The 56,293-nt window shown below is 72.6% G+C and carries 52 protein-coding genes (2 of these 52 running past the window's edge); 26 read left to right on the top strand and 26 right to left on the bottom strand.

Translation table 11 applies throughout. The features are described 5' to 3' along the window. From ACH4E8_RS07665 to ACH4E8_RS07685, 5 genes are all read right to left on the bottom strand, one after another. Positions 1-379 carry the 5' portion of a roadblock/LC7 domain-containing protein gene (locus ACH4E8_RS07665; protein WP_398445361.1) on the bottom strand. It extends 56 nt beyond the left edge of the window, so 379 of the gene's 435 nt are visible here — the first part of the coding sequence; the start codon lies at positions 377-379; its stop codon lies off the left edge, out of view. After that, positions 376-2,028 carry an ATP-binding protein gene (locus tag ACH4E8_RS07670; RefSeq protein ID WP_398445363.1) on the bottom strand — a complete coding sequence of 551 codons (1,653 nt, stop codon included), beginning with the start codon at positions 2,026-2,028 and terminating at the stop codon, positions 376-378. The genes ACH4E8_RS07665 and ACH4E8_RS07670 overlap by 4 nt, the downstream gene beginning before the upstream one ends. A gap of 469 nt (positions 2,029-2,497) precedes the next feature. Further along, entirely contained in the window at positions 2,498-2,872 is a 375-nt protein-coding gene (locus ACH4E8_RS07675) for a hypothetical protein (RefSeq protein ID WP_398445365.1), read from the bottom strand. 986 nt (positions 2,873-3,858) lie between these two features. After that, entirely contained in the window at positions 3,859-6,819 is a 2,961-nt protein-coding gene (locus ACH4E8_RS07680; protein ID WP_398445367.1) for an AfsR/SARP family transcriptional regulator, read from the bottom strand. 187 nt (positions 6,820-7,006) lie between these two features. Next, on the bottom strand, positions 7,007-7,765 hold the full coding sequence (locus ACH4E8_RS07685) for a polysaccharide deacetylase family protein (RefSeq protein ID WP_398445368.1): 759 nt from the start codon (positions 7,763-7,765) through the stop codon (positions 7,007-7,009). Positions 7,766-7,981: 216 nt separating this feature from the next. On the opposite strand from ACH4E8_RS07685, the gene ACH4E8_RS07690 reads away from it, so the two are divergent. Next, positions 7,982-9,079: a MerR family transcriptional regulator gene (locus tag ACH4E8_RS07690; RefSeq protein ID WP_398446084.1), complete on the top strand. Its 1,098-nt coding sequence runs from the start codon at positions 7,982-7,984 to the stop codon at positions 9,077-9,079. A 69-nt stretch (positions 9,080-9,148) separates the two neighbouring features. After that, positions 9,149-10,366, top strand: a complete 1,218-nt coding sequence (locus ACH4E8_RS07695; RefSeq protein ID WP_398445369.1) for an amidohydrolase family protein — start codon at positions 9,149-9,151, stop codon at positions 10,364-10,366. 494 nt (positions 10,367-10,860) lie between these two features. On the opposite strand, the gene ACH4E8_RS07700 is transcribed toward ACH4E8_RS07695, so the two are convergent. Then, positions 10,861-11,319: a hypothetical protein gene (locus tag ACH4E8_RS07700; RefSeq protein WP_398445370.1), complete on the bottom strand. Its 459-nt coding sequence runs from the start codon at positions 11,317-11,319 to the stop codon at positions 10,861-10,863. After that, positions 11,319-11,735: an ATP-binding protein gene (locus tag ACH4E8_RS07705; RefSeq protein ID WP_398445371.1), complete on the bottom strand. Its 417-nt coding sequence runs from the start codon at positions 11,733-11,735 to the stop codon at positions 11,319-11,321. Before ACH4E8_RS07705 ends, ACH4E8_RS07700 begins: the two co-directional genes overlap by 1 nt. Before the next feature lie 307 nt (positions 11,736-12,042). Here ACH4E8_RS07705 and ACH4E8_RS07710 point away from each other — a divergent pair, with 307 nt between their 5' ends. Continuing rightward, positions 12,043-12,936, top strand: a complete 894-nt coding sequence (locus ACH4E8_RS07710; RefSeq protein ID WP_398445372.1) for a helix-turn-helix domain-containing protein — start codon at positions 12,043-12,045, stop codon at positions 12,934-12,936. A 31-nt stretch (positions 12,937-12,967) separates the two neighbouring features. Beyond that, positions 12,968-13,213, top strand: coding sequence for a DUF397 domain-containing protein (locus tag ACH4E8_RS07715; RefSeq protein ID WP_398446085.1), 246 nt, complete (start codon positions 12,968-12,970; stop codon positions 13,211-13,213). A 65-nt stretch (positions 13,214-13,278) separates the two neighbouring features. On the opposite strand, the gene ACH4E8_RS07720 is transcribed toward ACH4E8_RS07715, so the two are convergent. Continuing rightward, complete coding sequence (locus tag ACH4E8_RS07720; RefSeq protein WP_398445373.1) at positions 13,279-14,016, bottom strand: alpha/beta hydrolase; 738 nt, start codon at positions 14,014-14,016, stop codon at positions 13,279-13,281. A gap of 215 nt (positions 14,017-14,231) precedes the next feature. Then, a complete protein-coding gene (locus tag ACH4E8_RS07725) occupies positions 14,232-15,143 on the bottom strand; it encodes an SDR family NAD(P)-dependent oxidoreductase (RefSeq protein ID WP_398445374.1) in 912 nt (303 codons plus the stop codon). Between the two features lie 51 nt (positions 15,144-15,194). Here ACH4E8_RS07725 and ACH4E8_RS07730 point away from each other — a divergent pair, with 51 nt between their 5' ends. Beyond that, positions 15,195-15,875: a TetR/AcrR family transcriptional regulator gene (locus ACH4E8_RS07730; protein ID WP_398445375.1), complete on the top strand. Its 681-nt coding sequence runs from the start codon at positions 15,195-15,197 to the stop codon at positions 15,873-15,875. Positions 15,876-15,888: 13 nt separating this feature from the next. Here ACH4E8_RS07730 and ACH4E8_RS07735 read toward each other — a convergent pair whose 3' ends face one another. Then, entirely contained in the window at positions 15,889-16,182 is a 294-nt protein-coding gene (locus ACH4E8_RS07735; RefSeq protein ID WP_398445376.1) for a hypothetical protein, read from the bottom strand. A 54-nt stretch (positions 16,183-16,236) separates the two neighbouring features. Here ACH4E8_RS07735 and ACH4E8_RS07740 point away from each other — a divergent pair, with 54 nt between their 5' ends. Continuing rightward, positions 16,237-16,980, top strand: coding sequence for a MerR family transcriptional regulator (locus ACH4E8_RS07740; protein ID WP_398445378.1), 744 nt, complete (start codon positions 16,237-16,239; stop codon positions 16,978-16,980). A 125-nt stretch (positions 16,981-17,105) separates the two neighbouring features. Here the strand turns inward: ACH4E8_RS07740 and ACH4E8_RS07745 are convergent, their stop codons facing one another. Continuing rightward, positions 17,106-17,945: a helix-turn-helix transcriptional regulator gene (locus ACH4E8_RS07745; protein WP_398445380.1), complete on the bottom strand. Its 840-nt coding sequence runs from the start codon at positions 17,943-17,945 to the stop codon at positions 17,106-17,108. A gap of 197 nt (positions 17,946-18,142) precedes the next feature. On the opposite strand from ACH4E8_RS07745, the gene ACH4E8_RS07750 reads away from it, so the two are divergent. Both ACH4E8_RS07750 and ACH4E8_RS07755 read left to right on the top strand, forming a co-directional pair. After that, entirely contained in the window at positions 18,143-19,045 is a 903-nt protein-coding gene (locus tag ACH4E8_RS07750; RefSeq protein WP_398445382.1) for an MBL fold metallo-hydrolase, read from the top strand. Positions 19,046-19,109: 64 nt separating this feature from the next. After that, positions 19,110-20,549, top strand: coding sequence for a carboxylesterase/lipase family protein (locus tag ACH4E8_RS07755; RefSeq protein ID WP_398446087.1), 1,440 nt, complete (start codon positions 19,110-19,112; stop codon positions 20,547-20,549). A gap of 267 nt (positions 20,550-20,816) precedes the next feature. Here the strand turns inward: ACH4E8_RS07755 and ACH4E8_RS07760 are convergent, their stop codons facing one another. Next, a complete protein-coding gene (locus tag ACH4E8_RS07760; protein WP_398445384.1) occupies positions 20,817-21,836 on the bottom strand; it encodes an AraC family transcriptional regulator in 1,020 nt (339 codons plus the stop codon). A gap of 82 nt (positions 21,837-21,918) precedes the next feature. Between ACH4E8_RS07760 and ACH4E8_RS07765 the strand changes: the two genes are divergently transcribed. Both ACH4E8_RS07765 and ACH4E8_RS07770 read left to right on the top strand, forming a co-directional pair. Continuing rightward, entirely contained in the window at positions 21,919-22,755 is an 837-nt protein-coding gene (locus ACH4E8_RS07765; RefSeq protein WP_398445385.1) for an NAD(P)H-binding protein, read from the top strand. 83 nt (positions 22,756-22,838) lie between these two features. Beyond that, complete coding sequence (locus ACH4E8_RS07770; protein WP_398445387.1) at positions 22,839-23,525, top strand: hypothetical protein; 687 nt, start codon at positions 22,839-22,841, stop codon at positions 23,523-23,525. 125 nt (positions 23,526-23,650) lie between these two features. Here ACH4E8_RS07770 and ACH4E8_RS07775 read toward each other — a convergent pair whose 3' ends face one another. Together ACH4E8_RS07775 and ACH4E8_RS07780 are read right to left on the bottom strand one after the other, a co-directional pair. Next, entirely contained in the window at positions 23,651-24,481 is an 831-nt protein-coding gene (locus ACH4E8_RS07775; RefSeq protein WP_398445389.1) for a M55 family metallopeptidase, read from the bottom strand. A 508-nt stretch (positions 24,482-24,989) separates the two neighbouring features. Continuing rightward, complete coding sequence (locus ACH4E8_RS07780; RefSeq protein WP_398445391.1) at positions 24,990-25,367, bottom strand: hypothetical protein; 378 nt, start codon at positions 25,365-25,367, stop codon at positions 24,990-24,992. A gap of 101 nt (positions 25,368-25,468) precedes the next feature. On the opposite strand from ACH4E8_RS07780, the gene ACH4E8_RS07785 reads away from it, so the two are divergent. Both ACH4E8_RS07785 and ACH4E8_RS07790 read left to right on the top strand, forming a co-directional pair. Further along, a complete protein-coding gene (locus tag ACH4E8_RS07785; protein WP_398445393.1) occupies positions 25,469-26,425 on the top strand; it encodes a sigma-70 family RNA polymerase sigma factor in 957 nt (318 codons plus the stop codon). Positions 26,426-26,539: 114 nt separating this feature from the next. Continuing rightward, the gene (locus ACH4E8_RS07790) at positions 26,540-27,931 is read left to right on the top strand and encodes a diacylglycerol/lipid kinase family protein (protein ID WP_398445395.1); all 1,392 of its coding nucleotides are present in this window, start codon (positions 26,540-26,542) and stop codon (positions 27,929-27,931) included. 66 nt (positions 27,932-27,997) lie between these two features. Here ACH4E8_RS07790 and ACH4E8_RS07795 read toward each other — a convergent pair whose 3' ends face one another. Continuing rightward, positions 27,998-28,510, bottom strand: coding sequence for a GNAT family N-acetyltransferase (locus ACH4E8_RS07795; protein WP_398445397.1), 513 nt, complete (start codon positions 28,508-28,510; stop codon positions 27,998-28,000). 246 nt (positions 28,511-28,756) lie between these two features. Between ACH4E8_RS07795 and ACH4E8_RS07800 the strand changes: the two genes are divergently transcribed. Both ACH4E8_RS07800 and ACH4E8_RS07805 read left to right on the top strand, forming a co-directional pair. Further along, on the top strand, positions 28,757-29,992 hold the full coding sequence (locus tag ACH4E8_RS07800; RefSeq protein WP_398445399.1) for a macrolide family glycosyltransferase: 1,236 nt from the start codon (positions 28,757-28,759) through the stop codon (positions 29,990-29,992). 195 nt (positions 29,993-30,187) lie between these two features. Continuing rightward, entirely contained in the window at positions 30,188-31,483 is a 1,296-nt protein-coding gene (locus ACH4E8_RS07805; RefSeq protein WP_398445401.1) for a serine hydrolase domain-containing protein, read from the top strand. Positions 31,484-31,519: 36 nt separating this feature from the next. Here ACH4E8_RS07805 and ACH4E8_RS07810 read toward each other — a convergent pair whose 3' ends face one another. The 7 genes from ACH4E8_RS07810 to ACH4E8_RS07840 form a co-directional block, all read right to left on the bottom strand. Further along, entirely contained in the window at positions 31,520-32,785 is a 1,266-nt protein-coding gene (locus ACH4E8_RS07810) for a sensor histidine kinase (RefSeq protein ID WP_398445403.1), read from the bottom strand. A 10-nt stretch (positions 32,786-32,795) separates the two neighbouring features. After that, on the bottom strand, positions 32,796-33,581 hold the full coding sequence (locus ACH4E8_RS07815; RefSeq protein ID WP_398445404.1) for an ABC transporter permease: 786 nt from the start codon (positions 33,579-33,581) through the stop codon (positions 32,796-32,798). A gap of 45 nt (positions 33,582-33,626) precedes the next feature. Further along, on the bottom strand, positions 33,627-34,556 hold the full coding sequence (locus ACH4E8_RS07820; RefSeq protein WP_398445406.1) for an ABC transporter ATP-binding protein: 930 nt from the start codon (positions 34,554-34,556) through the stop codon (positions 33,627-33,629). Between the two features lie 428 nt (positions 34,557-34,984). Further along, positions 34,985-35,512, bottom strand: coding sequence for a DinB family protein (locus ACH4E8_RS07825; RefSeq protein ID WP_398445408.1), 528 nt, complete (start codon positions 35,510-35,512; stop codon positions 34,985-34,987). A 73-nt stretch (positions 35,513-35,585) separates the two neighbouring features. Further along, complete coding sequence (locus tag ACH4E8_RS07830; RefSeq protein ID WP_398445410.1) at positions 35,586-36,875, bottom strand: alpha/beta hydrolase family protein; 1,290 nt, start codon at positions 36,873-36,875, stop codon at positions 35,586-35,588. 185 nt (positions 36,876-37,060) lie between these two features. Beyond that, a complete protein-coding gene (locus ACH4E8_RS07835; RefSeq protein ID WP_398445412.1) occupies positions 37,061-38,443 on the bottom strand; it encodes an MFS transporter in 1,383 nt (460 codons plus the stop codon). Between the two features lie 185 nt (positions 38,444-38,628). Beyond that, complete coding sequence (locus ACH4E8_RS07840; protein ID WP_398445414.1) at positions 38,629-39,102, bottom strand: MarR family winged helix-turn-helix transcriptional regulator; 474 nt, start codon at positions 39,100-39,102, stop codon at positions 38,629-38,631. Positions 39,103-39,163: 61 nt separating this feature from the next. Here ACH4E8_RS07840 and ACH4E8_RS07845 point away from each other — a divergent pair, with 61 nt between their 5' ends. Next, positions 39,164-39,601, top strand: coding sequence for a cupin domain-containing protein (locus ACH4E8_RS07845; protein WP_398445416.1), 438 nt, complete (start codon positions 39,164-39,166; stop codon positions 39,599-39,601). 180 nt (positions 39,602-39,781) lie between these two features. Here the strand turns inward: ACH4E8_RS07845 and ACH4E8_RS07850 are convergent, their stop codons facing one another. Then, positions 39,782-40,267: a GNAT family N-acetyltransferase gene (locus ACH4E8_RS07850; protein WP_398445418.1), complete on the bottom strand. Its 486-nt coding sequence runs from the start codon at positions 40,265-40,267 to the stop codon at positions 39,782-39,784. Between the two features lie 208 nt (positions 40,268-40,475). Here ACH4E8_RS07850 and ACH4E8_RS07855 point away from each other — a divergent pair, with 208 nt between their 5' ends. The 6 genes from ACH4E8_RS07855 to ACH4E8_RS07880 all read left to right on the top strand — a co-directional run bounded on the left by ACH4E8_RS07855 (position 40,476) and on the right by ACH4E8_RS07880 (position 48,755). Next, positions 40,476-41,396, top strand: coding sequence for a TIGR03619 family F420-dependent LLM class oxidoreductase (locus ACH4E8_RS07855; protein WP_398446089.1), 921 nt, complete (start codon positions 40,476-40,478; stop codon positions 41,394-41,396). A gap of 31 nt (positions 41,397-41,427) precedes the next feature. Further along, entirely contained in the window at positions 41,428-42,246 is an 819-nt protein-coding gene (locus tag ACH4E8_RS07860; protein WP_398445419.1) for an SDR family NAD(P)-dependent oxidoreductase, read from the top strand. Between the two features lie 345 nt (positions 42,247-42,591). Continuing rightward, complete coding sequence (locus tag ACH4E8_RS07865) at positions 42,592-43,719, top strand: LLM class flavin-dependent oxidoreductase (RefSeq protein WP_398445421.1); 1,128 nt, start codon at positions 42,592-42,594, stop codon at positions 43,717-43,719. Positions 43,720-43,734: 15 nt separating this feature from the next. Further along, a complete protein-coding gene (locus tag ACH4E8_RS07870; protein WP_398445423.1) occupies positions 43,735-45,483 on the top strand; it encodes an amidohydrolase family protein in 1,749 nt (582 codons plus the stop codon). Further along, positions 45,480-46,943 (top strand): aldehyde dehydrogenase family protein, encoded by a 1,464-nt coding sequence (locus ACH4E8_RS07875; RefSeq protein WP_398445425.1) that lies wholly within the window; start codon positions 45,480-45,482, stop codon positions 46,941-46,943. Before ACH4E8_RS07870 ends, ACH4E8_RS07875 begins: the two co-directional genes overlap by 4 nt. Positions 46,944-47,192: 249 nt before the next feature. Then, the gene (locus tag ACH4E8_RS07880; RefSeq protein ID WP_398445427.1) at positions 47,193-48,755 is read left to right on the top strand and encodes an APC family permease; all 1,563 of its coding nucleotides are present in this window, start codon (positions 47,193-47,195) and stop codon (positions 48,753-48,755) included. A gap of 67 nt (positions 48,756-48,822) precedes the next feature. Here ACH4E8_RS07880 and ACH4E8_RS07885 read toward each other — a convergent pair whose 3' ends face one another. Both ACH4E8_RS07885 and ACH4E8_RS07890 read right to left on the bottom strand, forming a co-directional pair. Then, positions 48,823-50,304, bottom strand: coding sequence for a DHA2 family efflux MFS transporter permease subunit (locus tag ACH4E8_RS07885; RefSeq protein ID WP_398445429.1), 1,482 nt, complete (start codon positions 50,302-50,304; stop codon positions 48,823-48,825). A 123-nt stretch (positions 50,305-50,427) separates the two neighbouring features. Then, positions 50,428-50,907, bottom strand: coding sequence for a MarR family winged helix-turn-helix transcriptional regulator (locus ACH4E8_RS07890; protein WP_398445431.1), 480 nt, complete (start codon positions 50,905-50,907; stop codon positions 50,428-50,430). 157 nt (positions 50,908-51,064) lie between these two features. Between ACH4E8_RS07890 and ACH4E8_RS07895 the strand changes: the two genes are divergently transcribed. Further along, complete coding sequence (locus tag ACH4E8_RS07895) at positions 51,065-51,658, top strand: TetR/AcrR family transcriptional regulator (protein ID WP_398445432.1); 594 nt, start codon at positions 51,065-51,067, stop codon at positions 51,656-51,658. Between the two features lie 36 nt (positions 51,659-51,694). Beyond that, positions 51,695-52,087, top strand: coding sequence for a glyoxalase (locus ACH4E8_RS07900; RefSeq protein WP_398445434.1), 393 nt, complete (start codon positions 51,695-51,697; stop codon positions 52,085-52,087). Between the two features lie 302 nt (positions 52,088-52,389). Here the strand turns inward: ACH4E8_RS07900 and ACH4E8_RS07905 are convergent, their stop codons facing one another. Continuing rightward, positions 52,390-53,904, bottom strand: coding sequence for a CehA/McbA family metallohydrolase (locus ACH4E8_RS07905; RefSeq protein WP_398445436.1), 1,515 nt, complete (start codon positions 53,902-53,904; stop codon positions 52,390-52,392). 64 nt (positions 53,905-53,968) lie between these two features. Between ACH4E8_RS07905 and ACH4E8_RS07910 the strand changes: the two genes are divergently transcribed. The 3 genes from ACH4E8_RS07910 to ACH4E8_RS07920 form a co-directional block, all read left to right on the top strand. Next, the gene (locus ACH4E8_RS07910) at positions 53,969-54,490 is read left to right on the top strand and encodes an NUDIX hydrolase (protein ID WP_398445438.1); all 522 of its coding nucleotides are present in this window, start codon (positions 53,969-53,971) and stop codon (positions 54,488-54,490) included. 186 nt (positions 54,491-54,676) lie between these two features. Continuing rightward, positions 54,677-55,513, top strand: a complete 837-nt coding sequence (locus tag ACH4E8_RS07915) for an LLM class F420-dependent oxidoreductase (RefSeq protein WP_398445439.1) — start codon at positions 54,677-54,679, stop codon at positions 55,511-55,513. A gap of 189 nt (positions 55,514-55,702) precedes the next feature. Next, positions 55,703-56,293, top strand: partial view of a GNAT family N-acetyltransferase gene (locus ACH4E8_RS07920; RefSeq protein WP_398445441.1) — the beginning only. 696 nt of this gene lie beyond the right edge of the window; 591 of the gene's 1,287 nt are visible here — the first part of the coding sequence; it begins with the start codon at positions 55,703-55,705; the stop codon falls past the right edge of the window.

The following is a 56,293-nucleotide window of genomic DNA, read 5'->3' on the forward strand; positions in this document are numbered from 1 at the left end:
CGCCGAGCCGCGCCACCTGCGAGTGCACTCTGTGCGCGAGCAGGTCGAGCCGTACCTCGGGGTCGCCGTACGCGGCGACGCAGGTCCCGTGGTGGGTGGGCGCGACCAGGATGTATCCGTGGTCTGACTCGATGACCACCTGGCGCACTTCGGCGGTCTCCTTGTCGGCGAACGTCGCGGCGGCGGTGCGACAGGCGCCCTGCACGGTGCTGATGATCGCGGCGGTGCGCTCGGCCGAAGGTCGGGACAGCCGGTCGGAGTAGCCGGCGACCAGGCCGTCGAGGGTCAGCAGGACGGCGGCCCGTACGTGCGGGATCTCCAGGATCGGATCGAGCACCCATGCGGACTCACCGGTCTCGCGGGAGGTACGGGTGGTCATCGGGGGTTGTTCCTTTCGATGTCGGCGGAGGCGGCGGCGGCCCCGTCGCCGAAGGGGCGGTGTTCGACGGGCACGGGGGGCACGACGTGATCGGCGTGTTCGGCGCCGCTGAGTGCGGCTGCGGTCCCGGCCTGGAGGGCGCCGAGAGCGGCGGCGGCCTCCTCCGGGGTGCGCACGGGGGTACGGGGACGGGCGGCGGCGGTCGCGCCGGCGTCCGACGGGCGGGCGCGGCGACGGCGCCGGGGGAGCGCGTCGCCGTCCGGCTGGGGCCGGTGGGCGGGGTCGAGGGCGGTTTCGTGGGAGATGGCCTCGGCCGGCGGCAGGCCGTGCGTCCGGCCGGCCGCGGGGTGGGCAGCGGGTGCGGCGGGTGCGGCGCTCGTGGCGGGTGCGGCGGTGGGGTACGCCGTCGGCGGGGGGAACCCCTGCGCGGCCGGGGTCGCCGGCGCCGTCGGGGTGGCCGGGACGTGGGGCGCGGTGGGCGCGGTGGTGAGCCCGTGCGGTACGGCGAACTGGCCGGAATGGTCCTGTGCCGCGGCCTCCGCCGCACCGCCCGTGCCCCGCGTCGAACGCGGCGCGCTCGGTGCCTGCGGCCGTACGGTCGGGTCGATCCGGCTCAGCAGGTGGTTCTTGATCAGCAGCACGGCTCGGACGCCGCCGTACGGCGACGGCGACGACAGGTCGACGAAGAGGTCGAACTGTCGGGTGAGCTGGCCGATCGCGGCCAGCCCCATCCGCGGCGGATCGCCCAACTCGGACAGCAGGATCGGGTCCGTGCCGGCCACCATGCGCTGGGCGTACGCGCGCTCGGCGGCGGCCATGCCGACGCCGGCGTCGTCCACGGTGACGGTGGCGCCGTGGTGCGCGCGCTCCAGGTTGACCACGACGCGGGTGTCGGGGGAGGAGTGGCGCAGGGCGTTGTCGAGGAGTTCGGCGACGATGATGGCGACGGGCTCGACGGCGTGCGAGACCAGCGCCGTGCCGTCCTCCAGGTGGTTGTTGACCTCGACGCGGTGATAGCCGACCAGCCGGGACTGGCCGCCGGTGACCGCGTCGACGAGGTGCGACTCCTCGCGGGCCAGGCCCACCCACGCCCCGCACACCACGGCGGTGACCTGGGCGCGGCGCAACGACTGCTCGTTCTCGTGGTCGAGGGCGTAGAGGGTCTGCGCCAGCTCGGGGTCGTCGTAGTGCTGTTGGAGTCCGCGCAGCACGTCCTGGAGCCGGTAGAGCCCGGCTTGGATCTCCCGGGTCGCGCCGCGCATTCCGGCGCGGGCGGCGGCGTCCACGCGCTTGCGCTCGCGCGCGATGGCCGAAACCAGTCCGTCGAGGACCGCGTCCAGGCCCTCGCCCAGCGGCCCGTTGACGACCTCGGGGCGCAGCGGTCCGGGGACCGGCAGATGGGCGTGCGCGGTCCGGGCGGCGACCGCGGGGACCCGCTTCTGCGCCAGGTGGGCGACCTCGGCGGCGTACGCCCGACCTGCCCGGCCCGCTTCCTGCCGGGCGACGTCGAGGTGGGACCGCAGCTCCGCGATCTCCCGGCGCTGCTCGGCCCGCTGGCGCCGCGAGCGTAGGAGCCCGCCTCCCAGAACGAACGCCGACAGGGTCCCGGCGGCCAGGCCGACGGCGGCCAGGTCCGGTAGCTCGATCATGGAAACCTCGGGGAGGGCGGTGGTGACATGTCGTCCAAGAAGGCGACCGGTCAAGTACACACCGTTATTGATCGATAGCGGGAGGGGTGCCGGGCAGAAAATTATGAACTTGCTTTAATGGTCGGCCGCTTATGTCGTCCTTGCTGTGGGCATGGACTAGTTGAGGGCGGTTGATGGTGAGTCCGTCCTCTATGTCGTTCCCTGTGTTGCTTTCTCGTCGCACTCTCGTCGCGCCTCGATCGTCGTCGAGGCGTCCGCGGATGCAGGGGCGCAACGGGCCGCACCGAAAAGGGTGTACGGCCGTGGCGGGTCCTCCCCCAAGGCCGCCACGGCCGTACACATTCACCGGTGGTCTCTGTGCGATGTCGTTCCTCTGCTCCGTCGCTCTGCGATTTCGCTGCGCTGTGCCCTGTGGTCGACGTCACTCCTGGTCGGGGTAGCGGGCGTCGACGCGTGGGAGCCGGCCGTCTCAGTCGCGAGGCGGCGGCGGCATCGGCGAGTGACGCTCCATGATGACGATCTCGTCCTCCAGCCCGGTGCCCGTCGAAGGGGTCGAGTCGGTGTCCACCGTCGTGGCGCCCCCCTCCGCCGGGGCGTCAGTCGCGGTGTCCACCTGGGCGTCGGCCGGGGTGACCGGCGGAGTCGTCGGAACGGTCGGTGTCGTGGGCGAGGCGGGCTCGCCCTGCTCGGCGGCCGCGGCCGCGGACGTGGGTGGTGCGGGCGGCGCCGGACTGTGGCGCTCCCGGGGCGAGGTGCCCTCGAAAGCGGTGGCCGGAGCCACCTGGGCCGCGCCCCTGCTGGTGATGAACTCACCGGCGCTGGTGTTCGTGTTCTTCTGTGTCATCGTTCTGCCCCCATGCATTGTGCTGTCGTTCCATCAACCAGAACCGGCCTTCCGGCCGGAGACTCCCCCGAGGGTCCCCGGACGGAAGGCCGGGGGACCTTCTCCTCACCCCCCGGAGAGGAGGAGGTCCCACGCGATCCGTCTGCCCCCCGATGCGACGGATCGACTGAAAGAGAGCATGACTGACCGGCATAAACATTCGATGAACGTCCAGGCAGGATGCTGTCACAATGCCGCTGAACAGGGACGACGTCGACGAAGCGCGGCATGCCGCGTGGTGCTCGTCCCCTTGCGCGCCGCAAGTGCGCTGCCGCGCGCGCCCTTTTCACTTTGCGCGCCCCTCGGGCGCTGCCGGCGAGTGCTGCCGGACGGCCGCGGACGCGGCCCGTTGGATCGTACGGACCCGAACGGCCTGGCTGTCTCTTGACGGTACGCGACGGGGGCCCAGTCTCCACACCCGTGCGGGAAATTGGCAACGGGCCCTGACGAAAGCAGCACACTCCCGGGACGGTTGAGACCGAAACGGCAACAAGGGCAGCCCTGAGGGCAACCTGAAGACGGCCACCAGGGCGGTAGTTAGGACAGCAGTTAGGACAACAACCGGAACCGCAAGGCGAACCGGAACCGCAACCGGAACCTGCGTCAGGGGCAGAAGCGGAATCCGATCGCAGCGGCCCGGCGCGTCGTGTCCGCGGCGCATCGGCCCGTACGGGCACCCGGCACGGCGCCCAAGGCGCTCCGGCACTCCTCAAGGGGACTTCGAGCAGACCGCAGGGCGCCCGGGGGCCACCGATGACGCCCCGGCCCAGGGGGCACCCGTGATGCCCCGCCCGGCGTACACCGGCGTTGCGCCCCGATCGCGGTACGCCCCCGGCCGCCCTGCGCCGTGCCTCCGACGCACGCCCAGGCCGCCCGCGCGGCACCGCCGACGTACGCCCCCGGCCGGCCGTGCGGTACCTCCGACGCACGTGCTGCCCGCTCCGGCGTCAGCCCGTTCCGAGCGGGGCCAGCAGCATCCGTGCCTCCTCCGCCTGCGGGGCGCCGCAGGACTCCAGGAGCGACTTCGCCTCCAGCAGGCACGCGCGGGCGCGGTCCGGCTGCCCGAGGCCCGACAGGGCGCGGCCCAGGGTGATGAGGACCATGCCGCGGATGCGGTCGCCGCCGATGCAGCCGATGGCGAGGGCCTGTTCGCAGTGCTGGGCGGCGCGCGCCAGCCGGCCCGCCTCCAGATGGGCCTGGGCGATGCGGAAGTGCGTCGTGCCCTCCCACAGCCGCTGGCGGTTCACCTCGAACAGCTCCAGCGCCTCCAACAACTGCTCCAGCGCGTCCGTGTGCCGGCCGGCCTGGGTGAGCGCGATGCCGAGCGCATAGCGGGCGTTGGCCAACCGGAAGGCGTTCCCCAGCTTGAGGTAGACCTCCACGCCCTGCTCGGCGGTCTCGATCGCCTCGTCGAGGCGGCCGAGTCCGACCTGAGTCCGGGAGAGGTTGCACAGGGCGCTGGCCTCGGTGGGGGTGCTGCCGTCGCGGCGGGCGCCTTCCAGGGCCCGCCGGGAGAACTCGGCCGCGGCTTCGTAACGCGCCTCGTTGAGCGCGATGATGCCGCGGTCGTTGTCCGACCAGTAGAGCGGGGCGGGGTCGCCGACGGTGCGGGCGAGGTCCGCCGCGAGCCGGGCCTCGTCGTCGGCCTGGTCGTAACGCCCGGTCACCAGGTGGACGTTGGTCATCGCGACCCGCGCCCGTCCCTCGGTGCGCAGGTCGCCCGCTTCGTGTGCCGCGTCCCGCACCGCGAGCGCGGCGATCTCGTACAGCTTCGCGTTGGCGCCGGACTCCGAGAGGTCCTGGGTGATCCACAGGAGGTCCGCGGCGAGTTGCAGCCGTCGGCCCTGCGTCGCCTGCCGGGCGGACGCCAGCAGATTGTTCGCCTCGGCGTACAGCCAGTCCTGGGCCTGGCGCTGGTCGGCGAAGGGGATGCCCTGGTGGACGGTGGGGCCGACGTGGTGCACCAGGCGGTCGCCGGGGCGCTCGATCGCGTACACCCGCACCGAGGTGGAGAGGTAGAAGTCCAACAGGCGCTTGAGCGCCGCCTCGGCCTCCTCCGGGCCCTCGTCGCGCTCGGCGCACGCGCGCGCGTACAGCCGCACCAGGTCGTGGTACCGGTAGCGGCCGGGGGCCGCGGACTCCAACAGGGAGGTGTCGACGAGGGACTCCAGCAGGTCTTCCGTGTCCTGCGCGGGCAGCCCGAGGACTGCCGCCGCGGCCGTCAACGAGATGTCGGGGCCGTCGACCAGGCCCAGGGTCCTGAAGGCGTGCCGCTGCCCGGGCTCCATCTGCCCGTACCCCAACTCGAAGGTGGCCTTCACCGCCAGGTCGCCGGCCTGGAGCTCGTCCAACCGCCGCCGCTCGTCGGCCAGCTTCTCCGCCAGCACCGACACCGTCCACGTGCGCCGCGCGGCCAGCCGGGACGCCGCGATCCGGATCGCCAACGGCAGGAACCCGCACGCCGCGACCACGTCCAGCACCGACTGCCGCTCCGCCAAGACCCGCTCCTGCCCCACGATCCGCGTGAAGAGCTGGAGCGACTCCTCCGGGGACATCACGTCCAGGTCGACCAGATGCGCCCCGGCCAGATCGACCATCCGCACCCGGCTGGTCAGCAGCGCCGCGCACCCGGCCGTGCCCGGCAACAGCGGTCGGATCTGCGCCGCGTCCCGCGCGTTGTCGAGCAGGACCAGCACGCGGCGGCCGGCGAGCGTGGACCGGTAGAGCGCGGCGCGCTCCGCCAACGTGTCCGGAATCGCGTCGTCCGGGGTGCCCAAAGCCCGCAGGAACGCGCCGAGCACCGCCTCGGGCTCGGCCGCCCGCGCACTCGTGCCCTGAAGGTCCACGTACAACTGGCCGTCCGGGAAGTGCGGCCTGGCCTCATGCGCCACGTGCACCGCGAGCGTCGTCTTCCCGACACCGCCGATGCCCGCCAGCGCGGACACCGCCATCACCGCACCGTCCGACGACGCGAGCCGCCCGCCCAACTCCCGGACGAACGCCGCCCGTCCGGTGAAGTCCGGCACCGTCGCCGGAAGCTGCGCGGGGCACGACACCGGAGGCGGCGCGGAATGCTGCTCGGCAGGCGGCGCCAGCGTCGCGTCCGCCCGCAGGATCCGCTCCTGCAACTGCGACAGCTCGGGGTTGGGGTCGACCCCCAATTCCTCGGCGAGCAGCCGACGCGTGTCCGCGTACACCGCGAGCGCCTCGGCCTGTCGACCGCTGCGGTACAGCGAGACCATCAACAGCTCCCGCAGCCGCTCCCGCAGCGGATGCGCCGCAGTCAGCGCGGTCAGCTCGGAGATCGCCTCCGCATGCGCCCCCACCTCAAGATCGAGGTCGAGCCGGGTCTCCACGAGCTGGAGGCGCCACTCCTCCAGCCGGGTGCGCTGCGCCTGCGCGTACGGCCCGGGGACGTTCGCCAACGGCTCGCCGTCCCACAGGCCCAACGACTTGTTCACCAGCAGCCGGGCCTGGTTGAGGTCCCCGGCCGCCCGCACCTTCTCCGCCGCGCCCGCCAACTCCTGCGCCACGAACAGGTCGAGCGCGTCCCGCTCTATCCGCAGCGCATAGCCGCCGGCCTCGCTGATCAGCGTCGTCGCCGAGAGGATCTTCCGCAGCCGCGACGCGTACGTACGGATCGTCGCCAGCGCTTGGAGCGGTGGCTCCTCGCCCCAGATCGCGTCGATCAGCTCGCGCGAGGTCGCGGTGCGCCCGTCCCTGAGCAGGAGCGCGGCGAGCAGGGCCCGCTGCTGCGGGGACCCCGGCTCCAACGCGTCCCCCGCCCGCCAGGCGCGCACCGGCCCGAGCACGCTGAAGCGCAGGTCGACGGCACCACCCGTCTCCCTGGATTCGCTGGGCGCCGGAACGCGCTGCTCCGGTACGCGCGGCCCGCGGTCACGGTCCATGCTGCCCCCTGCCCCAACTTCCGGTTAGCCCCCGACAGTCTGCCCTGTACGCGGTGACTCCGTCAGCCACCGGAACGCTTCCTTCGGCTCCTTGCCCGGCGAACCCGGCGTCTTAACGCCGTTTGGCGATCTTCCGCCACATCCGCGAGAGGGGACTCCGTTTCCGCGCGGCCTGCGCGGGAAGCCGTCAAGGTCGGTAGATCTCCCCGGGGTTGGGCTTCGCTGGCGCCAGGAGCTGGGAGACCGTGACGAAGGTGTAGCCCCGCTTCTTGAGTTCGGTCACAATTCCGGGAACGGCCGGAACCGTTCCGTCGTAAATGTCATGCAGAAGGATGATTCCGTCCTTCTTCGCCTGCTTGAGTATGCGGCTCTCGATCAGCGCCGAGTCGGTGGTCGAGTAGTCCTTGGCGGTGGCGTTCCACAGGATCTGCGCCAGCCCGAGCTCCTTGGAGACGGCCGTCACGTCGTCGTTGATCCGCCCCTGCGGGGGCCGCATCAGGTTGGGCTTCTGCCCGGTTATCTTCTCCAGCTCGACCTGGGTGCGCTCCAACTCCTCGCGTATCTCGTGCTTCTTCAGCTTGTCGAGGCGCGGGTGGGTCCAGGTGTGGTTGGCGACCTCGTGACCCTCGTCAGCGAATCGTTTCACCACGTCCGGCCACTTGGTCAGGTGCTTGTTGCCGAGGACGAAGAAGGTGGCGGGCACCTTCTCCTTCTTGAGGTAGTCCAGCAGCTCCGGGGTCTTCTTGCCGGGGCTGGAGTCGAAGGTCAGCGCGATGCACTTCACTTCCTCGCAGTCGACCTGCCCGGCCGGGGGCTTGCCCTTCGCGTCTCCGCGCGCGCTCGCCGGTGCCGTGGTGTCCATGCCGCACGCGCTGAGCGTGAGGGCGAGGGCTGCGACGCCGGCGGCGAGGGCCGCGGTCCTGGATTTCCTCCTGGTGGCGGGCATGGTGGGGGTCCCCCTGGGTGGATCGGATTGGTCGGTTCCGCCTGCACGATACACAGGAGTCCCACAGGGTTCGCCGGGGTGTTCGAGAGGTGGAAGCAGCCGGCCGCGCAGGGCGGGGCTTGACCCTCACGTGACGTGATGCCGCATGGTCGGGGCGTGGCGGAACACCTGGAGGAACGTCCTGCGGAGGAGCGTCCGGCGGCCGAGCACCTGACCGTGGGGCGGGTCGCGGAGCTGGCTGGCGTGAGCGTCCGCACACTGCACCACTACGACGAGATCGGCCTCGTCCGGCCGTCCGGTCGGACCGGCGCCGGGTACCGCGCGTACTCGCCGGGCGACGTGGAGCGACTGCGGGAAGTGCTCGCCTACCGACGGCTGGGCTTCGGCCTGCGCGAGATAGCGGACCTGGTCGACGACCCGGACACGGACGCGGTCGCGCACCTGCACCGACTGCGCGGCCTGCTGCTGGAGCAGCGCGACCGCGCCGCCGCCACCGTGGCGGCCATCGACAAGGAACTGGAGGCACGTGCCATGGGCATACGGACGACGTCGGAAGAGCAACTGAAGGTGTTCGGCGCGCAGCTCTACGATGCCATCGGATCCGCCTACCCGGCGACCCGGCGCACCGAACCGCGGATCGCCGCGAGGGTCTGGGAGGCCCTCGGGGACGCCCGTACGGTGCTGAACGTCGGCGCCGGCACCGGCTCGTACGAACCCCCGGACCGCGAGGTCACGGCGGTGGAGCCGTCGGCGGTCATGCGCGCCCAGCGCCCCGCGGACGCGGCGCCGTGCGTGGCGGCCGCGGCGGAGAGCCTCCCCTTCGAGGACCAGTCCTTCGACGCGGCGATGGCCTTCAGCACCGTGCACCACTGGCGGGACCCGATCGCGGGGCTGCGCGAGATGCGCCGGGTGGCGCGGCGCGTGGTGGTGTTCACGTACGACGCCAGCAGCACCGGCTGGCTCGAACGGTTCTGGCTGACCCGCGACTACCTCCCCGAGTTCGCCGACCTCCTCGTGGACTGGCCCTCGCTGGCCGACCTGACCCGTGCCATCGGGGGCCGCGCGGAACCGGTGCTCATCCCGTGGGACTGCGCCGACGGCTTCTTCGAAGCCCACTGGCGCCGCCCGGAGGCGTACCTGGACGAGGAGGTGCGCCGCGCGGTGTCCGTGTGGACCAGGGTCGGCCCGGAGGCGGAACGGCGAGCGGTCAGCGGGCTCCGCGACGACCTCGCGTCGGGCCGCTGGGCCGAGCGCAACCGCGACCTCGTCGCCCACGACGCGGCGGAGCTGGGCCTGCGCCTGCTGGTGGCCTGAGGCACCCGGGGGCGAGTTCCCGCCCCCCAAGGAGCTGACGAACCGTCAGATGCTCGCTACCGTGAACCCATGGAGACCTTCCCGAAGATCATCTCGGTGGACGACCACACGGTGGAGCCCCCCAATGTCTGGCGGGACCGGCTCCCGTCGAAGTACGCGGACGTCGCCCCGCGCGTCGTCCGCGCCCCCCTCAGGGATATGACCTTCCTCGGCGGAAAGTTCGCCCCTGTCATGGGCGCCCCCGGTGAGGACGGCCCGATCGGCGACTGGTGGATCTACGAGGACCTGCACCGCCCCCTCACCCGCCTGGACACCGCCGTCGGCTACGACCGCGACGAGATCAAGCTGGAGGTGATCACGTACGAGCAGATGCGCCCCGGTTCGTACGACGTCCGCCAGCGCCTCGCCGACATGGACGTCAATCACGTCCAGTCCGCGCTCTGCTTCCCCACCTTCCCCCGCTTCTGCGGCCAGACCTTCACCGAGGCGAAGGACCGGGAGCTGGCGCTGCTGTGCGTGCGCGCCTACAACGACTGGATGGTGGAGGAGTGGTGCGGCCCCGATGCGCAGGGCCGTCTCGTCCCGCTCACCCTCATCCCCCTGTGGGACGCCGACCTCGCGGCGGCGGAGGTCCGTCGGAACGCGGCGCGCGGGGTGCGCGCGGTCGCGTTCTCCGAGATACCGCCCTTCCTCGGCCTGCCGTCCGTCCACGGCGACGAGTGGGACCCCTTCCTGCGGGCCTGCGACGAGACGGGCACGGTCGTCGCCATGCACATCGGCTCCTCCTCCAAGATGCCCTCCACCTCGGCGGACGCCCCGCCCGCGGTCGGCTCCACGATCACCTTCGCGAACTGCTGCTTCTCCATGGTCGACTGGCTGATGAGCGGCAAGTTCGAACGCTTCCCGAACCTGAAGGTGATGTACGCGGAGGGCCAGATCGGCTGGATCCCGTACATCCTGGAGCGCGCGGACGTCGTCTGGGAGGAGAACCGGGCCTGGGGCGGCGTCGCGGACAAGGTCCTGCGCCCGCCGTCCGAACTCTTCGCCGGCCACGTCTACGGCTGCTTCTTCGACGACGCGTTCGGCCTGCGGAACCTGGACGCGATCGGGGTGGGGAACGTGCTGTACGAGACGGACTATCCGCACTCGGACTCGACGTGGCCCAAGTCGCGGGAGGTGGGTGAGGCGCAGATGGGGCACCTGGCGCCGGACGTGGTGGAGCGGATCGTGCGCGGGAACGCGATCGAGTTGCTGGGGCTGACGGGGGACGGGCTGTGGGCGGGGTGAGGGGGAATCTCCCTCAGGTGAGGGATGTGGGGTGGGGCGGGGTCCGTCATGCTGGATCTGTGAGTGACCGTCCGGGTGCGGAGTGTGGTGGGGCTAGGTCGGAGACGGTCGTGAACGGGTGGACCCGTTAAGGACATTCGAGGAGTTCAGATGCGTGCGTGGTACGTGTGCTTGGGATGCACCGCCGGTTACCTCCCGCCGGAGTCGATGACCTATCCGTCCCTGCCCGGGGTGGTGGCGAGCCCGGTGCACTGCGGGACACCGGGCTGCCGGGAGCGGGCGGAGCAGGTCATCGAGCGCTCGGGGCTGACGGTTGAGGCGTTCGTGGCGATGGCGACGAGGGTGTCGGGGCCAGCGGGCCGGCCGGACGAGGAGCCGAACCGACCCCGTTCCATACGCCGGGCGCGGGGTGGCCGCTCGGCTTCGGGGCCGCGGTCGGCGAGGAGCAAGCTCCTGTAGGTCCCGGCCTTCGCCCCGGCCTCGGCCCCATTTGTTCAGGCCGGGCCGCCGAGCACTTCCCGCATCGAGCGGTGCGGCGTGGGTCGCGGCTGGTGCGCATACAGGGCGCGGCGCAGGGCGCCCGGCGAGACCAGGAGGCGCCCGCGGCAGGGACGTAACCAGTACGCCCCGCCGCTCGGCCGCCGCTGGGTCAGCGCCGGCACGACGATCTCCGCGGGCGCGCCGACGCACACGCCGTGCGGATGGTGCTCCCACCGCGCGGTCGTGCCGGGCGGTACGAGCCAGTACAGCCACGGCCGGCGCACATCGGCGATGACCGGTCCGCAGCCGTACGTCTGCGCTGCTTCGACCGTCGCGACGGTGGCGTGCCCGCGCTGCCCGGCCGCGCTGATCACGACGTCGAACAGCCGCCCGCCGAGCGGCACGAGCGCGTCTCCGTTGGCGTCCAGGTCCCGCAGGGCGCGTACGCGCGCGGCGAGGTCGTCCGCGTGCATCACGCGCCGCCCCCGTCCAGCCGCAGCGCGCACCAGGCGCCGCCGGGCGTGACGCCCCACTCGTCGGCGAGCAGCGTCACGAGGAACATCCCGCGCCCGTTCTCGTCGTACGGCGATGCGTCACGCACCCGCGGCACGCACGGGCTGACGGAGCCCACCTCGATCAGCAGCCGGCTGCCCGTGCGCCAGAGGTGCACTTCGACGGAGCCTTCGCCGTGCTGGAGGGCGTTGGTGACCAACTCGGAGACGAGTACGTCCACGGTGTCGACGAGGTGGTCCAGCCGCCAGAGGGTGGCGTGCGCGCGGGCCGCGTGACGCATGAGTCCGGGCCAGAGTCGGTCCTCGTCGCTGAGGGGCTCCCCGGCTTTGCCGGACCTGCTCAACGTGACGTCGAAACCGACCGGTGAAGTAGCCACCGGTGTGGGGGTGATGGTGGGCATGTAGAGGTCCTCTCGCAAGCCTGGGGGGAGGTCGCGCGGACGTGCGAATTGCCAGCTCGCAAGGGGGGTTGGGTTCGAGCAAGGCCGCACATACGTCGTGCTACCTGAACTACCGTGACGCGTGGGCAGAATGCCCCGCAAGCGGAACGTCTCTGAAATTTCTGCCAGGTCAGAAATGGACTATGCGGGGACGTGCACAACGGGCCGGACTGCCTGCGCACGGGCGCAGTCCGCCTGCACAACGGGATACTTGACAGCACGAGGGGCACTGGAGGGTGCGCACGTGGCAGCCAAACGAGGAGCGACAGGCCGTCGCCTGGAGCTCGGCATCCAATTACGGCAGTTACGCGAGAACTGCCCGCCGGTCGAGCCCGACCGCCTCCGCGGCATGACCCGCAAGGCGGCGGTCAAGGGGCTCAGCGACCTCTCGGAACCGACCCTGGCCCGGATCGAGCTGGGCGAGCTGAACTTCCGTCGGAACGTGGGAAACCTGCGGACCTTGCTGAAGCGGTACGGCGTGACGGACCCGGAACTGGTCCAGCAGCTCATCGACCTCAACCGCGAGGCGCCGACAGAGGAGTGGCTGACGCAGTACCGCAGCTTCATGCCGACGGGGATGCCGCACTATGTGGGGTTGGAGGCGGAGGCGGTCGGGATCATGGTGTATCACCCGACGGTGGTGCACGGTCTGCTTCAGACCCCCGAGTATGCGAAGGCGGTCCTTGAGATGGGGCGCCCCATCGAGGACACCACTGCTGAGTTCATCAAGCGCAGCGTTGAAGTCCGGATGGAGCGCAAGCGCAGGGCCCTGAATCGTGAGAACCCCGTTCGGCTCCGGGTGATCCTCGGAGAGGCAGCCTTGCGCACACCTGTGGGCGATGACGAAGTCATGCGCGTCCAGTACGAGGAGATCGTAGGGCTCGCGGGCGAGGAACACGTGGCGCTTCAGGTGATGCCGTTCCGGCGTGGATACCGAGCGATACACGATTTCGCGATTCTGGATCTGGGCGATCTACCGTCCCGTGTCCAGACCGATAACGCCTGGGGTGCGGTCTCCACCTCAGACAAGCCCCGGGAAGTGGACCGGTTCACTCGCCGGTTCAACGCGATGGCGGGTGCGGCCCTCGGAGTCGAGGAAACCATCGAATTCGTGAAGGAACTAGCGAGAAAGCAGTAGAGCCATCAACACTCACACCCCTGCGATAGCTCTGACACCCACGAGTCCGTGGTTCAAGTCGTCGTACAGCGGCGATACGGGCAACAGTTGTGTGGAGGTCGCCTGGTTCAAGTCGTCGTACAGCGACGGCACCGGCAACAGTTGCGTCGAAGTCGCCGACCTCGCCACCCACATCGGCATACGTGACTCCAAGGTTGCGCACGGCCCCGCCCTGCTCGTTCCCACCGCCGCCTGGTCCTGCTTTGTGACCTTCGCGGCCGGGGCGCCCGTCGCGTGAGCCTTCGGGGTCCCTCCCGCGGCAGGAGCGTGCCGCGGGAGGGGCGTCGCCGAAGCCGGCTCCGGCTACTTCAGGTGGCGGTCGTAGAAGCGGTTTCCGTCCTCCACTTCGAACCACGGGGTGCCGGTGTGTCCACCCAGGTTGGCGTGGAGGGTCTTTTCCCGGGTGCCGAAGGCGTCGAACAGGTCCAGGGCTCGTTGTCGGGGGTTTCCTTCGTCGTCCCACTGAAGGAGGAACAGCAGCGGGACGGTGACCTGCCGGGCCTCCTCGCGCTGGGCGCGGGGCACGTATCCGCCGGCGAAGAATGCCGCCGCGGCGATGCGGGGCTCGGTCACCGCGAGGCGGATGCCGACGGCGGTCCACCCCGAGTACCCGACCGGGCCGCCGATGTCGGGCAGCTCAAGGAGCGCATCGAGGGTGGTCCGCCATTCCGGGGCCGCCTTTTCGACCAGCGGGCCGATGAAGGATTCGAAGAGGTCGTCGACGGGCTCGCTGGCTTGCAGAGCCCGGCGGATGTCGGTGCGCGCCTGTTCGTCGGCCGCGGACTGGGGCCGGTCACCGCACCCGGGGGCGTCGATGGAGGCCACCGCGTAGCCGCAGGCCGCAGACGCCCGGGCCCGGGCGACGAGCCGGGCCGCGTTCTTGGGCAGGCCGTTGTTGTGGGCCATCAGGATCAGCGGGACCGGCGCGGCGGACTCGGGCGTCCACAGGGTGCCGGGGATCTCGGTGCCGGGGATCTCGCCGAGGGTGAATTCGCGTTCGAGTACGCCGTCGTCGTGGCGCTGCTCGGAGATGAACTGCATGGTCGTGCCTTTCGGGAGTGCGCTGGATGGCGCTCCCGGACGACGACCTATCGCCCGACCGTGACCCCGGAGGGGAGCACCCACGTCGATGTAGCGTTCACGGGTACCACCTCCTCGTCCTTTCGCACGGCCACCGGGAACGTAGCAGCGGTCGCGGCGCCCCACCAAAGGGATTTGCGTGGACTGCGCGGCCGCGGTGCCCGCCCAACCACGGGTCAACACAGGGCGCGTGCCGCCCGACGGCCCCGGCGCGTGGCGGCGGCGGGTGCCTTCGGGTGGTGGCGGCGCAGGTTGGTCGCGAGGAGGCGGTCCAGCGTGCGATCGGGCAGCAGTCGGCCCAGGTGCACGATCAGGGCGGCGTCCCGGCCGGCGGTGTAGCGGGTGCGCGGTCTGCGTGCCGTCGCGGCCTTCGCGACGACCCGGGCGGCGGCGTCGGCGGTCAGGCCCGACGCCGTGCCCGAGGCCATCAACTCGTTGTTCGCCCGGACCACTCCGCCGTAGCGCTCCTCCTGCTCCGGTGTCATCTGGGCGGCCAGGTCGTTCGCCGTCGCGATCCCGCGGGCGGCCATCTCCGTGCGGACGCCGCCGGGTTCGACCACGACCACCTGCACGCCCAGCGGTGCGACCTCCCGGCGGAGCGAATCGCTCACCGCCTCCAGGGCGAACTTGGCGCCGGCGTAGGCGCCGTACGTGGCCATCGCGAACTTGCCGCCGACCGAACTGATGTTGATCACACGGCCTCCGCTGCGCAGCAGCGCGGGCAGGAGGGCCTGGGTGACGGCGACGTGGCCGAACAGGTTGACCTCGAACACCCGCCGCCACTGCGCCATCGGCAGCGCTTCGACGGGGCCGTTCACCTGGATGCCGGCGTTGTTGACGAGCGCGTGCAGCGGACGCGGGTCGTCGGCGACCCGCGCGGCGAGCGCCGCCACCTGCTCCGGCTCGGTGATGTCGACGATGACCGGTTCGACGCCGGCCGATCGGATGGCGTCGGCGTCACGTTCGCGTCGTACGCCGGCCAGGACGTGGAATCCCCGACGGGCCAGTTCGCGGGCGCTCGACGCGCCCAGGCCCGTGGAAGCTCCGGTGATGACGATCAGCTTCTGGGATTCAGATGACGTTGTCACCCGGGTCACGCTATCGATTCAGATGACGCTGTCAACTGTATGGTGGGCGTCATGGTCACCCGTGCGGAGTCCGCCGCCGTCACCCGTCGCGCCCTGCTCGACGCCGCCGCCGAACTCCTGGACCTCGGCGGGCCCGAGGCGGTCACCCTGCGCGAGGTGGGCGCGCGGGCGGGCGTGACGAGGGGGGCGCCGTACCGGCACTTCACGGGGAAGGACAGCCTGCTGACCGCCGTGGTGACCGAGAGCTGGGAACGGATCACCGACCAGGTCCACGCCCTGCGGACCGATCCGGACCTGTCGGCCGCCGACAAGGTGCGCCGCACCCTCCGCACCCTCATCGCCGTCGGCCGGGACAAACCGCACCTGTACCACATGCTGTTCAGGCGCCGAGGACACCGTCCTGAAGAGCACGGTGAAGGACTCGACGGCGTCCGGCGCAAGCTGTGCGCACTTGCGGGCGACCCGGCCGCGGACCGCGTCCGCGCGGCCGGACGCTTCCAGGACGAGTTCCTGGCCGTCGTCACCGCCCTCATGGGGGAGCAGAAGGCACGGCACTACGGCGTCCTGCTGCTGACCAGCGCCCACGGCATCGCGGACATGGAGCTGAGCGGACACCTCAACACCGACCGGCTGCGCACGACCACCGACGAACTCGTCGACACCCTCGTCCGCATGGCCGCCGCTGATGCCGCTGCCGCTGCCGAAGCCGCGGACGCCGCGGAGGCGAGGTAGGCAGCCGCGCCCGTCACGATCCTTCGGCCGGCGACTCCAGCAGCCGGTTCAGTTCGTGCTCCGCGGGGTCGTGGCCGGCTTCGTGGATCCGTTGCAGCTCGCGCAGATCGCCGGCCGCGACCGCGCGGCGGGTGAGGAGGCGGCCGGCGCGGGCGGAACCCTCGTCCAGCAGTTCGCTCAGCTCGTGGACGTCGTCGGCCGCGTCGGCGAGGTCGGCCAGCCGGTCGAGCGCGGCTTCGTTGCCCGCGTCGGCCAGTTCGCGCAGCACGCCGCGATCGGCGTTGGTGTTGGTGGTGGTGTTGTCCATGGCGTCATGGTGGAACCCTGCCCCCGGGGAAAGGTCAAGCGAGACGATGGTGGGGTGATCACCATCGGGCAGTTGGCCGGGTACGTCGGAGTGTCGATCAAGACCGTGCGCGTCTACCACGACAAGGGGCTGCTGCCCGAACCTGAGCGCGACGCCTCGGGCTACCGGCGCTACGGCGCGGACGCCGCCGTCGACCTGATCAAGATCCGAACGTTGGCGGAGGCGGGGGTGCCGCTGGCTCGCATCCGGGAGCTGAGGGCGGCGTCCGACGAGGAGTTCCAGCGGGCGCTACGGGAGATCGGTGACGAGTTGGCCGCCCGCATCCGCGGCCTGCGGGCGACGCAGGAGCGGCTGTCCCAGCTCGCGGCGGGGGAGCTGGCGCCGCTGCCGGGTGAAGTCGCCGCCCATCTATGTGACTTGAAGGGTTGGGGGTTCACCCCGCGGTGGATCGACCTCCAGCGCGACCTGTGGATCCTCGTCTTCGCGACCCACCCGGACCGGGCGGCCGCACTCTTCCACGACCAGTGCGCGAGCCTGGCCGAGCCGGCGCTACGGCGGCTCTTCCTGGAGTACGACCGGGCGTACGACCTCGCTGCGGACGATCCCCGCATCGACGGACTCGCCCGACGGATCGGCGAGGCGACCCGCGAACGCTACGGGGCCGAGGGCGAGTTGCCGCAGCTCGACGCGGCGTCCGAGATCCCCGGGCTCATCCGGGGCGCGGTCTGCGACGCGTCGCCGGCGTGGCGCCGCCTGGACGCGCTCATCCGGCACCACCTCGCCGAGTGGACACGCTAGGACGGGTCTTGAGGGCCTGTGGGGGGACCTCGGCGCCCCAATGCCCTCGCCGTTTCCCCGCAGTGGTCACACCTCCGCAGGGACGCCGCGGCCACGTCCCAGGCGCACAGGGAACGCGCGGGGCGTCAGGACGTGCGCAGCAGTGACAGCGCGTCCTGGGAGGGGGAGCCCTCCTCCGTCGTGACGAGGACGAAGGATTGTTCGGGGGAGCGGGCGGGGAGCAGGACCTGTTGGGTGACGGTGAGGGCACCGACGACGGGATGGCGCAGGCGGTACGCGTCCGCCTCGCACGGTTTGACCCGGTGGTCGTTCCACAGCGTGGCGAACTCGGGGGACATCATGGTCAGTTCTCCGACCAGGGACGCGAGGAGGGCGTCCTCGGGGTGGCGGCCGGCGACCTGGCGGAGGTTGCCCACGACCGCTCGCGCCTTGCGCTCCCAGTCCGCGTACAGCTCCCGCGTGTGTGGATCGAGGAAGAGCATGCGGGAGAGGTTGGGGCGGTCCTCGGGGCGGTCGGGGGCGGTGGGGGAGAGGTGGCCGGCGAGCAGGGCGTGGGCCAATGGGGTCCAGGCCAGTACGTCGCCGCGGCGGCCGAGCACCAGCGCCGGGGTGTGGCCGACGGAACGCAGCAGGTCGCGGGTGAGGGGATCGACCCGTTCGGTCGGGGGGCGCCGTAGCGGCCGCAGGCGCTGCGAGGCGAGGTCCCGCAGATGGGCGTGCTCGTGCTCGTCCAGCCGTAGGGCGGTGGCGAGCGCGTTCAGGACGCCGTCGGACGCGTTGGTCGACCGGCCCTGTTCGAGGCGCGTGTAGTACGAGACGCTGACGCCCGCCAGGTGCGACAGCTCCTCGCGGCGCAGGCCCGCCACCCGCCGTACGCCGGGCAGCTCGGGAAGGCCCACGTCTGCGGGGCGCACCCGGGCCCTTCGGGCCCGCAGGAACTCGCTGAGCTGCTGGGAACGCGCCATGGCGTCGAGTATGCCCGCGTTCGCGACCCGCAGCCTGGCCCTGTCATGGGTAGGCACGTCATGCGTAGGCACGTCATGCGTAGGCAGGTCGTGCGTGGGCACAAGGCGGGGCTGGTGCCTGGTGCCGCCGCGCGCGAGGTTGGCGGGACTCCAACGACCACCCAGACCTCCACCACCTCAAACGGACGGGACCAGCCATGCAGGAGATCGTGCTCGGCGATGTGTCGATCACCCGGATCGTCGAGTTCCACGGACCGGTCGGGATCGCCCCGGCCGCCTTCTTCCCCGAAGCGCCCGAGCAGGCGTGGCGGGAACACTCCCACTGGCTGGAGCCGGACTTCATCGACCTCGCGGCGGACGTGTGCGTCAACGCGGTGCAGACCTGGCTGCTGCGCAGCGAGGGCGCGACGATCCTCGTCGACACCGGGATCGGCGACGACAAGGAACGCCCCTACGCACCGATCTGGAGCCGGCGGCGCACCGGCTTCCTCGACGAACTCGCCAAGGCCGGCGTGCAGCCGGCCGACGTCGACCTGGTGGTCAACACGCATCTGCACGTCGACCACGTCGGCTGGAACACCCGGCTGGAGGACCGCGCCTGGGTGCCGACCTTCCCCAATGCCACGTATCTGTTGCCGCGGCGCGACTTCGACTTCTGGAACCCGGCGAACGGACACGCCGCGCGACTGGGGCGGGGGAACCAGAACGTGTTCGAGGACAGCGTGGCGCCGGTGTACGAGGCGGGGCAGGCGCTGCTGTGGGACGACGCGCACACCATCGACCGGAACCTGCGGCTCGAACTCGCGGCGGGGCACACGCCGGGCTCCTCGGTGCTCGCGCTGGCATCGGGCACCGACCGGGCGCTGTTCGTCGGCGACCTGCTGCACATGCCGCTCCAGGTCGTCTCCCCCGACACCAACACCTGCTTCTGCGAGGACGAAGCCGAGGCGAGGGCCACCCGACGCCGACTGCTCGGCCGGGCCAGCGACACCAACGCGCTCGTCGTGCCGGCGCACTTCGGCGGCTCGGGGGCGGCGGAGGTCGTCCGGGACGGCGACGCGTTCGCGATCGCGGCGTGGGCTCCGTTCGACCGGATCTGAAGAAGTCACGCCGCCCTGCACCGCGTACGAGAACGAGAACGAGAACGAGGGAACTGTGTCCGATCTGGTCGTGACCACGACGGAAGGCCGCGTCCGCGGCGTACTCACCGAACACGCCGGTGGCGAGGTGGCGCGGTTCCTCGCCGTCCCCTACGCGGCACCGCCGCAGGGCGCCGGCCGCTTCGCCCCGCCCCGGCCCCACGCGCGGTGGACGGGTGTGCGCGACGCCCTGACCCCGGGGCCCAGCGCACCGCAGCCGCGCCGGGACGCCTTCGGCGCGCTCGACATGTCGCCGTACTTCGGCCCCGGTTGGGACCGCGGCGACGACCACCTCACGGTGAACGTGTGGGCTCCGCGCGGGGCCGACCGCCGCCCGGTGATGGTGTTCGTGCACGGCGGCGGGTTCGTGGCCGGCTCGACCGGCGCCGCCCTGTACGACGGCGCCGCGTTCGCCCGCTCCGGCGTGGTCCTGGTGACGCTGAACTACCGTCTCGGCGTCGCGGGCTTCCTCGACCTGCCCGACGCGCCGCCCAACCGCGGCCTGCTCGACGTCGTCGCCGCGCTGCGCTGGGTCCGGCGCAACGTCGCGGCCTTCGGCGGCGACCCCCGCAACGTCACTCTCTTCGGCCAGTCCGCGGGCGCCACGATCGTCGGCGCGGTCCTCGCCACGCCGGCTGCGGCCGGGCTCGTGCGGCGCGCGATCGTGCAGAGCGGCAGCGGGCTCGGTGCGTACTCGCCGGAGCAGGCGGCGCGGGTGACGCGTAGGGCCGCGGCGGTGCTCGGCGTCGCGCCGACGGCCGCCGCCTTCGCGGACGTGCCCGATGAGGAGTTCGTCGAGGTCGTGCCCGAACTGGGCGGCATCGACCTGCGGACGGCCGAGCGCCGCGACCCCCTGATGGGGCTCAGCCCGTTCAGCCTCGTACTGGCCCGGCAACCGGCCGAGAGCCCCTTGGCGGACGTGGACCTGCTGATCGGCACCAACGCGGAGGAGGGGAACCTCTACCTGGCACCCCAGGGCGAGTTGAAGACTTCCACCGCGCAGGACGTACGCGCTGCGGCCGAGGCCCACGGCGCCGCGGACCCGCTCGTGGCGGCCCACCGTGCCCGGCACCCGGGCGCCGGGCACGGCGAGCTCCGTTCGGCGATCCTCGGCGACGGGCTGTTCGGCGCCGGCAGCCGACGGCTGGCCGACGCCCACGGCCGGGCGCACGTCTACGAGTTCGGTTGGCGTTCCCCGGCCGTCGACGGCCTGCTCGGCGCCGCGCACACGGTGGAACTCCCCTTCGTCTTCGACCGGCTCGACCTCCCCGCCCTGCGCGGCCCACAAGGGCTGCTGGGCCCCCGGGGACCACTCGGCCCGCCGAACCTGCCCGCCGAATCGTCGGCCGAACCGCCCGCCGCGCTGGCTGCGGAGATGCACGCGGCGTGGGTCGCCTTCGCCCGCACCGGCGACCCGGGCTGGCGGCCGTTCAGCGGGGGAGGGGGAGTCCGCCGATTCGCCTGAGCGGCTTGCAATGGCTTGTCTGCGGCCGGCAACCCGCCGTGCCCCTGGCTCCGCCTCGGGGCGCCCCGCCTGTTGTCGTGTTCCGCAGGGCCCCAGTGCTCTGCGGGCCGGTGCCACCCCTTAAATGCCCTCGCCGTTTTCCCGCGGGAATCATGTCCACTGCGGCCCGGTGGAGACCAACGCTCCCGCAGGGCTACGGCGGCTCCGTCCACCCGCCCAGGGACATGCGTGGCACCTTCCGGACACGACCTGCCGCGGGCCCCGCGCTCAGGCGGGCGAGCCGACCGTGGCCGTGCGGGGCGGAACGGGGGCGCCGGAAGCGCGGGCACGGGCGACCGCGGTGCGGCGGAAGGCGCTCGGGTTGGCGCCCTGGACGCGTTTGAACGCGGCGCTGAAGCCGAAGGGGTCCGCGTACCCCACGGCGCGGGCGACCTCCGCGACCGTCGCCGACGGCTGTTCGACCAGCAGGTCGGCGGCGAGCGTCATCCGCCAGCGCGTGAGGTACGTCAGCGGCGGCTCGCCCACCAGGTCGGAGAAGCGCTTGGCCAGGGTGGAACGGGACACCCCGGTGCGTTCCGCCAGCGCGCCCACCGTCCACGGCGCCGCCGGCTCCGCGTGCAGCAGCCGCAGCGCATCGCCGACGACCGGGTCCCGCTGGGCCGCCCACCAGGGCGGCGACTCGCCGCCCGGGCGGTCGAACCACTGGCGCAGCGTGCAGACCAGCATCCAGTCCAACAGGCGGTCGAGCACGACCTGTTGGCCCGGGGTGTCCACCGCGGCCTCCGCGGCGAGGTGGTCCAGCACGGCGTCGGCCGGGCCCCCGGGCGTCACCCGCAGCACCACCGGCAGCGCCTCCAGCAGCCGCCGGCTGATCTCGCCGCGGACCGGATACGCGCCCACGACCAGCGTCGTCGCACCGCAGTCGGTGCGGGCGGCCGCGGCGCTCCCGGGCCCCTCCACGGGGTCGTGCCAGCCGATCCGGTGCCGCGTCCCGCCGTGCTCGGGCGTCGCGCAGAACTCGCCGCACTCGACCGGCTCGGCGCTGGTACCCACCTCGTCCACGAAGGTGAACGTCGCCGGGCCGCGTACGACGATCGTCTCGCGGGCCCGCAACGGCTCGGGCGGATGGTGCTCCGGCACGATCCAGCCCGCCCCGTTCAACACCGTGCACAGGGTCAACGGCGCCCCGTCCACGAAGTGCAGCGCCCACGGCGGAGACAGGGTCGAGCTGCCGAACAACGAGCCGTGGGCCCGCACGCCCCGGATCAGATCACTGAACATGTCCATCTCGACGAAGCTAGACGATGACGCAGGCAATCCGGCTTCTCACCCATGGGATCGTCCGAAAGTGCCGTGTTCAATCGACGTCATGAGCGACGCCAACACTCTCGTACTCGGCGCAACGGGCAAGACCGGTCGGCGGGTCGCCGCCCGACTGCGGCTGCGCGGCACCCCGGTCCGTTCCGCCTCCCGCACCAGCGCGGTGCCCTTCGACTGGTCCGAGCCCGGCGGCTGGGACGCCGTCCTGCGGGGCGCCGAAGCCGTCTACCTGGTGCCCCCTGCCGTGCCGGGCCCGGCGCACGAGTTCGTCGCCCGGGCCGAAGCCGCCGGAGTGCAGCGGCTGGTCCTGCTCTCCGGGCGCGGCTCCGACACCTGGGGCGACACCACCTTCGGGCTGGAGATGCGCTCCGCCGAGGAGGCCGTGCGCGGCTCCGCGCTGGAGTGGGCCGTGGTGCGGCCGTCGAACTTCGCGCAGAACTTCGACGAGGACCTCTTCCACGCCCCGCTGCTCGCCGGGGAACTGGCGCTCCCGGCCGGCGCGGTGCCCGACCCGTTCATCGACGTCGAGGACGTCGCCGACGTCGCGGCCAAGGTGCTGAGCGAGCCCGGTCTGCACGCCGGGAAGACGTACGACGTGACCGGACCGCGCTCGATCACCTTCGGCGAGGCCACCGAACTGATCGCCCGGGCGAGCGGGCGGCCCATCGCGTACCGGCAGACCTCCACGGACGAGTACGTGGCGGCGCTCCTCAAGGAGGGGTGGGGCGAGACCGACGCGCACCACGTCGCGGAGATGTTCGTCCTGATGGAGCGCGGCCTGCTGGCCGAGCCGACGGACGACGTCGCCGAGGTGCTGGGCCGGGCGCCGCGGACCTTCGAGGACTACGTCGTACGGGTCGCGGCGACGGGCGCCTGGCGCGCATGACCGCCCCCCCCCCGCCGACTTCCCGCCGGGCTGCTGACGGGGCCGTGCGGGGGCCGGGGTCAGCCGTCGGGGGAGAATCGACCATGGACGTCTCCGCGCTGCTGGAAGCGGCCTGTCTCCTGGTCCCCGGAGCGGTCGCCACCGAGAACGACATCACGGTCGACGACGTGTGGGAGCACCTGGCCCACGACGAGTGGGAGCACGCCCTCAACCTGCTGGAGGAACTGGGGGACAGCGGCGAGTTGCCGTTGGCGTTCTGGACGCGACTGGCCGTCGCCGCGGAGCAGGCGCACCTGCCGCGGAGCGCCGCGTGGTGCCACTGGCGCTGCGCCGAGATCCGCAACGGCGTGGTCCGCGCCGACCTCACGCTCCACCCGGCCGCACGAGCGCGCCGCCGGACGCCGATCCCCGGCGCCGGCGTGCTGCGCCCGATGTGGGACGTCGGCCTCCGTGCGCCCGAGGGCGGCGCGGCGCTCGCCGTCGGCGCGCTGTGGCTGGAGGAACTGCCGCACCTCGCGGCGGGCGGCCGGGCCACCGTCCGCATCGTGCCGCTGACCCCGGCGCTGTGGACGGACGTGCGGGCGGGCCAGCGCATCGCGCTGCACGAGTTCCGTGACGCGTCGGGAACGGCGGTGGTGCTGGAGGTGCGGGAGCCCCGCCACGGCCCGAGTGACCATGAAGGCGGGGACGAACAGAACCGGATCAAGGAGACCATCTTGGACCTGGGAACACCCCCGCGTAAGGGCGGGGACGGCACGACGTCGATGTAACCGGGCCGGCGGATGTCGGGAGCAACCCCGGGTCTCCGGGGACGGCCAGCGGTCGAAGGAAAGGTACACCTCGGCCTTCGGGCCAACCCCGCACGGGCGGGGCACCCGCTCGCACGCGGTCCGGGTCAGCAGTACGGCGGCTGGTTGGTCAAGGACGCCGCCACCCGCATCCACACCCCGAACTGACGGTAGAGGGCGGGCAGCGCGCCCCGGGCCTGGACGGTGCGGCTGTCCGTCTCCGTCACGCCGGGGATGCCGAGGAGCGTCGACGCGACGGACGCCGACTGCCAGCGGACCGCGAGGGTGCACGAATCCGGCACGGCCACCGCGGACTTCGGCCGCACGGCGAGACCGGCCGCGACCGTCTCCTCTATCTCCGTACGCGCCTCCTGCGCAGGTCGCAGCTCCGCGGCGAACCGGTCCCGCGCGTACTTCACGGCCACGGTCCGCACCGAGCCGTCCCACTCCGCCATCTCGGCGCACGCCCGGTCGTCACCGGTGAGCACGGCCACCGGCACTCCCATGGCGGCCGCGGTGGCGTGCGCGAGACCGATCTCGCCGACCGGCCGGCCGTCCAGCCAGATGTCCTCGATCTCGTGGCCCATAAAGCTGTGGCTCAGCACGCCGAGCGCCCCGGCCCGGGAGTGGTAACCGACGCAGACCACGGCGTCGTGCTCGGCGTCGAGCCCGGCGAGCATGCCCATCTGCTTGGGCCTGCCGCGGATGAGCCGGGCGGCCGGGTGCAGCGACTCGGGCAGGATGTTCCGCATCGGGCCGTGCGCGTCGTTGACCGTGACCTCGGTGGCGCCGGCCGCGAGGGCGCCCCGGACGGCGGCGTTCACGTCCTCCGCCATCATCAGCCGGCCGCGCTCGTAGTCCCGGCCGGCCGGCTGGACGTCGGCGGCGTCGACGAGCCCCGTCACGCCCTCCATGTCCGCGCTGATGTAGATCCGCACTGCGCCATCCCCTCGCGATCCTGCTGTCCGCGGCCCGCCCGTCTTCTGGCGTGCCGCCCACTGGACCCTAGGCCGTGTTCGCGACGTCCTTGTGCGGGTGGGACGTATCACCCGTTTCCCTGCGGGTGCGTTGGTCTCCACCGGCCGGTGGGGCTTGTTCGCGCAGTTCCGCCCCTGTGCCCTGCGGGCACGGGCCCAGCGCCCCCGGCCTACCCGCCGTAATCCTGCGGGAGCGTTGCTCCCTGCGGCCCGGTGGTGGGTTGTTCGCGCAGTTCCGCCCCCTACGCCCTGCGGGCGTGGGGGGACCCCCAGCGCCCCTGTTGTGCCTCCCCCGTCACCCGCCTACCGGCTGGAGGTGGAGGTTCTAGGGGCTGCTGGGGCCCCCGTGCCCGCAGGGCACAGGGGGCGGAACTGCGCGAACAGCCCACCACCGGGCCGCAGAGACCAACGCTCCCGCAGGGAAACGGCGCCTCCGTCCACACCGCACGCACAAGAAGGCGCACAAGACCTACCGCCGCGCCAGTGCCAGGACGCTGAGGCCGAACATCAGGACTCCCAGGGGGAGGTGGACCGCCGGGACGTGGGCGATGCCGACGGCGACCTGGACCGAGGCGAGGGCGAGGAAGCCCGACGCGTACCAGACGGGCCGCAGGGAGCCGCCGCCCGGTTTCCACGCCAGCACCGCCGCGAGCACGTACAGCATCGACGCGCCGTACATCACCCGGGCCCCGACGTCGTGCAGCGTCCCCCCGTGGGACCAGGACACCAACAGGCCCGCCGAGACCGCCTGGAGGAAGACGGTCAGGGTCTGGAGGGCGATCGCGACCCGCAGGAACGAGGAGCCGCCGTGCCGTGCGTTCGTCTTCGCCGCCGCCTCAGTGGCCATGTCGCCGTCCCCTTTTCCGCCCGCGGGCAGTCGATCGATAAGGTCTCGACAGTCCGACGACGCGGGCCTGCGAAAGGTAAGGCGAGGGGGCGGCCGGAAGCATGGGGACGGGCGTGGACGAGATAGCCGGCGAGCAGCGCCGGCTGATCAACGTCGCCTACCGGTTGCTCGGTTCGGCGACCGAGGCCGAGGACGCCGTGCAGGACGCCTACGCACGCTGGTACGCGCTGCCGCGGAGCCGACGGGAACAGATCCTGTCCCCCGGCGCCTGGCTGACGACGGTGACCAGCCGCATCTGCCTGGACCTGCTCGGCTCGGCGCGGGCCCGTCGGGAACGCTACGTCGGCGCGTGGTTGCCGGAGCCGCTGCCGGACCGCACCGAGTGGGGCCGTGCGGGAGCCGCCGCCCGCCCGGGTGCCACCGGCTCCGCCGGACCTGCGGACCCCGCCGACCAGATCGTCCTGGACGAGTCGGTGACCATGGCGTTCCTCGTCGTCATGGAGACGATGACGCCCGCAGAGCGCGTGGCGTTCGTCCTGCACGACGTCTTCCGGTACCCCTTCGCCGAGGTCGCCGACGTCCTCGGCCGGACCCCCGCGGCCTGCAAGCAACTGGCCGCCTCCGCCCGACGACGGGTGGGCACGGCGCGCACCCCGCTGCCGGCGACCGGCCGGGCCGACGTGGTGCGGCACGTCAAAGAGGCGTGGCGGGCCAAGGACGTCGCGGCCCTCGTCGGCCTGCTCGACCCGGCCTCCGTGCTGACCGCGGACGGCGGGGGCGCGCCCGGCACCGCCCTGCGCCCGATCGAGGGCGGCGCGCGCATCGCCCACTACATGGTCGCCATCGCCGACCGGGCCCCGGGGCTCGAACTCCTGGAGCGGTCGGTCAACGGTCTGCCGGGCCTGGTGGCCCGGAGCGCCGGGGCCGTCGTATCCGTGACCTCCTTCGACGTCACCGATGTCACCGACGTCACCGATGTCACCGACGTCATCGACGCCCGCGTCACCCGGATCTGGGCCGTCCGCAACCCGCAGAAGCTGCGGCCGTGGGCGAGCTGAGGGCCGGCCGTTCCGCGTGCTCACCCGCCTGGCTCGTTGCGGGGTGCTCCCGCGCGCCGGGGCGGGCAGATTGGTGAGTCGGACGGGCGAGCGGGCGGAGAGGCGAGACGCGAGATGGGCCAGGACGGACGCGGCGGGGGCGTGGCCGCGCGAACACTGGCCCGGGTCGCCCTGCTCGCGGCCGCGGCGGTGCTGGTCGTGCTGGTCGTGGCGGTGGGCAAGGCCGGTCTCGTGGTCGTCGGAGCAGGGCTGGTCGGGCTGGTCGTCTGCGCCGTCGGCGGCTGGTGGTTCCTGGCGTACCGGGGCGTACGGCGTCTGTTCGGCGCGGCCGTCGCGGTCGCCGCGCCCGTGGCCGTCGTCGTGCTCTTCACCGTCGCCGGGCTGTGGCTCACGGCGCTGGTCCTGGGTGCCTGCTGGGCCGCGACGCTCGCCTGCGCAAGGGCGGCGCTGCGCAGGTCGGACCCGCGGCGGACGAAGCGGGCGCGGCGGGCGGTGGCCGCGCGCAGGCCCCGGCGAGCCGTATTGATCATGAACCCCAAGTCCGGGGGCGGGAAGGTGGGCCGCTTCGGGCTGGTCGAACGGGCGGAGGCGCGGGGCGCGCGGGTGGTCCTGCTCGACCCCGCCGCCCCGGCCGACGACGCGGACCTGCTGGGGGTGGCCCGCGCCGCGGTCGCCGACGGCGCGGACCTGCTGGGGGTGGCGGGCGGCGACGGCACGCAGGCCCTCGTCGCGGCCGTCGCCGCCGAACACGACCTGCCGTTCCTCGTCGTCCCGGCCGGCACCCGCAACCACTTCGCGCTGGACCTCGGCCTCGACCGCGCCGACCCGGCCCGCAGCCTGGACGCGCTGACGGACGGCGAGGAGGTGCGCGTCGACCTCGGGTCGGTGGCGGGCCGGCCGTTCGTCAACACCGTCTCGTTCGGGGTGTACGCGGACGTCGTGCAGCGCCCCGAGTACCGCGACGCGAAGGCGGGCACGGCGCTGAACGTCATGCCGGACCTCCTGGTCGGGGCGGGGGGCCGGCGGCTGGACGCGCGCGTGGGCGAGGAGGTGCTGTCGGCCCAGCAGGCGCTGCTGGTCAGCAACAATCCGTACGCCTCCCCGGACGTGCTCGGCGGCACCGGCCGCCGGCCCCGGCTGGACTCCGGCGAGTTGGGGGTGCTGGGGATCAGGGTGGAGAGCGGGGCGCAGGCGGCGGACCTGGCGGTGCGCGGATCGCAGTCGACGGGGCTGACCGTACTGACGGCGGGCAGGGTGGAGGTGACGTCCGGGGCCACCTCCGCCGAGGGCGCCCGGGACGTCCCCGGCGAGGGTGCCCGGGACATCCCCGTCGCGGTGGACGGGGAGGCACTGCGGATGCCCACCCCGGTGGTGTGCGTCCTGCGGCCCCGGGCGCTACGGGTGCTGCTTCCGCGTGACCGCGCACCCGCCGTCGTACCGGCCCCGCCCGTGGACTGGCGGCGCCTGCTTCGGCTGGCGTTCGGCCGTACGCCTACGCCGTCGTAGCGCTCGTCGCGCTCACGGGTTCGCGGCGCTCGCAGCACTCATCGCGCTCGCAGCACGGCACGGCGCTCACAGCGCGAGGTGCATGACGTGGAGGCCGACGTATCCGCGCGTGGGGTGGTGGAAGCCCTCCGGGACGGTGCCGACGACGGTGAAGCCGAGGGATTCGTACAGCTTCACGGCGTGGACGTTCGTCTCGACGACCGCGTTGAACTGGACGGAACGGAAGCCCTGGGCGCGGGCCCAGTCGATGGAGTACGAGCACAGGGCGCGCCCGACGCCCCGGCCGGAGCGCGCCGGGTCGACCAGGTAGCTGGCGCTGGCGACGTGGGCGCCGTTGCCCTGCTGGTTGCGGTTCATCTTCGCGGTGCCGACGACCGTGCCGTCGTCGTCGACGGCGACCACCGTGCGGTCCGGCGCGGACAGCAGCCACAGGTCCCGGCCCTGCTCCGACGTGAGGTCGGTGGGGTAGGTGAAGGTCTCGCCCGCGGCGATGACGGTGCGGAAGAAGCGCCAGACGGCGGGCCAGTCTTCGGAGGTGGCCTGGCGGATGTGGAGGGGTGGTGCCGAGGGCGTCTGCATGGGGACAGGATGCCTGGGGCGGGCGGGAGCCTCCACTGAGTTCCGGCTCCGGACGGAATTCTGCATGGTTCCGCTTTGTCGTGGGGAACGTGGCAGGGCGTCCGGCGAATGACTTGCATTCCGTGGTTCGTGCTGCGCAAAAGTTGAAGGCTTCTCTGTGTTTCGGAGTGGGTCAGCAATTAGCTGGGAAAGTCAACCAGATGCCGTGGTGGAAATTCCCGTAACTCGTCTTGTAGGTTCTTCGGCATGTCGAAGCACCTGCTGTTCGTGGCTTTTTCCGGATTCGGAAGCGTCAATCCCACCCTCCCCTTGGTTGAGGAGTTAGTGCACCGCGGGCACCGCGTGGACTACGCCACCGGGGTCGAGTACTCCACCGCGGTGACCAGGGCCGGTGCGCGATGGGTGGAGCTGCCGTCGTACGAACTCTTCGTACCCCAGCAGAATCCCGGGCCGGACTCCGTCGTCGCGTGGATGCGCCACCAGTTCGCTGCGATGCGCGGCATCTTTCCCCTGTTGCTGGAGTATTGCCGTGCCGAACGGCCGGACGCGATCTGTTACGAAGCCCTCCACTGGCCGGGCCGGGTGGTTGCGGAACTGCTCGGGCTGCCCGCCGTACGGGGCGTTCCCCATTTCGCGTCCAACGATTCGTATGCCCTGTTCGGGTCGATGCTCGACGAGGTGGGGCCCCGCCATCCGGGGCTCATGGAACTGCACGCCGCATGCCTGGACTTCTCCGTCGAGCACGGCGTCACCGTCACGCCGGCCGGCACGCTCGACCAAGTCGACGAACTGAACCTCGTGTTCATTCCCCGGGAATTCCAACCCCAAGGGGAGAGCTTCGACGGGTCCTTCCACTTCGTCGGGCCTTCGGTGGGGAGTCGGGAGCGTACGACGTCATGGGAGCCGCCCGTGCCCGGGACCCCGCTGCTGTACCTGTCCCTGGGGACGGTCCTCACCGGGCGGCCCGAGTTCTACCGAGCCGTCGTCGATGCCTTCGCCGACGGGCCGTGGCACGTCGCCGTGACCGTGGGTGGCCTGGATCCGGACGAGATCGACCCGCTACCGCGCAACGTCGAGGTCAGGGCGCAGTTCCCACAGCCCGCGGTGCTGCGGCACGCCGCCGTCTTCGCCTCCCACGCCGGGATGAACTCCGTGATGGAGGCGTTGTATTACGGGGTGCCGCTGGTCACCCTTCCGTACACGCCCGAGCAGGTCGCCAACGCGGCGCGGGTGGAGGGGCTGGGGCTCGGGCGGCGGCTGGACCCGGGGACGGTGACGGCCGATTCGCTGCACGCCGCCGTGGCACGGGTCGCTGCGGACGGTGCGCTCCACGCGCGACTGAGCAGGATGCGTGAGGTCGTGCGGGGGTGCGGGGGCGCGCGCCGGAGCGCGGAGGTCATCGAGGAAGTGCTGGCGGTGCGCCCCGCAGGGGTTGCGCCTCAGGGAAGGGTCAGGGGTGTCCCCCAGGCCGCTCGTGGGTGATCCCTGATGTTCCGGACGTCCGTGGCCGGTTGACTTGGGGCAGAAGGGCGGCGGCGGGTCCGACCCGTCGCCGCCGTACGGCGCGGACCAGGGGGAACAGCGGTGTTAGCGACGTTGGTAGGGGTACGGGAGGCTTCGGCACGGCGATGGCGCGGGCGCGGGCGGCCGTTCGCGCGCCGGCGGCTCGTCGGTCTGGTGACGGCGGGGGCGCTGGCCGCCGTGGCGACGACGACGGCCGGCGCGGCGCCCGGCGCTGACGCTCACGGACCGCCGGGCCAGCAGGGCTTACCCAGTCCGCACGGTCCGCACGGCTCGTCGGGTCCGCACGGCTCGTCGGGTCCGCCCGGTCCGCCCGGTTCGCACGGCTCGTCGGGTCCGCCCGGTCCGCCCGGTCCGCCCGGTTCGCCCGGTTCGCACGCGCGGACGCAGGCCGCGCTGGACGCGATCGTCGCGGCCGGGACGCCCGGTGCGCTGGCTCGCGTCACCACGGGCGAGGGCCGGTGGTTCGGCGGCGCGGGGGTCGCCGACCTCGACACGGGCCGGCCGCGACTGGCAGGCGACCGCTTCCGCGTCGGCAGCCTGACGAAGACGTTCACGGCCACCGTGCTGTTGCAACTCGACGCGGAAGGGACCCTCTCGATCGACGACAGCGTCGAGCGGTGGCTGCCGGGCGTCGTCCACGGCCGGGGGCACGACGGCCGGAAGGTCACCCTGCGCCAGCTCCTGAACCACACCAGCGGCATCTTCAACTACAACCGTGACGCCGGATTCCTGGCCGAGTTCACCGGAGAGGCGTTCCTCAAGAACCGGTACAAGGGCGCCACCCCCGAGCAGTTGGTGAGGATCGGCCTGGCGCACCCGCCGGAGTTCGCCCCGGGCGCCGGCTGGTCGTACTCGGACACCAACTACATCCTGGCCGGCATGGTCATCGAGCGCGCGACGGGCCGCAGCTACGCCGCCCAGGTCGAGCGGCGCGTCATCGGGCCGTTGGAGCTCCGCTCCACCAGCGTCCCCGGCACGTCCCCCGCGATACCCGGGCCGCACTCCCGGCACTACTCGAAGCTCTACAGCGAGGACCCGGGTGCGCCGATTCACGACGTCACGGAGTTCGACCCGTCCGTGGCCGGCGCGGCGGGCCAGATCATCTCCACGGCCGGCGACCTGAACCGCTTCTACGCGGCCCTGCTCGCGGGCGACCTGCTGCCGGCCCGCCAGATGAAGGCGATGCTGACCGGGATCCCCATCAAGGACGGTGGCCACGGACGTACGGCCGCGGGCGCGGGCGCGGTCGCGGCGTACGGCCTCGGCATCCGCTCCGACGCCCTGCCCTGCGGGGTGACCGTCTGGGGCCACGGCGGTCAGGTCCCCGGCTCCCTGTCGAGGGCGGCGGCCACCCGCGACGGCGCACACGTCCTCACGCTCAACAGGAACGGGGACTGGGGAGACCAAGCCTTGGAGGACGCGGTGTTGGCGGCGGAGTTCTGCGGCTAGGAGGGCTTCTGCCGGTGCGCTGACCGCCATGTCATGTCACGGGCGGACCAGGGGCAGTCGGGCCGAGACCGCGGTGCCGTGGCCGGGTTCGGACTCGACGGTGAGGGAGCCGGCGACGCGCTCGGCGCGGGAGCGCATCCCCGCCAGCCCGAATCCGCCGGTCCCGGTGCGCTTCGGGGCCCGCAGGGGGTCGAAGCCGCGGCCGTCGTCGCGCACGTCCAGCGTGACTTCGCCGTCCATGTAGCTGAGGGTGACGCCGACGCGGGAGGCGGCAGCGTGCTTGGCGGCGTTCGTCAGCGCTTCCTGGGCGATGCGCAGCAGCGTGGCGGAGAGTTCGCCGTGCAGCTCCAGGGCCTCGCCGGCGACGGTGAACTCGGCGCGCACGTCGGCCTGCTCGGACCACTTGGCGACCGACTTCCGCAGCGCCTGGGGGAGCGTGTCGTGGGCCAGGTCCACGGGCGCCAGGTTGTGCACGGAGCGGCGGGCCTCGCCCAGGCTGTGGCGGGCCAGGGCGGCTGCGCGGTCGACGTGCTCGTGCGCCGTCGCCGGGTCGGGCGTGTTCGACACGACCTGGAGTTGGGTGATGATGCCCGCCATGCCCTGGGCGATGGTGTCGTGGATCTCCGCGGCCAACCGTCGGCGCTCCTCGACGACGCCCGCCTCCCTGGCCTGGAGCAGGAGTTGGGCCTGGAGCGCGGCGTTCTCGTCGAGCGCCTGGTGGAGGGCGGTGTTGGTGCGTTCGAGCTCGGTGATGGTGGCGGCCCTGGCGGCGGACCGCTCCTCCTCGTGCTGGACGAAGTAGCCGATCATCGTCAGCAGTGCGTTGTTGACCAGGAGCAGCCCGCCGAACAGGGCCCACTGCTGGGCGTGTTCGAAGGGCAGCCCGCCGGCCTGGGCCGCCGCCAGCGGCAGGGAGGAGGCGAAGGCGCCGACCTTCCGCCACCGACGGTCGGAGATCAGCTCGTTGTTGTCGATGTAGCCCGTCGCCGCGTAGAACGCGAAGAACGGATTCAGCCAGGTGAGCACCGCGCTGAGGGCCCAGCGCAGCGCGAAGTACCCGGCCGATGCGGTGCCGGGGGCCGGCCGGGTGCGCCGGACCCGGCCCCACCACAGTTGCAGGACGACGGCCGCGACGACCAGCGCGCCGGTGGCGACGCGCTCCCCCGCGGTCGGCGTCAGCTCCGGCCGCGCCGCCGACAGCAGGGTGCCGGTGGCGAGCAGCCAGTACGGATGCCATCTGAGGACGGCCGCCCAACGCCGGTCGAGATCGCTCTCCGTCGTCGTCACGGTCTCTGTGTGCACGCTCGCTCCTTCAATCCCACCGGAACCAACGGACGGCGGCCGCCGAGGTGACCGCGGTCCACGCGGCGAGGACGGCCAGGTGGGACCAGTCGGGCCAGCCGCCGGCGGCGGCCTGGTCCAGGGCCCGCACCGCGGCGCCGAAGGGAGTGAACTCGACGGCGGTGGCGAGGGCGTCCGGCATGGACCGTACGGGAACCCACAGCCCGGTGCAGAACAGCGCCGGGAAGTACACCGCGGTGCCGATGCCCGTCGCGTGCTTCGCCGTCTTGGCCAGCGCCGCCACCAGGGCGCCCATGGCGAGGCTGGCCGCGGCGGCGAGCAGCAGCGCCAGGGCGTACCCCCCGACCTCGCGCGGCAGCGCGACGTCGAAGACGAGCCGCCCGACGGCCAGGCACGAAATCGCGGACACCAGGGCCGCCACGCCGTTCAGCCACATCTGCGCGGACAGCAGGGTCGCCGGTCGCACCGGGGTCGTCGACATGCGCCGCAGGATGCCGAGTTCGCGATAGCCGGTCAGGATCGGCGGGAAGACCTGGAGCCCGGCCGTGATCAGCGAGATCAGCGCGACCACCGGGACGTACAGGTCGATCACCCGCAGCCCGTCGAGCTCCTCGTTGACCTCGCGGAACGTCGGTACGAGACCGAGGATCAGCAGCAGTGCGGGCGGGAAGACGACGGAGAGGACGTTGGAGAGGTCACGCCCGTAGAGCCTGACCTCCGAGCGCAGCACGGCGATGCGCGGGGAGGCGCCGCGGGTGCCGGCGGCCGGGACCGCGGTCGTCGCTGGTTCGGTCATGTCGCTGCTCCTGGAGTGGGTGGTCGGTCGGCCGGGCACTGTCGCTCACGCCTTCGTCAGGTCGATGAAGGCGTCGTCCAACGTGGCGTCGGTGACCCGGAGCTGGTGCGCCTGGATGCGGTTGCGGGCGAGGAGGGAGATCACCGCGTTGACGGTCTCGTCGGTTCCGCTGAGCGTGATCCGGCCGTCCTTGCTGTCGACGGTGGCCCGCCCGGGGAGCGCGGCCAGCACCCCGTGGTCGATCGGCTGCGACGGCGTGAACGAGATGACCGTGGCCCCCGACGCCCGGGCGATCAGCCCTTCGGGGGTGTCGAGTGCGCTGATGCGCCCTTTGTCGATCAGGGCGATCCGGTCGCACAGCCGCTGCGCCTCCTCCATGAAGTGCGTGACGAGGATGACGGTCACACCGCTGGCGCGGACGTCCTCGATCAGTGCCCAGGTGTCGCGGCGGGCGCGCGGGTCGAGCCCGGTGGTCAGCTCGTCCAGGACGACGACGCGGGGCGAGCCGATGAGGGCGAGCGCGATGAACAGCCGCTGCTTCTGCCCGCCGGACAGCTTGCCGAAGCGGGTGTTGAGCTTGGGAGTCAGCCCCAGCCGTTCGGCGAGGGGCCGCCAGTCGAGCGGGCGCGGATAGAAGGCGGCGTAGAGCTGGAGCGCCTCGCGCACGGTGATCTTGGCCTGGAGCGCGCTCTCCTGGAGCTGAGCGCCGAGCACTTCGGTGACCTCGGCGCGATCGGCGAGCGGGTCGAGCCCGGCGACCCGGATGCGGCCGGAGTCGGGGACGCGGAGCCCTTCGACGCACTCGACGGAGGTCGTCTTGCCGGCGCCGTTGAGCCCGAGGATCCCGAAGATCTCGCCCTCCTCGACGGAGAAGGAGACGCCGTCGACGACGGTTCTTCCGCCGTACGCCTTGCGGAGGTCGCTGACTTCGACGATGGGCCTGCCGGCCGGGGGCGGCCTGCGCGATGTGGTCATGCGGAGAGCTTGGCGCGCGGGCTGCGGGTGGGGCATCGGCCATCGCGCTCGACCTCGGATCAACCGATCGGCTGATCGCGCTACGACCCGGCGCGACCGGGTGGACCCGGGCGGATTGCGCGGGTGACGTCCCCGCGGTGGGCGTTGCTGGTGCGTTGGTCTCTGCGCGTCCGTGGTGGGTTGCTCGTGTAGTTCCTCCGCCCCCCAGCGCCCTCTGGGCACCGGGGAAGCACATCAGGGGCGCTGGGGTCCCCCCACGCCTCCGGGCGTAGGGGGCGGAACTGCGCGAACAACCCACCACCGGGCTGTAGAGACCAACGTTCCCGTGGAGGAACGGCGGGTATGTCAGGCGCGTTGGGGCCCACGTGCCTCCGGGCGCAGGGGGCCGAACCGTGCGAGCATCCGCATCCGCATCCGCAGGGTCGGCGCTACGGCCCCGTGACGCCGTCGATGCGTTCCCGGAGCAGGTCGGCGTGTCCGGCGTGGCGCGCGTACTCCTCGACCAGGTGCACCAGGATCCAGCGCAGCGAGATCTCCTTGCCCCCGACGAAGGCGGCCTCCTCGTCGGAGAGGTGACCGCAGTCGTCGAGGGAGGCGTCCGCGGTGATCGCCCGGCCGTGGGCGATCTCCGCCTGCCACGCGGCCATCGCCTCGTCGAGCCCCCGGTCCGGGTGCAGGCCGAAGCCGTCGTCCCCGAAGTCCGTGAAGACCGGGGGCACGTCCTGCCCCTCGAACTTCCGGCGGAACCAATTGCGCTCCACCTCCGCGAGGTGCTGGACGAGGCCGAGCAGGGACATGGACGAGGGCTCCACCGACGTCAGCCGTAGCTGCTCGTCGGTGAGCCCCTCGCACTTCAGCGCGATCGTGCCGCGGTGGTAGTCGAGCCAGGTGTCGAGCATGGTGCGCTCGTCCGCCTGCGGGGGTGCGATGGGTCGGCCGTCCGGCATGGTCGTCATCGCCCCATCGTGGCAGGGGCCACCGACAACGGCACCGGTCGAGCGCATCGCGCGCGGCCGGCCGCGACGGGCGTTACCGGACCCCGAGCCGTTGCTTGATCCACGCCGTCGACTCGGCCGCCGCCGCGTCGACCACGCTCCCGTGGTTGGCCGTCGCGTACTCCCGGTACGTCACCTTCGAGCCGGCCTTCCGCAGCGCCTTCGCGTAGTCCGCGGTGACGTGCGCCTGCACTATCTCGTCCTTGGCGCCCTGGCCGATGAAGAGCGGCTGGTCCAGCCGTGCGACGGGGGTGTCCACGTGCTTGCGCAACGCGTTCAGCAGGTCCGGCACCGTCTCCGGGCGCTGCTTCCACACCGTGTCGTCGTTCAGCCCGGACTGCACGGTCTGCGCGACGAGTTCGGGCAGGCACTTCGTACGGGCCGTCGGGACCAACTCGGCGGCCCGGTCGGTGAACAGGTGCGTGAAGTCGTAGTCGTCGTCGACGGCCCGCAGCCCCTCCGTGACCAGCGGATACAGCGCCGTACGCACCTTGCGCTCGATGGTGGGCGAGGTCGAGCGATCGGCCACCAGACGGCTCATCGAGGTCGGCGGCGCCGTGGCCACCGCGCCGCGGAAGTCCAGGCCACGGGGGTCCCCCCACGCCCCCTGGGCGTAGGAGGAGTAACGCGCGGCGTGCACCGCGGTGCTGATCGCCGCGTGGCCGCCCTGGGAATGGCCCATCGCGACCCACCTGCGCGAGACGCCGACGTCCGCCTGCCGCGCCGCGCGCACGATGTCGATCGTGCCGTACGCCGCGCTGCGCGCGTGCAGGTACGGGTGGTCGCCCGCGGTGCCCAACCCCTCGTAGTCCGTGGCCACGACCGCGACGCCGCTGTCCAACCAGCGGCGGATCTCCGGGTCGTGGGCGAACGTCGCCGCGTCCGTACGGCTCGGGGCGCACTGGTCCGCGCTGCCGACGGTGCCGTGGGCCAGCGAGATCACCGGCCAGCCGCCCTTGGGGGGCGTCCCGGCCGGGGCGAAGATCATGCCGGACACCAGCACCTTCCGGCCGTCGGCGCCGGTGGAGGTGTACTCGACGACCTGGCCGGGCCCGCCGTGGGGACGGGCTTCCGGCGGCAGCGAGGTCGCCTTGACGAGCTTGCCGCTGCCGGGCGCGGGGCGGCCCTTCGCACCGTGGGAGAGCGCGGAGACGGCGGTCGTGGACTCGGGCGCCGGCGCCGCGGACGCGCTGCCGACGCCCGCGAACGCGGTGAGGGTCAGCGCGCCGACGGTCACGGCGACGGTGGCGGTGGTCCGGTGCCCTCCACGGCACCGTCGGGCGGGGCGGGGCGATCGCGTGGTGATGTCCACGGGAGAGGTCACGGCGGTCCCTTCGCAAGCGACGGTCAACGTCCCGTCCGGGGTCCCGGCCGACCGCGACAGCAGCCGGCCGGGACGACCCCGCACGGACTACCGCACGGTAATCCGCGGCGGGGCCCGTCATGAAGCCACTCCGGGGCCATTCCCTCCTCGTCCGTGATGACGAGGAATCACCCGCGTCTCGTCCTTCAGGGGGACGAACTCCCCTTACTGCTCGTCTCGTTGGGCGCTGCGAGGAGCAGGGCGACCGCGGCCGCGGCGATGCCGACGAGCGCGTACAGGAAGGCGGTACGGAAGCCGTCGACGCCCGCCGTGCCGCCGGCGACCGCGCCGACCAGCACCGCGAGCCCGAGCGCCCCGCCGAGCTGGTCAACGGAGCGCTGCACTCCGGACGCCGCGCCCGCGTCGTCCTCGGTGACGCCGTGCAGCGCCGCGTTCTGGAGCGCGAGCAGCCCGACGCCCATGCCCGCGGCGACGCCGACCATGCCCGGCAGCACGTCGGCGGCGTACGCGCCCTGGTCGGGCAGCCGGGCCAGCCACGCCAGCCCCCCGGCCGTGCACACCAGTCCCACCAGCGCCGTGTGCTTCAGCCCGATCGCGGTGATGAGTCGGGGCGTGATCGCGATGGCCAGGAACAGGGCCGCGCAGAACGGTAGGAAGGCCAGCCCCGCCTGGAGCGGGCCGAACCCGACGACGTCCTGTAGGTACAGCGTGAGCAGGAAGAACGCGGTGGAGAGCGCGGCGCTCAGCAGCACGGTCACGGCGTTGGCGACGGCCCGGACGCGGTGCGTGAAGAAGGCGAGCGGCACGAGCGGGTGCCGGGTGCGCGCCTCGACGACGACGAAGCCGGCCAGCAGCAGCACCCCCGCCACGACGGCCGCGGGCGCCGACTCCACCACGCCGTACACCAGGCTCAGCGGGCCAGCGGTCAGCAGCGCGGCCCCGGGCAGGTCGAGGCGTTCGGTGCGCACGCGCGGGCCGTCGGACGGCAGCAGCCGCGGCGTGATCAGCAGTACGGCGATCGCGAGCGGCACGTTGATGCCGAAGATCCAGCGCCAGTGCAGCAGTTCGGTGAGCACGCCAGACAGCAGGACACCGGCGACGAGCCCGCCGGAGGAGATGGCGCCCCAGACCCCGAGGGCCTTGGCGCGTTCGGCGGGGTCGGGGTAGAGCAGCGCGATCAGCGACATCGCCGCGGGCGAGGCCAGCGCCTCACCGGCGCCCTGCGCGAACCGCGCCCCGATCAGCACCGGGAGGTCGGGCGCGAGGCCCGCGGCGAGGGAGGCGACGGCGAACAGCGCGGCGCCGCACAGGAACATCCTGCGCCGCCCGAGCAGATCGGTGACCCGCCCGCCGAGCAGCAGCAGTCCGCCGCCGACCAGGGTGTATCCGGTGACGACCCAGGACAGCGAGCCGGTCGGGGCGTCGAACTGCGCGCCGATGGACGGCAGCGCGACGTGCACGACGGTGACGTCGAGCGCGATGAGGAACTGGAGGAGGGACAGCAGCGCGAGGGCCGCGGTCCGGCGATCGGCCAGCGGGCGTGCCGCCGCCTTGGAAAGGGCGTTCATGGGAGGCGTGCTCCAGGTACTCCAGAAAGCGGAAAGGACGCTTCCGTGCCGGCACGACGAGCGGACCCCACCGGTGCGGACCGGTGCGGCCGGGGCCGTGGAACGGCACTCCTGGAGTTACTTGGTGACTGCGATGCCCATGCGGGCATCGTAACCCGCGGCAGGGAGGTGCCCGGGCCGGAGCCTCACCAGACGGGACGCAGCGGCGGTAGCGCGTCCCCGGCCAACGCGCGTACGAGGGCGACGAGTTCGGCCCGCGGAACCCGGTGGCCGGCCTCTTGGAGCTGCCGCTCCAACCGCGCCTCCAGGTCGTGCATGATTCTGCCGGCCACGGCGAGGTGCTGCCGTGCCTTCCCGGTGAGGACGACGAGCTTGCGCCGCCCGCCGGCGGGGTGCGGCCGCCGCTCCACGTACCCCCGCTCCGCCAGGTCGTCGACGATCTGCCCGGCGGCCTGCTTGCTGACCCCGAGCTGCTCGGCGAGTTCGCTGCTCGTCGCGCCGGAGTCGCGGAGCGCCTGGAACACCAGGCCGTGCACGGGGCGCAGGTCGTCGTAGCCGGCGGCTTCCACGCGGCTGACGAACTCGGAGAGGAGCAGTTGGAAGGCCATTCCGAGCAGGAAGGTCAGCTCGGTGCGTTCGAGGGGGTCACGGGTCTCCACGAAGCCATCTTGACACGGGTGTGTAAAGCTCCTTTACTCATGGCGAGTAAAGGAGCTTTACATGGAGGGGAGAGTGCGGGTCGACATGGACGTGAACGGTGTGGGCGGCGTCGACGCGAACGTGCGCGTGGTCAGTGAGAGCGAGCAGGGGACGACCAGGACCCCGGCGGGCTCGATGTACGGGCTGGCGGCGCCCAGCCGGGGCAGCGCCGAGATCAGCACCTGGCGGGTGGAGATCGCCGCGGGCGAGGGCACGCCGGTGCACGTCATCGACCGCGAGCAGGTGTGGACGGTGCTGTCCGGCGGGTTCGACGTCGAGGTGGCGGGCGAGACGGGCCGGGTCGAGCCCGGGCAGGCCCTGATCCTGCCGGCCGGCGCGGTCCGGCAGGTGAAGGCCGCGGGGGGCCGCCCGGCGGAGGCGCTGGTCGCGATGCCCGTGGGGGGCAGGGCGGTGCGGCCGGGCAGCGAGGGCAAGATCCCGCTGCCGTGGGCGGAGTGAGTCCGTCGGGCTGACGGTCCCCCCGCCCGATCGGCCGGCCCGCCCCGTGGGCCCGCCCGTCTGAAGAGCCCCGCGAGGCGGGGACGGCCGCACCCCGCTGTCGCCCTACGACCGCGGAATCGGAGCACCCCCGCACGCGGGGACGGCGTGTGCACCGCAGCCGCACCCGCCCCCCAGGGGCTACAGGACGCGCTCGAAGCAGAGCGAGTCCGGGGACTGGGCGTACGGGCCGAAGTTCGGGATGCGGGCGTAGCCGGCGCGGGTGTAGAAGCGTACGGCGGCGTGCTGCCGGTCCCCGGTCTCCAGTCGCAGCGCCCGCCACCCGCTCCGCCGCGCCCAGTCCTCCAGGCCGCGGAGGACCGCCTCGGCGACGCCCGTACCGCGCGCCTCGGGCGTCACGTACATCCGTTTGACCTCGCCCGTCGCCCCCGCCAGCCGCCGCAGCCCGCCGCAGCCGAGCGGCGTTCCGTCGGCGCCGTGGGCGAGCAGGAACACGGCGATGTCCCCCGCGCTCGGTGCGGGCCCGGCCTCGCTGTCGTGCGTGCCGTACAGCTCGGCTATCTCCGCCCGCTGCCCGGCCCGCAGTGCGACGGCGTCCGCGTCGTCCCAGGCGACTTCCCCGACGACGATGCCGCCGCCGACCTCACTGAACGTGCTGATCTCCATCCGACGGATTCTGACCCCGTCGTGTTTCGCGGATGTGTCCCCGCCCCGTGCGCGCCCCGCCGCGACCCCGTCCCGTCCCGCCCCCACCCTTGCCCGGTCGCGTCCCGGGCGGTCCAATATGACGAGGCGTCAGATTCATGCGTCGTGGGCCGGGGGCCGATTCGAGGAGGCGTACGCGGTGTACGTGCAGGTGTTGCCCGAAGGGCGGATGGCCTACGGGATGCAGCTTCCCGTCCAGGCCCAGAGCGCGCTGTTCGCCGAGGCGTGGGAGGCGAAGGCGGGCGTGGACGACCTCGTGGAGGTGGCGAAGGTCGCCGATCGGACCGGGTTCGCCTACGTCGCCGTGTGCGACCACGTCGCGATACCGCGGCGGCTCGCGGACGCGATGTCGACCGTCTGGTACGACCCCGTCGCCACGCTCTCCTACCTCGCCGCGGCCACCCGGCGCGTACGGCTGCTGAGCCACGTCGCCGTCGTCGGACTGCGGCACCCGCTGGTGAGTGCCAAGCAGTACGCCACGCTCGACCACCTCTCCGGCGGGCGGCTGGTCCTCGGGGTGGGCGCCGGGCACGTGCGGGAGGAGTTCGAGGCCGTCGGGGTCGATTTCGACGGGCGCGGCGGCCTGTTGGACGAGGCGGTCGACGCGCTCAGGGCGGCGCTCGGGCCCGAGGAGTACCCCGAGCACGCGGGGGAGCGGTTCGCGTTCTCCGGTCTCGGGCAGCGGCCCCGGCCCGCGCAGGTCCGGGTGCCGCTGTGGGTCGGCGGGTCGTCGCCGGCCGCGGTGCGGCGCGCCGCGCTGCGCGGGGACGGCTGGCTGCCGCAGGGCGATCCGCGCGACCGGCTCCCCGCGCAGATCGCCCGGCTGCGGCGGCTGCGCGAGGAGGCCGGGATCGCCGCGCCGATCGAGGTCGGGGCGATCGTCGAGCCGTTGTACGTGGGGGAGCCGGCGTGGGACGTGGGGCGGCGCACCCTGGCCGGGGAGCCGGCCGCGCTCGCCGATTCGCTGCGCGCGTACCCGCGGATGGGGGTGAACCAGATCCAGGTGCGCTTCCGCGCCCGCAGCCGCACCGAACTCACCGACCAGATGGCCGCCTTCGCCCGCGACGTGGCACCGCACGTGACGGACTGAGGAACGCGACGACCCGGAGGGAACCCCCGACATGAGCACTGAGCCCCAGCCCGCGCCCGGCAAGCTCCACGGGCGCGTCGTCCTCATCACCGGAGCCGCCCGCGGGCAGGGCGAACAGGAGGCCCGCCTCTTCGCGGCCGAGGGCGCCCGCGTCGTCCTCGCCGACGTCCTCGACGAGCAGGGGCGGGCCGTCGCCGCCGACATCGGCCCGGAGCGCGCCCTCTACCTGCACCTCGACGTGACCGACGAGGACGGTTGGCGCGCCGCGCTCGCCGCCGCGAAGGAGCGGTTCGGGCACGTCGACGGGCTGGTCAACAACGCCGGCGTGCTGCGCTTCAACGAACTCGTCGCCACCCCCCTCGCCGAGTTCCAACTCGTCACGCAGGTCAACCAGGTCGGCGCCTTCCTCGGCATCCGCACCGTCGCGCCCGAGATCGCCGCGGCCGGCGGCGGCACGATCGTCAACACCGCTTCGTACGCGGGGATGACGGGGATCGAGTACGTGGGCGCGTACTCCGCCTCCAAGCACGCCGTCGTCGGGCTCACCCGCGTCGCCGCGCTGGAGCTGGCGTCGAAGGGGATCCGGGTGAACGCGATCTGCCCCGGCGCCGTGGACACCCCGATGACCCACCCGGACGCCTTCGACCCGGACGCCGACCCCGAGACCGTGGCGAAGATGCGGCAGCGGGCGGGGGAGTACTACCGGAAGCTGGTGCCGCTGGGGCGAGTGGGGCGCCCGGAGGAGATCGCCAAGCTCGCGCTCTTCCTGAGCTGCGACGACTCCTCGTACATCACCGGTCAGCCGATCGTCATCGACGGCGGCTGGCTCGCCGGCGTGAGCCTCGGCTAGGGCGTGTTTCGGAAGTGGCGCCGTCTGCCCGAAGGGCGGGGCCGACGGCGTCTGGTGCCGTGCATCGCAAGGCGGAGGATCGTCCTCGTACTGGACGCACTTGGACGACTCCGACAACGCGGGGTGGGGGTCCCTCCCGCGCGTAGCCGCGGGGGAGTGCGGTGCCAGGCGTCGTCGGCCGGGCGGGACTTTCGAAACACGCCCCAGCGCCCCGGACGTCGACGATCCGGCGGGGCGTCGGCTCTTGACGCTCCCCGGACGCCGGTGGAACAGTCAAGAACTGACGGTGCGTCAGAAAGTGTCAGTCATGCGGGAGACCACAGCGCAGAGGACGGTGAACACCCCGTGGAATTCGGGATCTTCGTACAGGGATACGTCGGCAAGCGCGCCGAGAGCGACCCACTCGCCGAGCACAAGGCGCTCATGGAGGAGACCGAGTACGTCATCCAGGCCGACCGGTCGGGCTTCAAGTACGCCTGGGCCTCCGAGCACCACTTCCTGGAGGAGTACTCGCACCTCTCCGCCAACGACGTCTTCCTCGGCTACCTCGCCCACGCCACCGACCGCATCCACCTCGGCTCCGGCATCTTCAACCCCCTCGCGCCGGTCAACCACCCCGTGAAGGTCGCCGAGAAGGTCGCCATGCTCGACCACCTCTCCGAGGGCCGGTTCGAGTTCGGCTCCGGGCGCGGCGCCGGCAGCCACGAGATCCTCGGCTTCCTGCCGGGGATCACCGACATGAACCACACCAAGGAGATCTGGGAGGAGACCATCGCCGAGTTCCCCAAGATGTGGCTCCAGGAGGAGTACGAGGGGTTCCGGGGCCGGCACTGGTCGCTGCCGCCGCGCAAGGTGCTGCCCAAGCCGTACGGCCCGGCGCACCCGGCCATGTGGTACGCGGCCGGCTCCCCCTCCTCGTACGCCATGGCCGGCGCGAAGGGCCTCGGCGTCCTCGGGTTCAGCGTGCAGAAGGTCTCCGACATGGAGTGGGTGCTCGACTCGTACAAGACCGCCGTCGGAAAGGCGCGGGCGATCGGCGCGTTCGTCAACGACAACGTCATGGTCACCTCCACCGCGGTCTGCGCCGAGACCCACGACGAGGCCGTGCGGATAGCCGCGAGCGGCGGGCTGAACTACCTCCAGTCGCTACTCTTCCGCTACCACGACACCTTCCCTCGGCCCGACGGCGTGCCCGAGTGGCCCGAGCTGATCCCCGAGTACACCGCGGAGGTCGTCCAACTCCTCATCCAGGAGGAGCTGATGATCTGCGGCGACCCCGACGAGGTGTTGCAGCAGTGCAAGCGGTGGGAGCAGGCGGGCGCCGACCAGCTCTCCTTCGGGCTGCCGATCGGCGTCCCGTACGAGGCCACCATGAACACGATCAAGCTGATCGGCGAGCACGTCATCCCGCAGATCGACACCGACCCCGTGCACCGCACGACCCGCTTCCGCAACGCGGCCACCACTGCCTGACGAGGAGGCACCGCCGTGCTCGACCACCTCATCCGGTCCGCCACCGTCGTCGACGGCACGGGAGCGCCGGCGCACGTCGCCGACGTCGGGCTGCGGGACGGCAGGATCGCCGTCGTCGCGGCGCCGGGGACCGTCGACGAGGCGGCCAGGACCGAGGAGGACGCCACCGGGCTCGTCCTCGCGCCCGGCTTCGTCGACCCGCACACGCACTACGACGCGCAGCTCTTCTGGGACCCGTACGCCACCCCCTCGCTCAACCACGGCGTGACCACGGTCGCCGGCGGCAACTGCGGCTTCACCCTCGCGCCGCTCAACCCGGACCGGCCCGAGGACGCCGACTACACGCGGCGGATGATGGCCCGGGTCGAGGGGATGGCGCTGGTCGCGCTGGAGGAGGGCGCGCCCTGGAACTGGCACACCTTCGGCGAGTACCTGGACGCCCTGGAGGGCCGGATCGCGGTGAACGCGGGCTTCATGGTGGGGCACTGCGCGCTGCGCCGGCACGTGATGGGCGCCGACGCGGTCGGCGGCCGGGCGACGGACGAGCAACTCGCGCGGATGGTGGAGCTGCTGCACGACGCGATGGCCGCGGGCGCCTGGGGCCTGTCCACCACCCAGTCGTCCACCCACTCCGACGGCGACGGGCAGCCGGTCGCCTCCCGGCACGCCGCGCCGGAGGAGCTGTTGGCGCTCTCCCGGGCGGTCGCGGAGCACGAGGGGACGCAGTTGGAGGCGATCGTCGCCGGGTGCCTGGACCGGTTCAGCGACGCGGAGATCGACCTGTTCGTCGCGATGACGGCGGCGGCCGGGCGCCCGCTGAACTGGAACGTGCTCACGATCGACGCGGCCGTGCCCGAGCGGGTGCCGCGGCAACTGCTGGCCAGCGAGCGGGCGCGGGCGGCCGGCGGGCGGATCGTCGCGCTGACGATGCCGATCCTCACTCCCATGAACATGTCGCTGGGCACCTTCTGCGCGCTCAACCTGATCCCGGGGTGGGGCGAGGTGCTGGCGCTGCCGGTCGAGGAGCGGATCGCGAAGCTGCGCGACCCCGAGGTGCGGGCGGAGATGCTGCGGCGCGCGGAGTCCAAGGAGGCGGGCGTCTTCCGGCGGCTGGCGAACTTCGGGCGGTACGTCATCGGGGACACCTACGCCGAGGAGAACGAGGGCCTCGGCGGGCGGGTCGTCGGCGACATCGCGGCCGAGCGCGGCCAGGACCCCTTCCACTGCCTGGTGGAGATCTGCGCCAACGACGGGCTGCGGACGGTGCTGTGGCCGATGCCGACGGACAACGACCCGGCGTCGTGGGAGCTGCGGCGACGCACCTGGGAGCACGAGGACGTGCTGCTCGGCGGCTCGGACGCGGGCGCCCACCTGGACCGGATGTGCGGGGCGCCGTACACCACCCGGTTCATCGGGGACTGTCTGCGCGGACGGAAGCTGGTGTCGCTGGAGGCGGCGGTGAAGATGCTCACCGACGACCCGGCGCGGCTGTTCGGGCTGCGCGGGCGCGGACGGGTGGCCGAGGGGTACCACGCGGACCTGGTGCTCTTCGACCCGGAGCGGATCGACGCCGGGCCGGCGCGGCTGGTGCACGACCTGCCGGGGGACAGCCCGCGGCTGGACGCCCAGGCGCTGGGGGTGGTGTCCGTGCGGGTGAACGGGGTGGAGGCGATCCGGGACGACCGGGTGACGGGCGCGGTGCCGGGCGTGGTGCTGCGCTCGGGCCGGGACACGGAGACGGTCGACACCAGGGTCTCGGCGTGACCGCCCCCGACGAGCCGCGGCTGTTCGTCGGCGGCGAGTGGGTCGAGCCCGACGACGGGCACTACGAGGTCGTCGACCCGGCGACCGAGACCGTCGTCGGCCTCGCGCCGGAAGCCGGCCGGGACCAGGTGCACGCCGCGGCAGCGGCGGCGCGCGAGGCGTTCGGCCCTTGGTCGCGCACCGCGCCCGAGGAGCGCGCCCGGATCCTCGCCGCCGCGGCCGACGTCATCGAGCGGGACGCCGCCGCCCACGCCGACGTGGCCCGCCGGGAGAGCGGGGCGACGACGGCGACCGCGCGCGGGATGCAGGTCGCGGTGGCCGCCGCGCGCTTCCGCCGGTACGCGAGGGGCGCACTGGAACCCGTCGAGCAGGCGCTGCCGCCGCAGGTGACGGCGGCCGGACCGTTCGGCAGGGCGGGGGTCGTCGGCGCGGTCGCGGTGCGCCGGCCGGTGGGCGTGGTCACCTGCATCACCTCGTACAACAACCCCTGGGCGAACGCGGCGGGGAAGGTCGCGCCGGCGCTGGCGATGGGCAACGCGGTCGTGGTGAAGCCGGCGCCGCAGGATCCGCTGTCGGTCTTCCGGATGGCGCGGGCGCTGGCCGAGGCCGGGGTGCCGCCGGGCGTGGTGAACGTGGTGACCGGTTCCGGGCCGGAGGCGGGGCGGGCCGCGGTCGACTCGCCGGACGTCGACATGGTCAGCTTCACCGGCTCGACGGCGGTGGGGCGGGCGATCGCCGAGGTCTGCGGGCGCGGGATGAAGCGCCAGCTCATGGAGTTGGGCGGCAAGGGCGCGGCGCTGGTCTTCGACGACGCCGACCCGGCCGCGGCGGTCGCCGGGATCGGGACGACGTACTCCTTCTACAGCGGGCAGATCTGCACCGCACCGACGCGGGTCATCGCGCAGCGCGGGATCTACGAGCACCTGGTGGCGGGCCTCGCCGCGTACGCGGGCCGGCTGACGGTGGGCGATCCGGCCGCGCGGGGCACCGTGGTGGGGCCGGTGATCTCGGCCGCGCACCGCGACCGGGTGGAGTCGTACGTGGCGCTCGGCCGGGCGGAGGGGGCCCGGCTGGTCGTCGGCGGCGAGCGGCCCGACCTCGGCAAGGGCTTCTACGTGGCGCCGACGCTCTTCGCGGAGTGCACCGGCGGGATGCGGGTGGTGCGGGAGGAGATCTTCGGGCCGGTGGTCGTGGTGCTGCCCTTCGACACGGAGGAGGAGGGGATCGCGCTCGCCAACGACAGCGAGTACGGCCTCATCGACTACGTGTGGTCGGGGGACGTGGCGCGGGCGTTCCGGGTCGCGGGCGAGCTGCGGGCCGGCGGGGTGGGGATCAACACGGTCGGCCGGCACATGGAGGCCCCGTTCGGCGGGTTCAAGCAGAGCGGGGTGGGGCGGGACGTGGGCTCGTACGCCCTGCACGCGTACGGCGAGACGCAGGCGCTGGTGTGGCCCGGATGACGCCCGTGGCTCCCGGGCCGGCGGGTGTTCGCTGTCGGCTCACCGGAAAATTTCAAAAGGGGTAAAGCGGGCAGCGCTGCGGTTATCGTACGTCGTAAATTCGGCGTCACGCCTTCCAAGGTGGGAGCACGTTCCGGAGTAGATCTTTCATGTGCAGGAAATCATCCGTACTCGCCACCGAAAGGCAGGGTTCGATATTCGGACGCCTGGGCTCCGGATGTGGAAACCGCAGCATTTAACGTCCTGTTCATGACTCAGCTGGAAGCCCGGCCGCAGGCCGGAGACACGGTGCGGGGCGCCGCCCCCGGCAAGGGCGGTGGCGTGCGCGGCAAAGGGCTCGGCGGGAACTCCGTCGGGCTGACGGGCAGCGCCGTCATCGGCATTTCGACCGTCGCCCCGGTCTACTGCCTGACCTCCACCCTCGGCTCCACCGCCGGGGAAGTCGGGCTCCAGATGCCCGCGATCTTCCTGGCCGGCTTCCTCCCGATGCTGCTGGTCGCCTTCGCGTACCGGGAGCTCAACCGGGTCATGCCCGACTGCGGCACCTCCTTCACCTGGACGGTGAAGGCGTTCGGGCCGCGGGTCGGCTGGATGTGCGGCTGGGGCCTGGTGGTCGCCACGATCATCGTGCTCTCCAACCTCGCCGGCGTCGCCACGTCCTTCTTCTGGCTGCTCGCGGGCGAGGTCACCGGCAGCGAGTCGGTGGCCGCGCTCGACGACAACAAGGCCGTGCACATCGGCACCGTGCTGGTGCTGATCGCGATCGCCACCGCGATCAGCTACCGCGGCATGACGGCGACCAAGGGCGTGCAGTACGCCCTGGTCGGCCTCCAGCTCCTGGTCCTCGGCGTCTTCATAGCGATGGCGCTGTCCAAGGCGGGCTCGTTCGAGACCTCGCTCTCCTTCTCCGGCGAGTGGCTGAACCCCTTCGCCGTCGAGTCCTTCGCCGCCTTCACCGCCGGCCTGTCGCTGTCGATCTTCATGTACTGGGGCTGGGACGCCAGCCTCAGCGCCAACGAGGAGACCACCGGCAGCGGCAAGACCCCCGGCCGGGCCGCGCTGATCGCCATGGTCGTGCTGGTCGCCTCGTACCTGATGACCGGCGTCGCCGCGCAGATGGCCGTCGGCTCCGGCGAGACGGGCCTCGGCCTGGCGAACCCGGACACCTCCGACAACGTCTTCGCCGCCCTCGCCGGCCCGGTCATGGGCCCCGGCCTCGGCGTGCTGCTCTTCGTCGCGGTCCTCGCGTCCGCCGCCGCGAGCCTCCAGACCACCTTCATCCCGGTCGCCCGCACGGTGCTCGCGATGTCCACGTACGAGGCGCTGCCGCCGTCCTTCGCCCGGGTCAACCCGCGCTTCAAGACCCCCGGCAAGGCCACGGTCGTCGCCGGCATCGCCACCGGCGCCTTCTACACCGTCATGACGCTGGTCAGCGAGAACGTCCTGATCGACACGATCTACGCGCTCGGCCTCATGATCTGCTTCTACTACTCCCTCACGGCCTTCGCCTGCGCCTGGTACTTCCGCGCCGAGATCTTCCGCTCCGGCCGGGACTTCGTCTTCAAGGGCCTGGCCCCGGTCGTCGGCGGGCTGCTGCTCGCGGCGGTCTTCGGCAAGACGCTGTACGACATGTGGGACCCGGCGTACGGCAGCGGCTCCACGGTCGCCGGCGTCGGCTCGGTCTTCATCATCGGCGTCGGGCTGCTGGCGCTCGGCCTGGTGATCATGTTGGTGATGCGTCGGGTGAGCCCGGCGTTCTTCCGCGGCGAGGTGCTCAAGCGGGACACCCCGTCCCTGATCATCGCGGACTGAGTCCGGTCGTACGACGTGGGTGGGGGCGGCCGGTGATCACCGGCCGCCCCCACCCACGTGGTGCTCGTCAGCGCGCCGCGGGCTTCCGCAGCAGGAACAGGGCCGCGAGGAACGCCGCCACCAGCAGGCCCGCTCCGACGGTGAACGCGAGCTGGTAGCCGCTGGTCAGCGCTTCGGCGCCGGAGCTGCCGCGTTCCAGGGCGCCCTCGGTGCGCCCGGCGGCCAGGGTGCTGAGCACCGCGACGCCGAGGGCGCCGCCGAGCTGCTGGGTGGTGTTGAACAGCCCCGATGCGAGGCCCGCGTCCTCCGCCGGCACCCCGCTCATCCCCAGCGAGGTCAGCGCCGGCATCGCCAGGCCGGCACCGGCCGCCAGCAGCATCACCGGCAGCAGGTCGACCACGTAGTTCGCGTCGCTGGCCGGGACGCGTATCAGCAGTCCGAGGACGCCGACCAGCAGGGCCAGACCGGTCAGCAGCACGGCCCGCTCCCCGAAGCGGGCGATCAGCCGCGCCGAGCCGCCGAGCGCGGTGACGCCGATGATCACGGCCGCGGGCAGCATCGCGAGCCCCGTCTCCAGCGCCCCGTAGCCGAGGACCTTCTGCAGGTAGAGCGCGACCAGCGTCTGGAAGGAGAACAGCGCGGCCACCATCAGCATCTGTACGACGTTGGCGCCCGTGAGGCTGCGGGAGCGCACGATCCGCGGCGGCACCAGCGGCGAGCGGGCCTTGGTCTGGCGTACGACGAAGGCGGCGACCAGGGCGACGGAGAGCGCACCGAGGCCGAGGGTGTGCGCGGAGGCCCAGCCCGACTGCTCCGCCTTGACGACGGCGTAGATGCCGAGGGTCAGCCCGAAGGTGACCAGGCCGGCGCCCAGCCAGTCGGCGCCGGCCTTCAGGCCGCGCCCGCGGTCGGCGGGGAGCAGCGGCAGCGCGAGGGCGAGCACGGCGAGGCCGATCGGCAGGTTGATGGTGAAGATCCACCGCCAGTCGAGGGCGTCGGTGAGCACCCCGCCGAGCACCTGGCCGATGGAGGCGCCGGCGGCGCCGGTGAAGCTGAAGACGCCGATGGCCTTCGCGCGCTCGCGCGGTTCGGTGAAGAGCGTGATCAGGATGCCGAGCCCGACGGCGGACGCCATGGCGCTGCCGACTCCTTGGAGGAAGCGGGCGGCGATCAGCACGCCGGGGGAGGCGGCGACGCCGGCGAGCAGGGAAGCGGCGGTGAAGACGCCGATGCCGGCCAGGAACATCTTCTTGCGGCCGACGAGGTCCCCGAGGCGGCCGGCGAGGAGCAGCAGGGCGCCGAAGGGGATCAGGTACGCGTTGATGACCCAGCTCAGGCCGGCCGGGGAGAAGCCGAGGTCGCTCTGCATGGCGGGCATCGCGACGGTGACGATGCTGCCGTCGAGGATCAGCATCAGGGTGGCGCTGGCGATCACGGCGAGGGCGGCCCAGCGGGAGCGGGCCGCGGGCGGCTGCGTCTGCTGCGAGGGCTTCGCTTGTGCGGGCGGGGCGGTGGGTGCGGGTTCCGTGGCGACCGAGGTCGGTGACATGGGTTCTCTCCCGTCAATCCGTGGGGCAGTCCGTGGAGGCGACAAGAGAGACCGTAGCAGATAGTTCCGTTGCAGACTATCTATCTCGGATGTTTTTAGTTGTGGGGCGGAGGGGGCGGGATGTCAGCGCTGGCGGGCCCGGCGGGCGGGTGCGGCTTCCGTCGCGGTGGACAGGTGGCCCGTGGCCAGCGCGTTCAGCGCCTCCAGCAGCGTCGAGCGGTCGCCCTCGGTCAGTGTCGCCAGGGCGTCGCGGTGCACCGCGTCCACGATCTGCTGGCTCCGCTCCGCCGTGCGGGCGCCCTCCTCCGTGACCGCGATGATCCGTGCGCGCCGGTCGGTGGGCGACGGTCGCCGTTCCGCGAGCCCCGCCCGCTCCAGTGCGTCGACCGTGACCACCATCGTGGTCTTGTCCATGTCGCCGATCTCGGCGAGCTGCGCCTGGGTCCGCTCCTCCTCCAGGGCGTGCACCAGAACGCAGTGCATGCGGGCGGTGAGTCCGATCTCGGCCAGTGCCGCGGCCATCTGGGTGCGCAGTACGTGGCTGGTGTGGTCGAGGAGGTGGGAGAGGTCCGGCTCGTTGCGTCGGGGTGCGAGGGAGGTCATGGGTCCAGGGTAGGCGAGGAGGTTCACTTGCGGATTATCTGCAACCAGACATTCTGGTTCGACGGTTCTGGCGCCCCTTGGCGAGCTGGCAAGTCACTCCATCTATAGTGCTCTAGTTGGAGTGGTATAACTCTCGGGCTTTCAAGGAGTGGTCGTCATGGTGAGAAGGAACGACGAACGGCGCGCCGCGCTCGTCGACGCCGCGATCGAGGTGCTGGCCCGGGAGGGCGCCCGCGGGCTGACCTTCCGCGCCGTGGACACCGAGGCGGCCGTCCCGAACGGCACCGCGTCCAACTACTTCGCCAACCGCGACGACCTGCTCAACCAGGCCGGCGCCCGGGTCTACGAACGCCTCCAGCCCGACGAGGAGACCGTCGCCCCGCTGGTCGCCGCCGGGCACGACCGGGCCGCGTACGTCGAGCTGATGCGTGAGGTCGTCGGCCGCGTCGCCGGCTTCCGCACCGGCTACCTCGCCTTCCTGGAACTCCGCCTGGAGGCCACCCGCCGCCCCGAACTGCGCAGGCTGCTCACCGAACGCGTCCGCGCCGACGTCGACGCCAACGTCTCGTACCACGAGGCGTCCGGACTCCCCGGCGACGCGATGGCCGTCAAGCTGTTGATGCTCACGTTCAACTGGCTGATCGTCGAACAGCTCACCCTGCCGGACCTCTACTCGGAGGCCGAGCGGGAGGCGTTCGTACAGGTCGCGGTCGAACGCCTGGTGGTGGGCGGGCCGACCTCGCTATCTTGATGTCAAGATTCTTGGTGGGGGAGGCAGGGAGAAGGCATGACTGAAGGAGCGCTCGGATACGCCTTGGGTGGGCTGCACCACGTACAACTCGCGATCCCCGCGGGCGCGGAAGACCGCTGCCGCGAGTTCTGGGTGGGCGTACTCGGCATGACGGAAGTCGAGAAGCCGCCCGCGCTGAGAGCCCGCGGAGGGTGCTGGTTCCGGGGTGGCGGCCTGGAGGTCCACCTGGGTGTGGAAGAGGACTTCCACCCGAGCAGGAAGGCGCATCCGGGCATCCTCGTGACCTCGATCCACGCGCTCGCCCAGCGCCTGGAGGTCAACGGAGCCGACGTCACCTGGGACGACGACTTCCCCGGGTACGCCCGCTTCCACACGTTCGACAAACTGGGCAACCGCCTGGAATTCCTCGAACCCGTTCCCGCCGACTGACCTCATCCAGGCCAGCCGTCGTGCCCCTTGGGCAAAGGACGGCGGCGGCGACACAGGGGCGCTGGGCCCCTGCTCCCCTGGGCACAGGGGGAGGAGTTGCACGAGAAGCCACCCACGGTCCACAGAGATCAACCCTCCCGCAGGGGGAACGGTGGGGTCCTGGGGGGCGCGGGGAACTGCGCGAACAGCCTGCCGCCGAGTCGCAGACGCCATCACCGCGCACTTGTCACGGCGCCAACGCGCCTGCTCGGACAACGGGGAGGGGAGGGCCGGCCGGGGCAGACCCCGGCCGGCCGGGGTCTCTAACGGTCCCCGAGGAAAATCGGGTTGGTGAACGCGGCCAGAGTGCCCAGGGAGCCCTGGGCCGTCGGCGGGTGGCGCACCTCCGCGCGGACGTACGCCGCGACCCGCGCCGACGTGCGCCACTCCACCACCCCCGCCCCCGACGCCGGCAGCAGCGCCGAGTGCGCCGTGCCCTGGTCGGTGACGAAGCGGACGGTGCAGCCCGCCGCCCCGGACGCGGCCAGCCGCACCGTCACCGGCGCGCCCGGCTCCGTACGCAGCCGCTCGCCGATCCCGGCCCGTGCGCCGCGCCCGTCCGAAGCGCCGAAGTCCAGCGTGACGGACCGGGACTCGGCGACGTAACTGCGCCCGGCCCGCAGCCCGTCGAGCACCGCGGCACGGGTCAGGTCGTCCGCGAGCACCACGGTCTGCGGGGTGCCGACCGGGTCCGGGTCGCGGTGCGCGTCGCTGCCGCCCATCGCCGGGACCCAGCGCCCGCGCGCCAGCTCCGCGTCCCACGCCTGGAGCGCGACCTCGTCGTCCGGCCCGTAAGCGCCGTTCCACACCTCCACCGCGTCCGCGTCGGCGAACCCGTGCTTCCAGGCGCATCCCAGGCAACCGGCGTACGGGTGCGCGGGTACGACGAGCCCGCCGGCGCGCCGGATCTGCCGGGCGAAGCGGCCGAAGTGCCCGTCCCGGGCCCGGTAGCGCCAGTCGACGAACGTCCCCGGGTCGGTGCCGACCGCCAGCGCGTGGCCGGTGCGCGTGGTGACCTCCTCGCCCAGCAGGACGAGCAGGTCGTCGCCGGCCGCTTCGGCCCAGTGGGCGTGCGCCGCGTGGGTGTTGTGCTCGGAGCTGTTGACGAAGTCCAGGCCGGCCGCACGGGCCAGCGCGGCGATCTCGCCGGGGGTGCGGCGGCCGTCGGAGTGCCAGGAGTGCAGATGGCAGTCGCCGCGGTACCAGGCCCGGCCGCGCCCCCTGGCCCGCTCGGGCGGGTACGTCGGCCGCGGCGCGGGCGCGCCGGGCGCGCCGTACCGCAGCGTGACCGTCACCTCGTACGCCAGGCCCTGCGGCGCGATCGTGTACGGGCCGAGGGCGACGTGCCAGGTCCCGGGGCGGACCGGGCCGGGGAGGTACCCCGGCGTCGCCGCGTCGCTGCGGACGAAGAACTCCTGTCGCGCCCCGCCCGACCAGCCGCGGAAGCCCTCGCCGCCGAGTGCGGTGCCGCGCTCGTCGAAGAGCCCGATGTCGAGGGCGTTGCCGAGGGTGCCGGCGGGGACGGCGGGGCGTTCGTACGCGTACGAGACGTGGATCTCGCGCACCCCGCGCCCCACCTCGAACGGCAGGTAGACGTAGTCGGGGGAGCCGGGCGGCAGGGTGCCGCGGATGACCCTCGTCCGCTGCTCCATGGCGCCGTCCGTGCCGTCGGCGTGCGCGGAACCCACGCTTCCCACGGTAGCCGCGGCGGCGGCGCCCGCAACGAGGAGCCCGCGCCGCGCGGGCCCGGCCGCGCCGTCCCTGCTGATGCTCGTCATGCACCGCATCCTGGCCGGCTCCGGTGAACGGGGGCCGCCGCGCGTGCTCTGAGAGGGTGAGCGGATGCGAAAGCCCCGGATACCCAGGCAGGCCGCGCGCGTCGCGGTGGTGGACCCGACCGGTTCGGTCTTCATGTTCCGCTACGACAACGAGGAGGTCGGCGTCCACTGGGCGATGCCCGGCGGCGGGCTGGACCCGGGCGAGTCGCCGCTTCAGGGCGCGCTGCGGGAGGTCCGGGAGGAGACCGGCTGGACGGACGTCGAGGTCGACGGGACCGTGCTGTGCCTGTGGGAGCACGACTTCACCCGGGCGGGCGTCCCGGTGCGCCAGCACGAGCACGTCTTCCTGGCGTACGGCCCGCGGCGCGATCCGATCGGCGAACTCGCCGCGGCCCACGCCGCCGATGACATCCTGAGCTGGCGCTGGTGGTCCCCGCAGGAGCTGGCCGGCGACACGGAACCGCTGTGGCCGCCGCAGTTGCCCCGACTCCTCGAAGGCGTACGGCGCAACGGCCCACCGGCGACACCGATCGATCTCGGTCATGTCGCCGCCGCCGACGCCGACTATCAAGCCCCGTTCCGGTGATCACGCGCCGATGCGGAAGAAGGGTCGGGCGGGGCGCGGTTGTGGAGTCTTGCGGCCCGTACGGCTAGGAACAGGTCGCCAGTTGGGCTTCGGCGCCGACTCCAGCTCCGACTTCGACTCCAGCTCTGACTTCTGCTTCAGCTCTGACTTCTGCTTCTGCTTCGGCTTCGACGAGGAAGGTTTGGGATGCGCATTTCAGCGACCCTCATGGTGACCGACGAGACGATCGCCCCCGCACGTCTGGCGCGGGAGTTGGAGGAACGCGGCTTCGACGGGCTGTACCTGCCCGAGCACACCCACATCCCCGTCGAGCGCGCCACCCCCTTCCCGTACGTCCCCGACGGAGACCTGCCCACCGGCTACGGCCGCACCCTCGACCCCTTCGTCGGACTGGCCCAGGCCGCGGCGGTGACCTCCCGGATCAGCCTCGGCACCGGGGTGCTGCTGCTCGCCCAGCACGACCCGATCACCGTGGCCAAGCAGGTCGCCACCCTGGACCACCTCTCCGGCGGCCGGTTCACCCTCGGCATCGGCTTCGGCTGGAACAAGGAGGAGGCCGTCGACCACGGCGTCGACTGGGCCCGCCGCCGGGAGGTCGTCCTCGACCAGATGCGGGTGATGCGGGCGCTGTGGGCGGCCGAACCGACCTCGTACGAAGGCGAGTTCCACTCGGTGAGCGCGTCCTTCGCCTTCCCCAAGCCGGTGCGCGGCACCTCGCCGCGCACCCTGGTCGGCGGCGGTGCGGGCCCCAAGCTCTTCGCGCACGTCGCCGAGTACGCGGACGGCTGGATGCCCATCGGCGTCGATCTGAAGCAGGCCCTGCCCGAGCTCCGCGCGGTCTGGGAGGAGGCGGGCCGGTCGTCGGATGAGCTGGAGGTGATGCCGTACTCGGTGCAGCCGACGCCCGAGAAGATGGCGCACTACGAAGAAGTGGGCGCCCAGGAGGTCGTCTTCATGCTGCCGTCGGCGGACGAGGACCAGGTGCTGCGCGCGCTCGACGACTTGGCGCGCTACCTGCCGTAGCGCTGCAAGGATCCGGGCGCGTCCGGCTCCGAGCGCGGCCGGGTCGGGGCACGGACAGCGGGTCGGGGCGCGTCCGGCTCCGAGCGCGGCCGGGTCGGGGCACGGACAGCGGGTCGGGGCGCGTCCGGGTCGGGGCGCGGCCGGGAAATGCCGTCGCGCCCCCGACCGCGGACCGGCTACACAAGTCCGATGCCTGATGACCCGCATCTCCTGCGCCCCGTCACCGACGAAGAGTTCCCCGCCTGGGCCCGCCTCATCGGCGACACCTGCGGCAGCGACTACACCGACGAGAAGCTCGACCGACTGCGCCCGCTGGTGGAACTGGACCGGACGATCGGCGCGTTCGACACGTCCGACACGTTCGGTGCGTCCGGCGCGTTCGCGGCGGGCAGGCCCGTCGGGGGCACCGCCGCGTATTCGCGCGTGATGACCGTGCCCGGGGGCTCGCTGCCCGTCGCCGGCGTCACCTGGGTCGGGGTGGCGGCCACCCACCGCCGACGCGGCCTGCTCACCGCGATGATGCGCCGGCAGCTCACCGAGGTGTACGAGGGCGGCGGCGAGTCGATCGCCGCGCTGCGCCCCTCCGAGGCCGCGATCTACGGGCGGTACGGGTACGGCCCGGCGACCCGCGGCGCGCGGCTGAGGTGCGCGAAGAAGGAGTTGCGCTTCCTGCCCGGCACCGACTTCGGCACCGGCCGCGTCCTGCTCCTGCCGCCCGACGAGGCCCGGCCGCTGATCGAGGAGGCGTACGAGCGCGCCCGCGTCCGCACTCCCGGCTGG

The organism is Streptomyces sp. NPDC017979, from assembly GCF_044328175.1.
Lineage (GTDB): Bacteria > Actinomycetota > Actinomycetes > Streptomycetales > Streptomycetaceae > Streptomyces.

Coding starts and splice junctions, on each gene's coding strand:
- ACH4E8_RS07670 (WP_398445363.1), bottom strand. CDS start 2,028: ATGATCGAGCTACCGGACCTGGCCGCCGTCGGCCTGGCCGCCGGGACC.
- ACH4E8_RS07675 (WP_398445365.1), bottom strand. CDS start 2,872: ATGACACAGAAGAACACGAACACCAGCGCCGGTGAGTTCATCACCAGC.
- ACH4E8_RS07680 (WP_398445367.1), bottom strand. CDS start 6,819: ATGGACCGTGACCGCGGGCCGCGCGTACCGGAGCAGCGCGTTCCGGCG.
- ACH4E8_RS07685 (WP_398445368.1), bottom strand. CDS start 7,765: ATGCCCGCCACCAGGAGGAAATCCAGGACCGCGGCCCTCGCCGCCGGC.
- ACH4E8_RS07695 (WP_398445369.1), top strand. CDS start 9,149: ATGGAGACCTTCCCGAAGATCATCTCGGTGGACGACCACACGGTGGAG.
- ACH4E8_RS07700 (WP_398445370.1), bottom strand. CDS start 11,319: ATGCACGCGGACGACCTCGCCGCGCGCGTACGCGCCCTGCGGGACCTG.
- ACH4E8_RS07720 (WP_398445373.1), bottom strand. CDS start 14,016: ATGCAGTTCATCTCCGAGCAGCGCCACGACGACGGCGTACTCGAACGC.
- ACH4E8_RS07730 (WP_398445375.1), top strand. CDS start 15,195: ATGGTCACCCGTGCGGAGTCCGCCGCCGTCACCCGTCGCGCCCTGCTC.
- ACH4E8_RS07735 (WP_398445376.1), bottom strand. CDS start 16,182: ATGGACAACACCACCACCAACACCAACGCCGATCGCGGCGTGCTGCGC.
- ACH4E8_RS07745 (WP_398445380.1), bottom strand. CDS start 17,945: ATGGCGCGTTCCCAGCAGCTCAGCGAGTTCCTGCGGGCCCGAAGGGCC.
- ACH4E8_RS07750 (WP_398445382.1), top strand. CDS start 18,143: ATGCAGGAGATCGTGCTCGGCGATGTGTCGATCACCCGGATCGTCGAG.
- ACH4E8_RS07760 (WP_398445384.1), bottom strand. CDS start 21,836: ATGGACATGTTCAGTGATCTGATCCGGGGCGTGCGGGCCCACGGCTCG.
- ACH4E8_RS07765 (WP_398445385.1), top strand. CDS start 21,919: ATGAGCGACGCCAACACTCTCGTACTCGGCGCAACGGGCAAGACCGGT.
- ACH4E8_RS07770 (WP_398445387.1), top strand. CDS start 22,839: ATGGACGTCTCCGCGCTGCTGGAAGCGGCCTGTCTCCTGGTCCCCGGA.
- ACH4E8_RS07780 (WP_398445391.1), bottom strand. CDS start 25,367: ATGGCCACTGAGGCGGCGGCGAAGACGAACGCACGGCACGGCGGCTCC.
- ACH4E8_RS07785 (WP_398445393.1), top strand. CDS start 25,469: ATGGGGACGGGCGTGGACGAGATAGCCGGCGAGCAGCGCCGGCTGATC.
- ACH4E8_RS07790 (WP_398445395.1), top strand. CDS start 26,540: ATGGGCCAGGACGGACGCGGCGGGGGCGTGGCCGCGCGAACACTGGCC.
- ACH4E8_RS07795 (WP_398445397.1), bottom strand. CDS start 28,510: ATGCAGACGCCCTCGGCACCACCCCTCCACATCCGCCAGGCCACCTCC.
- ACH4E8_RS07800 (WP_398445399.1), top strand. CDS start 28,757: ATGTCGAAGCACCTGCTGTTCGTGGCTTTTTCCGGATTCGGAAGCGTC.
- ACH4E8_RS07815 (WP_398445404.1), bottom strand. CDS start 33,581: ATGACCGAACCAGCGACGACCGCGGTCCCGGCCGCCGGCACCCGCGGC.
- ACH4E8_RS07820 (WP_398445406.1), bottom strand. CDS start 34,556: ATGACCACATCGCGCAGGCCGCCCCCGGCCGGCAGGCCCATCGTCGAA.
- ACH4E8_RS07825 (WP_398445408.1), bottom strand. CDS start 35,512: ATGACGACCATGCCGGACGGCCGACCCATCGCACCCCCGCAGGCGGAC.
- ACH4E8_RS07835 (WP_398445412.1), bottom strand. CDS start 38,443: ATGAACGCCCTTTCCAAGGCGGCGGCACGCCCGCTGGCCGATCGCCGG.
- ACH4E8_RS07845 (WP_398445416.1), top strand. CDS start 39,164: ATGGAGGGGAGAGTGCGGGTCGACATGGACGTGAACGGTGTGGGCGGC.
- ACH4E8_RS07850 (WP_398445418.1), bottom strand. CDS start 40,267: ATGGAGATCAGCACGTTCAGTGAGGTCGGCGGCGGCATCGTCGTCGGG.
- ACH4E8_RS07855 (WP_398446089.1), top strand. CDS start 40,476: ATGGCCTACGGGATGCAGCTTCCCGTCCAGGCCCAGAGCGCGCTGTTC.
- ACH4E8_RS07860 (WP_398445419.1), top strand. CDS start 41,428: ATGAGCACTGAGCCCCAGCCCGCGCCCGGCAAGCTCCACGGGCGCGTC.
- ACH4E8_RS07880 (WP_398445427.1), top strand. CDS start 47,193: ATGACTCAGCTGGAAGCCCGGCCGCAGGCCGGAGACACGGTGCGGGGC.
- ACH4E8_RS07885 (WP_398445429.1), bottom strand. CDS start 50,304: ATGTCACCGACCTCGGTCGCCACGGAACCCGCACCCACCGCCCCGCCC.
- ACH4E8_RS07890 (WP_398445431.1), bottom strand. CDS start 50,907: ATGACCTCCCTCGCACCCCGACGCAACGAGCCGGACCTCTCCCACCTC.
- ACH4E8_RS07895 (WP_398445432.1), top strand. CDS start 51,065: ATGGTGAGAAGGAACGACGAACGGCGCGCCGCGCTCGTCGACGCCGCG.
- ACH4E8_RS07900 (WP_398445434.1), top strand. CDS start 51,695: ATGACTGAAGGAGCGCTCGGATACGCCTTGGGTGGGCTGCACCACGTA.
- ACH4E8_RS07905 (WP_398445436.1), bottom strand. CDS start 53,904: ATGACGAGCATCAGCAGGGACGGCGCGGCCGGGCCCGCGCGGCGCGGG.
- ACH4E8_RS07910 (WP_398445438.1), top strand. CDS start 53,969: ATGCGAAAGCCCCGGATACCCAGGCAGGCCGCGCGCGTCGCGGTGGTG.
- ACH4E8_RS07915 (WP_398445439.1), top strand. CDS start 54,677: ATGCGCATTTCAGCGACCCTCATGGTGACCGACGAGACGATCGCCCCC.